This window comes from Inquilinus sp. OTU3971 (assembly GCF_038440215.1).
In genome coordinates this window covers 1-47,569 of record NZ_JASATH010000039.1, presented here as the reverse complement: position 1 = coordinate 47,569, position 47,569 = coordinate 1, and the positions used below count along the sequence as shown (strand labels likewise).

47 protein-coding genes and 2 tRNA genes are annotated in these 47,569 nt (G+C 70.3%); 22 read left to right on the top strand and 27 right to left on the bottom strand.

The window, feature by feature from the left end:
* Positions 1-83 precede the first annotated feature (83 nt).
* The 3 genes from aat to AAHM41_RS12630 all read left to right on the top strand — a co-directional run bounded on the left by aat (position 84) and on the right by AAHM41_RS12630 (position 2,298).
* Complete coding sequence (gene aat / locus AAHM41_RS12640; protein WP_342236894.1) at positions 84-734, top strand: leucyl/phenylalanyl-tRNA--protein transferase; 651 nt, start codon at positions 84-86, stop codon at positions 732-734.
* A complete protein-coding gene (locus AAHM41_RS12635) occupies positions 731-1,645 on the top strand; it encodes a GNAT family N-acetyltransferase (protein ID WP_342236893.1) in 915 nt (304 codons plus the stop codon). Before aat ends, AAHM41_RS12635 begins: the two co-directional genes overlap by 4 nt.
* A 251-nt stretch (positions 1,646-1,896) precedes the next feature.
* The gene (locus tag AAHM41_RS12630) at positions 1,897-2,298 is read left to right on the top strand and encodes an MAPEG family protein (RefSeq protein ID WP_342236892.1); all 402 of its coding nucleotides are present in this window, start codon (positions 1,897-1,899) and stop codon (positions 2,296-2,298) included.
* Here AAHM41_RS12630 and AAHM41_RS12625 read toward each other — a convergent pair.
* The 4 genes from AAHM41_RS12625 to AAHM41_RS12610 all read right to left on the bottom strand — a co-directional run bounded on the left by AAHM41_RS12625 (position 2,264) and on the right by AAHM41_RS12610 (position 4,758).
* Positions 2,264-2,761: a DUF2155 domain-containing protein gene (locus AAHM41_RS12625; RefSeq protein WP_342236891.1), complete on the bottom strand. Its 498-nt coding sequence runs from the start codon at positions 2,759-2,761 to the stop codon at positions 2,264-2,266. The two genes, AAHM41_RS12630 and AAHM41_RS12625, sit on opposite strands and share 35 nt — an antisense overlap.
* Before the next feature lie 8 nt (positions 2,762-2,769).
* Entirely contained in the window at positions 2,770-3,315 is a 546-nt protein-coding gene (gene mlaD, locus AAHM41_RS12620) for an outer membrane lipid asymmetry maintenance protein MlaD (protein ID WP_342236890.1), read from the bottom strand.
* A gap of 23 nt (positions 3,316-3,338) precedes the next feature.
* A complete protein-coding gene (locus AAHM41_RS12615; protein WP_342236889.1) occupies positions 3,339-3,725 on the bottom strand; it encodes an NADH:ubiquinone oxidoreductase subunit NDUFA12 in 387 nt (128 codons plus the stop codon).
* A gap of 109 nt (positions 3,726-3,834) precedes the next feature.
* The gene (locus tag AAHM41_RS12610; RefSeq protein ID WP_342236888.1) at positions 3,835-4,758 is read right to left on the bottom strand and encodes a DMT family transporter; all 924 of its coding nucleotides are present in this window, start codon (positions 4,756-4,758) and stop codon (positions 3,835-3,837) included.
* A gap of 106 nt (positions 4,759-4,864) precedes the next feature.
* On the opposite strand from AAHM41_RS12610, the gene AAHM41_RS12605 reads away from it, so the two are divergent.
* Together AAHM41_RS12605 and AAHM41_RS12600 are read left to right on the top strand one after the other, a co-directional pair.
* The gene (locus tag AAHM41_RS12605) at positions 4,865-5,725 is read left to right on the top strand and encodes a LysR family transcriptional regulator (RefSeq protein WP_342236887.1); all 861 of its coding nucleotides are present in this window, start codon (positions 4,865-4,867) and stop codon (positions 5,723-5,725) included.
* A gap of 296 nt (positions 5,726-6,021) precedes the next feature.
* Entirely contained in the window at positions 6,022-6,252 is a 231-nt protein-coding gene (locus AAHM41_RS12600) for a DUF1127 domain-containing protein (protein WP_342236886.1), read from the top strand.
* 105 nt (positions 6,253-6,357) lie between these two features.
* Here AAHM41_RS12600 and AAHM41_RS12595 read toward each other — a convergent pair whose 3' ends face one another.
* On the bottom strand, positions 6,358-6,831 hold the full coding sequence (locus AAHM41_RS12595) for a winged helix-turn-helix transcriptional regulator (protein ID WP_446719446.1): 474 nt from the start codon (positions 6,829-6,831) through the stop codon (positions 6,358-6,360).
* Positions 6,832-6,975: 144 nt separating this feature from the next.
* Here AAHM41_RS12595 and AAHM41_RS12590 point away from each other — a divergent pair, with 144 nt between their 5' ends.
* Entirely contained in the window at positions 6,976-7,596 is a 621-nt protein-coding gene (locus AAHM41_RS12590; protein WP_342236885.1) for an FMN-dependent NADH-azoreductase, read from the top strand.
* Here the strand turns inward: AAHM41_RS12590 and AAHM41_RS12585 are convergent.
* Positions 7,577-8,863 carry a protein-L-isoaspartate O-methyltransferase family protein gene (locus tag AAHM41_RS12585; RefSeq protein WP_342236884.1) on the bottom strand — a complete coding sequence of 429 codons (1,287 nt, stop codon included), beginning with the start codon at positions 8,861-8,863 and terminating at the stop codon, positions 7,577-7,579. The two genes, AAHM41_RS12590 and AAHM41_RS12585, sit on opposite strands and share 20 nt — an antisense overlap.
* Positions 8,864-8,957: 94 nt before the next feature.
* On the opposite strand from AAHM41_RS12585, the gene AAHM41_RS12580 reads away from it, so the two are divergent.
* The 3 genes from AAHM41_RS12580 (at position 8,958) to AAHM41_RS12570 (ending at position 10,926) form a co-directional block, all read left to right on the top strand.
* On the top strand, positions 8,958-9,542 hold the full coding sequence (locus tag AAHM41_RS12580; RefSeq protein WP_342236883.1) for an RNA polymerase sigma factor: 585 nt from the start codon (positions 8,958-8,960) through the stop codon (positions 9,540-9,542).
* Positions 9,539-9,772: a hypothetical protein gene (locus AAHM41_RS12575; protein WP_342236882.1), complete on the top strand. Its 234-nt coding sequence runs from the start codon at positions 9,539-9,541 to the stop codon at positions 9,770-9,772. Before AAHM41_RS12580 ends, AAHM41_RS12575 begins: the two co-directional genes overlap by 4 nt.
* Positions 9,773-9,879: 107 nt before the next feature.
* Positions 9,880-10,926 carry an aldo/keto reductase gene (locus AAHM41_RS12570; protein WP_342236881.1) on the top strand — a complete coding sequence of 349 codons (1,047 nt, stop codon included), beginning with the start codon at positions 9,880-9,882 and terminating at the stop codon, positions 10,924-10,926.
* A 60-nt stretch (positions 10,927-10,986) separates the two neighbouring features.
* Here the strand turns inward: AAHM41_RS12570 and ssuD are convergent, their stop codons facing one another.
* From ssuD to AAHM41_RS12555, 3 genes are all read right to left on the bottom strand, one after another.
* On the bottom strand, positions 10,987-12,150 hold the full coding sequence (gene ssuD, locus AAHM41_RS12565) for an FMNH2-dependent alkanesulfonate monooxygenase (protein ID WP_342236880.1): 1,164 nt from the start codon (positions 12,148-12,150) through the stop codon (positions 10,987-10,989).
* Positions 12,151-12,169: 19 nt separating this feature from the next.
* Positions 12,170-13,123, bottom strand: coding sequence for an aliphatic sulfonate ABC transporter substrate-binding protein (locus AAHM41_RS12560; RefSeq protein WP_342236879.1), 954 nt, complete (start codon positions 13,121-13,123; stop codon positions 12,170-12,172).
* Between the two features lie 232 nt (positions 13,124-13,355).
* Positions 13,356-14,216 carry a LysR substrate-binding domain-containing protein gene (locus AAHM41_RS12555; RefSeq protein WP_342236878.1) on the bottom strand — a complete coding sequence of 287 codons (861 nt, stop codon included), beginning with the start codon at positions 14,214-14,216 and terminating at the stop codon, positions 13,356-13,358.
* Positions 14,217-14,317: 101 nt separating this feature from the next.
* Between AAHM41_RS12555 and AAHM41_RS12550 the strand changes: the two genes are divergently transcribed.
* Positions 14,318-15,262: a DMT family transporter gene (locus tag AAHM41_RS12550; RefSeq protein ID WP_342236877.1), complete on the top strand. Its 945-nt coding sequence runs from the start codon at positions 14,318-14,320 to the stop codon at positions 15,260-15,262.
* Here AAHM41_RS12550 and AAHM41_RS12545 read toward each other — a convergent pair.
* The 3 genes from AAHM41_RS12545 to AAHM41_RS12535 all read right to left on the bottom strand — a co-directional run bounded on the left by AAHM41_RS12545 (position 15,231) and on the right by AAHM41_RS12535 (position 18,365).
* Complete coding sequence (locus AAHM41_RS12545) at positions 15,231-16,259, bottom strand: calcium-binding protein (RefSeq protein WP_342236876.1); 1,029 nt, start codon at positions 16,257-16,259, stop codon at positions 15,231-15,233. The genes AAHM41_RS12550 and AAHM41_RS12545 overlap by 32 nt on opposite strands.
* Before the next feature lie 31 nt (positions 16,260-16,290).
* A complete protein-coding gene (locus tag AAHM41_RS12540; RefSeq protein ID WP_342236896.1) occupies positions 16,291-16,740 on the bottom strand; it encodes a M10 family metallopeptidase C-terminal domain-containing protein in 450 nt (149 codons plus the stop codon).
* Positions 16,741-17,063: 323 nt separating this feature from the next.
* Positions 17,064-18,365 carry an aspartate aminotransferase family protein gene (locus tag AAHM41_RS12535; protein WP_342236875.1) on the bottom strand — a complete coding sequence of 434 codons (1,302 nt, stop codon included), beginning with the start codon at positions 18,363-18,365 and terminating at the stop codon, positions 17,064-17,066.
* A 141-nt stretch (positions 18,366-18,506) separates the two neighbouring features.
* On the opposite strand from AAHM41_RS12535, the gene AAHM41_RS12530 reads away from it, so the two are divergent.
* Positions 18,507-19,427 carry a LysR substrate-binding domain-containing protein gene (locus tag AAHM41_RS12530; RefSeq protein WP_342236874.1) on the top strand — a complete coding sequence of 307 codons (921 nt, stop codon included), beginning with the start codon at positions 18,507-18,509 and terminating at the stop codon, positions 19,425-19,427.
* A gap of 69 nt (positions 19,428-19,496) precedes the next feature.
* Here the strand turns inward: AAHM41_RS12530 and melA are convergent, their stop codons facing one another.
* From melA to AAHM41_RS12510, 4 genes are all read right to left on the bottom strand, one after another.
* Positions 19,497-20,840, bottom strand: coding sequence for an alpha-glucosidase/alpha-galactosidase (gene melA, locus AAHM41_RS12525; protein WP_342236873.1), 1,344 nt, complete (start codon positions 20,838-20,840; stop codon positions 19,497-19,499).
* 37 nt (positions 20,841-20,877) lie between these two features.
* Positions 20,878-22,170 (bottom strand): ABC transporter substrate-binding protein, encoded by a 1,293-nt coding sequence (locus tag AAHM41_RS12520; RefSeq protein WP_342236872.1) that lies wholly within the window; start codon positions 22,168-22,170, stop codon positions 20,878-20,880.
* A 68-nt stretch (positions 22,171-22,238) separates the two neighbouring features.
* Positions 22,239-23,138 carry a carbohydrate ABC transporter permease gene (locus AAHM41_RS12515; RefSeq protein WP_342236871.1) on the bottom strand — a complete coding sequence of 300 codons (900 nt, stop codon included), beginning with the start codon at positions 23,136-23,138 and terminating at the stop codon, positions 22,239-22,241.
* A gap of 7 nt (positions 23,139-23,145) precedes the next feature.
* The gene (locus AAHM41_RS12510) at positions 23,146-24,084 is read right to left on the bottom strand and encodes a carbohydrate ABC transporter permease (RefSeq protein WP_342236870.1); all 939 of its coding nucleotides are present in this window, start codon (positions 24,082-24,084) and stop codon (positions 23,146-23,148) included.
* Between the two features lie 199 nt (positions 24,085-24,283).
* On the opposite strand from AAHM41_RS12510, the gene AAHM41_RS12505 reads away from it, so the two are divergent.
* On the top strand, positions 24,284-25,330 hold the full coding sequence (locus tag AAHM41_RS12505) for a LacI family DNA-binding transcriptional regulator (RefSeq protein ID WP_342236869.1): 1,047 nt from the start codon (positions 24,284-24,286) through the stop codon (positions 25,328-25,330).
* Here the strand turns inward: AAHM41_RS12505 and AAHM41_RS12500 are convergent.
* From AAHM41_RS12500 to AAHM41_RS12490, 3 genes are read right to left on the bottom strand one after another with little or no spacing between them, the layout of a single operon-like run.
* Positions 25,320-26,273, bottom strand: a complete 954-nt coding sequence (locus AAHM41_RS12500) for a calcium-binding protein (RefSeq protein ID WP_342236868.1) — start codon at positions 26,271-26,273, stop codon at positions 25,320-25,322. The two genes, AAHM41_RS12505 and AAHM41_RS12500, sit on opposite strands and share 11 nt — an antisense overlap.
* Positions 26,274-26,327: 54 nt before the next feature.
* On the bottom strand, positions 26,328-27,248 hold the full coding sequence (locus AAHM41_RS12495) for a calcium-binding protein (RefSeq protein ID WP_342236867.1): 921 nt from the start codon (positions 27,246-27,248) through the stop codon (positions 26,328-26,330).
* Between the two features lie 51 nt (positions 27,249-27,299).
* Positions 27,300-28,265 (bottom strand): calcium-binding protein, encoded by a 966-nt coding sequence (locus AAHM41_RS12490; RefSeq protein WP_342236866.1) that lies wholly within the window; start codon positions 28,263-28,265, stop codon positions 27,300-27,302.
* 288 nt (positions 28,266-28,553) lie between these two features.
* On the opposite strand from AAHM41_RS12490, the gene AAHM41_RS12485 reads away from it, so the two are divergent.
* Positions 28,554-28,892, top strand: coding sequence for a hypothetical protein (locus AAHM41_RS12485; RefSeq protein WP_342236865.1), 339 nt, complete (start codon positions 28,554-28,556; stop codon positions 28,890-28,892).
* 40 nt (positions 28,893-28,932) lie between these two features.
* On the opposite strand, the gene AAHM41_RS12480 is transcribed toward AAHM41_RS12485, so the two are convergent.
* The gene (locus AAHM41_RS12480; RefSeq protein WP_342236864.1) at positions 28,933-30,003 is read right to left on the bottom strand and encodes a hypothetical protein; all 1,071 of its coding nucleotides are present in this window, start codon (positions 30,001-30,003) and stop codon (positions 28,933-28,935) included.
* A gap of 164 nt (positions 30,004-30,167) precedes the next feature.
* Here AAHM41_RS12480 and AAHM41_RS12475 point away from each other — a divergent pair, with 164 nt between their 5' ends.
* Positions 30,168-30,749 carry a hypothetical protein gene (locus AAHM41_RS12475; protein WP_342236863.1) on the top strand — a complete coding sequence of 194 codons (582 nt, stop codon included), beginning with the start codon at positions 30,168-30,170 and terminating at the stop codon, positions 30,747-30,749.
* Between the two features lie 52 nt (positions 30,750-30,801).
* Here AAHM41_RS12475 and AAHM41_RS12470 read toward each other — a convergent pair whose 3' ends face one another.
* Complete coding sequence (locus AAHM41_RS12470; protein WP_342236862.1) at positions 30,802-32,124, bottom strand: dicarboxylate/amino acid:cation symporter; 1,323 nt, start codon at positions 32,122-32,124, stop codon at positions 30,802-30,804.
* Positions 32,125-32,428: 304 nt separating this feature from the next.
* Between AAHM41_RS12470 and AAHM41_RS12465 the strand changes: the two genes are divergently transcribed.
* Positions 32,429-34,309: an ATP-binding protein gene (locus tag AAHM41_RS12465; protein ID WP_342236861.1), complete on the top strand. Its 1,881-nt coding sequence runs from the start codon at positions 32,429-32,431 to the stop codon at positions 34,307-34,309.
* Positions 34,310-34,331: 22 nt separating this feature from the next.
* The gene (locus tag AAHM41_RS12460; RefSeq protein ID WP_342236860.1) at positions 34,332-35,684 is read left to right on the top strand and encodes a sigma-54-dependent transcriptional regulator; all 1,353 of its coding nucleotides are present in this window, start codon (positions 34,332-34,334) and stop codon (positions 35,682-35,684) included.
* 84 nt (positions 35,685-35,768) lie between these two features.
* On the opposite strand, the gene AAHM41_RS12455 is transcribed toward AAHM41_RS12460, so the two are convergent.
* The 3 genes from AAHM41_RS12455 to dxs form a co-directional block, all read right to left on the bottom strand.
* Positions 35,769-35,966, bottom strand: a complete 198-nt coding sequence (locus tag AAHM41_RS12455) for a hypothetical protein (RefSeq protein WP_342236859.1) — start codon at positions 35,964-35,966, stop codon at positions 35,769-35,771.
* Positions 35,967-36,188: 222 nt separating this feature from the next.
* Positions 36,189-36,749 (bottom strand): hypothetical protein, encoded by a 561-nt coding sequence (locus AAHM41_RS12450; protein ID WP_342236858.1) that lies wholly within the window; start codon positions 36,747-36,749, stop codon positions 36,189-36,191.
* A 147-nt stretch (positions 36,750-36,896) separates the two neighbouring features.
* Positions 36,897-38,813 carry a 1-deoxy-D-xylulose-5-phosphate synthase gene (gene dxs / locus AAHM41_RS12445; RefSeq protein ID WP_342236857.1) on the bottom strand — a complete coding sequence of 639 codons (1,917 nt, stop codon included), beginning with the start codon at positions 38,811-38,813 and terminating at the stop codon, positions 36,897-36,899.
* A gap of 327 nt (positions 38,814-39,140) precedes the next feature.
* On the opposite strand from dxs, the gene AAHM41_RS12440 reads away from it, so the two are divergent.
* Positions 39,141-39,232: transfer RNA gene (locus AAHM41_RS12440), tRNA-Ser, on the top strand.
* 33 nt (positions 39,233-39,265) lie between these two features.
* Here the strand turns inward: AAHM41_RS12440 and AAHM41_RS12435 are convergent.
* Positions 39,266-39,526, bottom strand: a complete 261-nt coding sequence (locus AAHM41_RS12435) for a DUF1127 domain-containing protein (RefSeq protein WP_342236856.1) — start codon at positions 39,524-39,526, stop codon at positions 39,266-39,268.
* A 128-nt stretch (positions 39,527-39,654) separates the two neighbouring features.
* Between AAHM41_RS12435 and AAHM41_RS12430 the strand changes: the two genes are divergently transcribed.
* Both AAHM41_RS12430 and AAHM41_RS12425 read left to right on the top strand, forming a co-directional pair.
* A tRNA-Thr gene (locus AAHM41_RS12430) sits at positions 39,655-39,730 on the top strand.
* Positions 39,731-39,877: 147 nt separating this feature from the next.
* Entirely contained in the window at positions 39,878-41,050 is a 1,173-nt protein-coding gene (locus AAHM41_RS12425) for a class I SAM-dependent methyltransferase (RefSeq protein ID WP_342236855.1), read from the top strand.
* A 5-nt stretch (positions 41,051-41,055) separates the two neighbouring features.
* Here the strand turns inward: AAHM41_RS12425 and AAHM41_RS12420 are convergent, their stop codons facing one another.
* The gene (locus tag AAHM41_RS12420) at positions 41,056-41,520 is read right to left on the bottom strand and encodes a YaiI/YqxD family protein (RefSeq protein ID WP_342236895.1); all 465 of its coding nucleotides are present in this window, start codon (positions 41,518-41,520) and stop codon (positions 41,056-41,058) included.
* A 107-nt stretch (positions 41,521-41,627) separates the two neighbouring features.
* Between AAHM41_RS12420 and AAHM41_RS12415 the strand changes: the two genes are divergently transcribed.
* The 3 genes from AAHM41_RS12415 (at position 41,628) to AAHM41_RS12405 (ending at position 46,173) form a co-directional block, all read left to right on the top strand.
* Positions 41,628-42,686, top strand: coding sequence for a DNA topoisomerase IB (locus AAHM41_RS12415; protein ID WP_342236854.1), 1,059 nt, complete (start codon positions 41,628-41,630; stop codon positions 42,684-42,686).
* 392 nt (positions 42,687-43,078) lie between these two features.
* Complete coding sequence (locus AAHM41_RS12410; RefSeq protein WP_342236853.1) at positions 43,079-44,821, top strand: ABC transporter permease; 1,743 nt, start codon at positions 43,079-43,081, stop codon at positions 44,819-44,821.
* Between the two features lie 11 nt (positions 44,822-44,832).
* Positions 44,833-46,173: an ABC transporter ATP-binding protein gene (locus tag AAHM41_RS12405; RefSeq protein ID WP_342236852.1), complete on the top strand. Its 1,341-nt coding sequence runs from the start codon at positions 44,833-44,835 to the stop codon at positions 46,171-46,173.
* Between the two features lie 32 nt (positions 46,174-46,205).
* Here AAHM41_RS12405 and AAHM41_RS12400 read toward each other — a convergent pair whose 3' ends face one another.
* Complete coding sequence (locus AAHM41_RS12400) at positions 46,206-47,417, bottom strand: aminotransferase class V-fold PLP-dependent enzyme (protein WP_342236851.1); 1,212 nt, start codon at positions 47,415-47,417, stop codon at positions 46,206-46,208.
* Positions 47,418-47,569 lie beyond the last annotated feature (152 nt).

The window sequence follows — 47,569 nt, the reverse complement described above, 5'->3', positions numbered from 1 at the left end:
CGGGTGGACGTAGGCCCGCCCCTCCGCTATCGACGGGACATGAGCGCTGCCCATATCCATGGGACCATGATCCGGTTCCGGCCATGACTCGAGTCACGCCCCAGCTGCTGCTGCGCGCCTATGCCGCCGGGCTGTTCCCGATGGCGGAATCGGCGGACAGCCCGGAGCTGCACTGGTTCGACCCGCCCCGGCGCGGCATCCTGCCGCTCGGCGGCGTGCATGTGCCGCGCCGCCTGGCCCGCACGGTCAAGGCCGGCCGTTTCAAGGTCACCGCCGACCACGCCTTCCATGCGGTGATCGCCGGCTGTGCCGCGCCCTCGCCCGACCGGCCGAACACCTGGATCAACGACGAGATCGTCGCCCTCTACACCACGCTGCACCGGGCTGGCTTCGCCCACAGCGTCGAATGCTGGGATGGCGACACGCTGGTCGGTGGCCTCTACGGCGTGGCGCTGGGCGGCGCCTATTTCGGCGAGAGCATGTTCAGCCGAGCCACCGACGCCAGCAAGGTGGCGCTGGTCCATCTCGTCGCCCGGCTGCGCGCCGCCGGCTTCGCCCTGCTCGACACCCAGTTCGTCACCGACCATCTGGCCCGCTTCGGCACGGTCGAGATCGAGCGCGCCGAGTATCGCCGCCGCCTGGATGCCGCCCTGGCCCTGCGGCCGGACTGGGACGGCGCCGACCCGGAGCCGGAGCTGGCCCTGCTGCTGCAGCGACGGCCGGAGGAGCCATGACCGCCCTGCCCCTGCGCCGCCGGCCGGTGCCGGACGGCCCGATCGACGATGCGATGATCGGCTTCATCGAGGCGCATCCGGCGCCGACCACGCCGTTCGAGCCGCGCTGGGGCCTGTCCCGCCTGGTGCTGGGGCCCGGCAGCATCATCGACGCGGTCGACGCCGAGGGCCGCCGGGTCGCCGTCGCCGCGGTGGTCGACGCCACCACCAACGGCCGCGACGCCGCCATCCTGGTGCCGCTCTGCCTGCTCCCCGGCTGCGACGGCGACGCGCTGGCCGCCTTCCTGCTGGATGAGGCCGAGGCGATCACCGCCGCCGGCCCCCGGCGCCGGCTGGAGGTCGGCACCGAGGACGTGTTCGCCGGCCGCGCGGCCGAGCTGCAGGCCCGTGGCTATCGCGAGGCCTACCGGATGCATGTGATGCACCGACCGCTCGATACGCCCCCGCCGCCGGTGCCGCCTTTGCCCGAGGGCCTGGTCTGGTCGCCGCCGACCGAGGCGACGATGCGCAGCCAGCACGAGGCCGTCAGCCGCGCCATGGCGCCCGTCCCCGGCGCCAGCATCCCGGATTTCGAGAGCTTCGCCGCCCGTGCCCGGGCGATGCCCGACCAACACGGGCTGATCCTGCGCGGCGACGCCGTCGCCGGGTTCCTGCGCGTGCATCTGCCCAAGACCGCCGGCGGCGAGGGCGACGTCGCCCTGATCGGGCGCCATCCGGACCATCGTGGCGGCGGGCTGGGCGACATCCTGGTGGCCGAAAGCCTGCGCCGGCTGCACGCGGCCGGGGCCGGCACCGCGGCGCTGGAGGTCGCGGCCGTGAACGACGCCGCCCTGGCGCTGTACCGCCGCCACGGCTTCGCCGTGACCGAGACCATCCCGGTCTACGCCAAGGATATCTCGGCGGTGGGATAGCGGTTCCAGGTCGAAGCAACTGCCTTTTGCGTTGCCTCTCCCGCTTGCGGGAGAGGTCGGAGACGCGAAGCGGCTCCGGGTGAGGGGATTTTGTCGAGGCCGGGGCCAGCCCTCACCCGGTCTCGCTGCGCGAGCCCGACCTCTCCCGCCAGGCGGGAGAGGCAAACACGACGAATGGTCGATGGCGGATCGTTCTTCACCACCTGGTGGAGGGCAGCGACAATGCGGCAGACGCTGCCGGAGTCGCCGCGATGAGTTTTGCCCTGTGGATGGTCCTCGCGGCCATCCTGCTGCCCTATCTGACCGTGATGCCGGCCAAGGTGACGTCGCGGATCGACAACCACGCCCCGCGCCGGGACATGGAGCGGATGAGCGGCTGGCAGCAGCGGCTGGACTGGGCCCATCGCAACCATTTCGAGACGTTTCCGGCCTTCGCCGCGGCGGTGATCATCGCCCAGATGCGGGGTGCGCCGCAGGGCTGGGCAGACCTTCTGGCCGGCCTCTTCATCCTGTTCCGGCTGGCCTATACCGGCGCCTATGCCGCCGACCGGCCGAGCCTGCGCTCGAACATCTGGTCGCTCGGCTTCCTCTGCGTGCTCGGCCTGTTTGCGCTGGCCGCTATTGGCGGCCCGGCGGCAGGGCCGGCGGGATGATCTTCATCTCCGGCAGCGGCAGCGGCGAGGCATCCGGCACGTTCTCGTCGACCTCCTGCTGGGCCGCGGCCGCCGCCGGCGAGGTGTCGGTGCAGCTGACCACCCAGACGTCGTAGACCGGGTGGTCGAGCGCCGAGACGCCGGGCGAGGACGAGAACATCCAGCCGCTGAACACCGTGGCCGCCGGCTTGCTGGGCGGGGTGTCGGTGATTTCGAGGAAGGCCGCACTCTCCGGCGGGTCCTCGGGCGGCGCCTTGCGGCAGGCGCGGACGGTGATGCCGAGCGTGCCGAACTGCACCGTCTCGCCGACCTTGGCCTCGAGCGGCTGGGTCCGCGCCGTGATCTTGTCGAGGCCGCGCAGCTCGGCGATCGGCTGGTCGATCGTGGCCGCGGCCTGGGCGGCGCCCGGGAGGGACGCGGCGGCCAGCACCGCGAGCGCGGGAAGCACGAGAAGGCTGCGCATGGTCCGGATCAATTCCCCAACATGCCGCCGGGCTTGCCCTGCGGCGCCTGGCCCTGGCCCGGGGCGCCGGCGGCACCGCCGCTGCTGGCGCGGTCACCGAGCTGGCCGATGCTGAAGATCACCTGGCCGAGCAACTGCTCCAGGCTCGGATTCGACTGGGTGTATTCGATGGTGTCGCCATCCTTCAGCCAGCCATTCGGGTCGTCCGGCCGGGCGCCGGGGCTGAGCGAGAGGCTGCGGCCGCCGAGCAGCCCGTCGCTGCTGATCGCCGCGGCGGTGTCCTGCGACAGCTTGACCGACGGGTCGATCGACAGCAGGACATCCGCCAGATAGCTGTCGGGGTTCAGGGTGATGCTGGTGACGGTACCGACCTTGACGCCGCCGATCCGGACATCGGTGCCGGCGCCGACGCCGTCGGCCTGGTTGAACTGCGCCTTGAGCGTGTAGCCGGAGGTCGAGCTGAGATTGGCGCTGGTATAGGCGAATCCCAGGAAGACCAGGGCGACGGCCAGCACGACCGCACCCATCACCGTCTCGATGACGTTCCTGTGCATCGCTGTTCCTCAGACCTGCCCGGTCACGCCGGCGTCCAGGGCTCGTAGTCGCCGGTCGCCTTGGCGCGATGGCTGCCGCGCAGCGGATGGCCGGGCGGCAGATAGGCGTGGCCTGTGCCGGTCGGGTTGGCCTCGGGCGGCTGCTGCCAGGGGCGGCGGAACGGGCTGGTGTCGCCCGGCGGCTCCTGGAAGGTGTGGTGCAGCCAGCCATGCCATTCCGGCGGCACGCGGGTCGCCTCGGACTTGCCGCCGTCGAACACCACCCAGCGCTTCTCGCGGCCGCCCTGGGCGACCTTGCGGCTGCGGTAGTAGCGGTTGCCGAGGGCGTCCTGGCCGACCAGCTGGCCACGCCGCCAGGTGACGAAACGGAGATAGGCGCGGAGCCCGAATTCGGTCAGATCGAAGGCCATGGATCTCAAGGACATGCCGGGTGACGGCCCCCGGCCGTCGAACGGCGCGGACTATGGCATCGCCGGCCGCGTCCGTCCAGTGCGCGCGCCGACGCGCCGCGGGGCAATTTCAAGGCAGGCGGGCCGGACCCGGCGCTGCGGCGGTGGCCGCCGGGGCGACCCGCCGGCCGTCCGTCGCCGCCAGCCCGATGCCGGCGGCAACCGCGGCGAGGCCCGCCAGCAGCGGCCAGCCCAGCGGCTCGCCCAGTGCGAGGACACCGAGCAGCGCTGCGACCACCGGGTTGACGGCGACCGAGATCGCCACCCGGGTCGGGGTGGTGCGGCCGAGGGCGAAGACCCAGAGGAAGAAGGTCAGGGCGCCGCCGACCACGCCGAGATAGAGCACGGCGGCCCAGCCCGCCGGTTCCAGGGCCGGCAGCGCCGCCGGGCGGGTCGCGAACGTCAGCGCGGCCAGGCCGCAGGCGCCTGCCGCCATGCCGAGGGCGCTGAAGGACAAAGGCGAAGACCGCCGGACGAAAGGCCGTGACCACACATTATAAAGTGCGGCGCACCCCGTCGCCCCGATCATCAGCAGGTCGCCACGCCAGGCCTCCGGCGGCGCATCGGCCAGGCCGGTGCCGAGCGCCAGGGCCACCCCCGCCATCGTCACGACCACGCCGGCGGCCTTGCGCGGTGTCAGTCGCTCCGCCCCCAGCGCCGCGCCGACGGCCAGGGTCAGCAGCGGCTGGGTCGACAGGGCCAGCGCCCCGCGCGCCGCGGTTGTGTGCGCCAGTGACGCGTTGAACAGGAACGGGAAGGCGGCGAAGAACAAGAGGCCGAGCAACACCACCGCAGGCCAGTCGCGCCGCGGCGGCCAGGGCGAGCGTAGCGCCAGCACCACCGGCAGCAGCAGGACGCAGCCGATGCCGAAGCGAAACACGCCCAGCGTCGCCGGGTCCAGCGCGCCCATCAGAGAACGCGTCGCCACCACGGAGGTGCCGCCGAGCGTGCTCGACGCCAGCGCCGCCGCCACACCGAGTCCTTCGCGCGCCATCGCCCGCCCCCTCCTCCACCGTGCGGCGCAGGATAGGAACGGCGGTCGACTTCACGGAAACGCATAATCATGATCTGCCGAATCACGAATCGTGATGGAGCAACGGATGCTCGACCCGGACCTGCTGCGCGCCTTCGTCGCCGTCGCCGATCATGGCTCCTTCACCCGCGGCGCGGCGGCGCTGAACCGGACCCAGTCGGCCGTGAGCATGCAGATCCAGCGGCTGGAGGGCGCGATCGGCGCCGCGGTGCTGGACCGCAGCCGCCGCGGCTTGCGCCTGACCCCGGCCGGCGAGGTGCTGCTGGGCTATGCCCGCCGCATCCTGTCGGTCTCGGCCGAGGCGATGGGCCGGCTGCGCGACCTGCAGGTCGAGGGCATTGTGCGGCTCGGCGTGATGGAGGATTACGGCACCCGGCTGGTGCCGCCGCTGCTGGCCGGCTTCGGCGCCGCCCATCCGCGCATCCAGGTCGAGATGGTGACCGGGCTGACCACGCCGATGCTGCCGCGGCTGGGCGAGCGATTCGACCTGGTGCTGGCGATGCATGGGGCGGGCGACGGCGGCGGCACCTTCCTGCGGCGCGAGCAGGCGGTCTGGGCCGCCGGCCGGGATGTCGCCGTCGAGGAACGCACGCCCCTGCCCCTCGCCCTCTATCCGCAGGGCTGCCTGTTCCGGGCCTGGGCGATGGCGTCGCTCGACGCCGCCGGCCTGCCCTGGCGCCTCGCCTTCGTCAGCCACAGCCTGGCGGCTGTGACCGCGATCGCCGCCCAGGGCCTGGCCGTCACCGTGGTCAAGGCCGGGCTGCTGCCGCCGGAGCTGCGACGCCTGAGCGAGCGCGACGGCCTGCCGCCGCTGCCCGAGGCCGATATCCGCCTGCACCGCGCCCCCGGCCTTGCCCCCGCCGGCGAGCTGCTGGCGCGGCATCTGACCGATGGCCTGACCCTGCCGGATCGCGCCGCCGGGGTGTGATGGTAATCACACTTAGCATGCCTCAACGCCCATCCGGGATGCAGCACCCGCCCAATCGGTTTGCACTGCAACAGGGGCGTTTATGGCGGAATTGCGACGAATCCCGAGGTTCGAGGCGGAAGCTGGGCAGACGGGGCGCCCAAATGTCAGGCAATGCAGGCGATGCATTGCTGCGGTGCGAAGAGCAGGGGTGGAAGCATAGCTACCGTAAGCGCATATATCGGCTCGTGCGATGCAACGCACACCGCGCCGCGAACCTCTCGCTGGTCGCGGCACGTGAAGAAGGAAATGCTGAAGTGAACCTGATCAACAAGCTTGTCGCCGCCTGGGATCGTCGTCGTGCCTATGCTGCCCTGATGCAGCTCGATGACCGCCTGCTGGCCGATATCGGCATGAACCGCGGCACCATCTCGGAGCGCCTGGCGCGCGCCGCCCGCGACACCAACGTCGCCCCGGCCCCTGTCGCCGTGCTGCGCCCGGCCGTTGCCGCCGCGAACGAAGATTCGGTCATCCGTCGCGCCGCGTGATCGGCACGACCGGAGGCACCCGGTCCGTCTCCTCCCCCGGATCCGGGTCGCGAAAACCCCGCCGAGCGTAAGCCGGCGGGGTTTTCTTTTGCCCATCCGCCGGACTTACCGGCCGTTCCGCCCCGCGGTGCCGAAATCGGACATCGCCGCCGGCCGCGGCCGGACCAGAGGGGGAACCTTGCGCGGCGGATGCGGCACCTCGGCGCCCGGCTTTGCCGCATCGAACACCTGCCGCGACTGCTCGATCGCCGCGTTGTGCTCGGTCGCCCAGGCGAACAGCGCCTTCAGCGGCTCGATCAGGGTCTGGCCGCGATCGGTCAGCGCGTAATCCACCCGCGGCGGGATCGTCGGGAACACGGTGCGGGTCACCAGCCCGTCCCGCTCCAGCCCGCGCAGGGTCAGCGTCAGCATCCGCTGCGAGATGCCGCCGATGGTCCGGCGCAGCTCGTTGAAGCGCATCGGCCCGTCCGACAGCAGCCCGACCACCATCACCGTCCATTTGTCGCCGACCCGGGCCAGCACGTCGCTGATCGCCCGGCACTGGTCGTGGGCAGGGTCATGGCTGTTGCTCGGTTCCAAAAATGTGCCTCCTTGCGCGGCTCATAGGCAGTCATCAATTTAGCCCCAGTCACTAAATGTGACTACCCTGGGCCAGATCAACCCGGGGTTTCATCGGCCGGCCGGCCCATCCCCCTGCCCCTCGACCATGAGGACCCGTTCCCGATGAGCCGAATCCTGTTCGTCACCTCCAGCCCGCGCGGCGCCGCCTCGCTGTCGACCAAGGTCGCGACCGCACTGGTCGACCGGCTGCAGGCGCAGTCGCCCGGCGCCTCGGTCGTCCACCGCAACCTGGCGGCGCAGCCGCTGCCGCATATCGGCGAGGATTTCCTGGCGGCCCAGGCGCTGGCGGCCGAGGCCCGCAGCCCGGCGCAGCAGGCGGCGCTGGCCTTGGCCGACACGCTGACGCAGGAGCTGTTCGCCGCCGACACCATCGTCGTCGCCTCGGCGATGATCAATTTCGGCCTGGCCTCGACGCTGAAGAGCTGGTTCGACTACCTGCTGCGCGCCGGCGTCACCTTCCGCTACGACGAGACCGGCGTGCACGGCCTGGTCAGCGGCAAGAAGGTGTATCTGGTCGAGGCCCGCGGCGGCGTCTATTCCGAGGGCCCGGCCAAGGCCTACGACTTCCAGGAGCCCTATCTGCGCCATGTGTTCGGCTTCATCGGCCTGACCGATGTCGAGTCGATCGCGGTCGAAGGCGTCGCCTATGGCCCAGACGTTGCGGAGAAGGCCGTGGCCGGTGCGCTGGACAAGGTCTCGACGATCACGGCCCGGGCGGCCTGATCCGGGCTCCGGGATCGGCCGGAGGCGGGCGGTCCGGGACGGCCGCCCGTCGCCCGACCCGCGGCGGAGACGTAGCGCCGGCCAGCCGCCACACCAGCGCGCTGGCGCCGCGATTCTCCACCCAGAGGCCCCGTCCGGGCCGGGGTGCTTGCTCGGCGCGCACCACCTCCAGCTCGAAGGCGGCCGGGCCGGGCATGCCGAGCGCCGTCCAGCGCCGGTAGGCGGCGTCGAGGCGCCGCACCGCCTCGGGCGAGCCATAGCTGAGCAGCATCCCGGGCCGGCAGAGCGCGACCGACCGCGCTGCCGCGTCGACCAGGCCGAAGGGTGACACCGCCGGATCCTCGCCCGCCCCGTCATCGAACACCGTGAAGCCGGGTTCGGTCTGGCCGAGGAACAGGCGGAAGGCGTAGGCCGCGCCGCCGAAGCGGGCCGGATCGCGGAGGCCAAGCGACAGTGGCCGATGCAGCACCGCTGGTCCGCCGATCCTTGGCCAGAACGGCAACTCCTCGAGCCGCCGGCGCTCCGCTCCCCCTTCCTGCCCCGGGCCGGTGAAGCGGACGAAGCGACCGGGGACCGCCTCCAGCATCCGGAAACGGTCGCCCTCCCGGCGCAGCACCGCGACATGGCAGTCACGGCCGGCGCCGCCCGCCAGCGCGATCGGCAGCAGCAGCCGGCCGCCTTCGGCCACCTGATCGAACAACGCCGCCGGCAGGTCCCAGACCGCGGCGGTGACCATGGCCCGGTCATAGGGCGCTCCGGCGGCATGGCCGGCGGCACCGTCGCCCTCGACAACCGCGACATTGGCGATGCCCAGCGCTGCCAGGTCGTCCCGGCTGCGCCGTGCCAGAGCGCCCAGGATCTCCACCCCGACCACGCGGCCGTCGCCGATCAGCCGGCCCATCACGGCGGCGAGCCAGCCCGAGCCGGAGCCGATCTCAATCACCCTGTGCCCCGGCTCCAGCCCGAGCCGGTGCAGCAGCCACAGCACGTAGCTGGGCTGGGAGTTGGTCGAATCGAGCGCGGCGTCGTCCGGTCCGACATGGGTCAGCACCCGGTCGCTGTAGACGGCGGCGAGATGGCGCGCGGCGTCGAAATCCTCGACCGGCCCGGCCCGATCGGCCTGGAACCGATGCACGAAGCGATGGCGCGGCGCCTCCCGCACCGCCCGCCGGAACCGCTCCGGCAGGCCTTCCTCGCCGCCACGGCGGAAGGCCGTGTCGAGCATGGCCAGAAAGCGGGTGATGTGCGTCTCGATCTCCGGCTCCATGATCCCTCCGATTGCCTGCCAGGGAATGCACACGCCCCGTCCTGCCTCGGACAGGAGATATTTTTCATCGCGCCTGTCCGCATCCGGCGGCGCCATGCGCATAGTGCAACGGATGCAGGACACCTCGCCCCTCAAGCCGTGGATCGCGCGCCAGGCCGCCGGCCGGACCGAGCAGGAGGTCCGGCGCGCCATCGCGGCACTGTCCGAGCCGGACCTGCTGCGGCTGCAGGCGATCGCGCGGCTGCGCTGCCGCGGCCTGCCGGGGCTGGACTGGCAGGAGCTGCTGCACGACGCGGTGCTGCGCGCCCTCGACGGCTCCCGCCCCTGGCCGCCCGGCGTGACGCTGATCGCCTTCCTGGCCGGAATCATGCGCAGCCTGCGCAGCGACCATTGGCGCCGCCATCGGGCCATGGCGGCGGCGCTGTCGGCGCAGGCGGCGGAGATCGCCGATCAGGCGCCGGACCCGGAGCGGATCGCCGCCGCCAGCCAGGCGCTGGCGGCGATCGACCGGCTGTTCGCCGACGATCCGGCGGCGCTGGCCGTCATCCTGGGGCTGAGCCAGGGCCTGTCGGCCGAGGAGATCCGGCAGCGCGTGGGCCTGTCCGAGACCGAATATGATTCCACGCGCAAGAGGATGAGGCGGGCGCTGCTGCGCCACGGCCTCAAGGGGTCGCCATGACGCATCGACCCGACCGGGCGCTCGAACGCCTGCTGGACGCGCTGGAGGCCGAGCTCGTCGCCGCCCCGGAGGATGAGATCCGGCAGGCTGCCGCCGAGGCCCGCCGCAAGGTCTCCTATAGCGCCTGGGATGTCCGCGGCGTGATCCGGCGTGCCGAGGCCGCCTTGTCCCCGGCCGCCCCCGCCGCCCCCGTTCCGCAGCCCTGGCTGCCGCCGCCGCGCTGGCACTAGAGCGAAGTTCACAGGCCTGACCCGCGGCGACAAACCGTCTGGCGGATGCGGTCCAAGCTGCTAGCCTGCGGCCGCAACCCGACACACCGTCACCAACGGAGAGATGCATGGAATACCGTCAGCTCGGCGGATCCGGCCTCAAGGTTCCCGCGCTCAGCTTCGGCACCGCCACCTTCGGCGGCGCCAACGAGTTCTTCCAGCGCTGGGGCAGCACCGACGTCGCCCAGGCCAGCCGCATGGTCGATCTGTGCCTGGAGGCCGGGGTCAATTTCTTCGACACCGCCGACGTCTACAGCCAGGGCGTCTCGGAGGAGATCCTCGGCCAGGCGCTGAAGGGCCGGCGCGACCAGGTGCTGATCTCGACCAAGGCCACCTTCGGCATGGGGCCGGGCCCGAACGATGTGGGCTCGTCGCGCCACCACCTGATCCGGGCGTGCGAGGCCAGCCTGAAGCGGCTGGGCACCGACCATATCGACCTCTACTTCATGCACGGCTTCGACGCGCTGACGCCGGTCGACGAGACGCTGCGGGCGCTCGACGACCTGACCCGCAGCGGCAAGATCGGCTATATCGGCGCCTCCAACTTCTCCGGCTGGCAGCTGATGAAGGCGCTGGCGACCTCGGAGCGGTACGGGCTGGCGCGCTACGTCGCCTATCAGGGCTACTACTCGCTGATCGGCCGCGACTACGAGTGGGAGCTGATGCCGCTCGGCCTCGACCAGAAGGTCGGGCTGATGGTGTGGAGCCCGCTCGGCTGGGGCCGCCTGACCGGCAAGATCCGGCGCGGCCAGCCGGCCGGGGCGGGCCGCGTCGCCTCCGGCGGCGATGTCGGCGGGCCGCCGGTCGACGACGAGTACCTGTACGACGTGGTCGACGCGCTCGACCGGGTGGCGCAGGAGACCGGCAAGTCCATCCCGCAGGTGGCGCTGAACTGGCTGCTGCAGCGGCCGACGGTCGCCAACATCGTGGTCGGCGCCCGCAACGAGGAGCAGTTGAAGCAGAATCTCGGCGCGGTCGGCTGGAATTTGACGCCGGAGCAGGTGGCGCTGCTGGACGATGCCAGCCACCGCAGCCCGGCCTATCCCTACTGGCACCAGACCGGCTTCGACGAGCGCAACCCGAAGCCGACCGCCTGGGTGAAGCGGAAGGGGTAGAATCCTCGTGTCGTAGGTTGGGTTCGCGAATCGCGACCCCAACCTACGGCCGCCTCCGCCTCACGACACCGCGGTCAGCTTCGGTCGTCCGGCGCCGGTGCCGAACTCGCCCGGATGCAGCTCATGCGCCCCGGCCTGCGCGCCGCCGGCGCCGATGCCGAGCGCCGGGAACAAGAGCTCGGCGACGTTGTACGCCTCCTCCAGATGCGGGTAGCCGGAGGCGATGATGGTCTCGATGCCGAGATCCTGGTATTCGCGCAGCCGCGCCGCCACCGTCTCCGGGTCGCCAACCAGGGCGGTGCCGGCGCCGCGCCGGACCAGGCCGATGCCGGCCCAGAGGTTCGGCCCGACCAGCAGCCGGTCGCGCCGGCCGCCATGCAGCGCCGTCATCCGCTTCTGCCCGACTGAATCCGAACCCTCGGCCAGCTTCTTCTGGGCCTCGGCGATGGCGTCGTCGGAAACGTCGCGGATCAGCCGCTCGGCCACGCGCCATGCCTCCTCCTCGGTCTCGCGCACGATCAGGTGGAGGCGCATGCCGAAGCGCAAGGTGCGGCCGCGGGCCGCCGCGCGGGCCTTGGCCGCGTCGATCTTCCCGGCCACCTGGTCCAGCGGCTCGCCCCAGGTCAGGTAGGTCTCGACCTGGTCGGCGGCGAGGTCCAGCGCCGCGTCGGAGGAGCCGCCGAACCACAGCGGCGGATGCGGCCGCTGCACCGGCGGGAAGGACAGCTTGCCACCCTTCACCTTCAGGAAGTCGCCGTCGAAATCCACTGTCTCGCCGGCCAGCAGGCGGCGCCAGATGGTCAGGAACTCCGCCGCCTGGGCATAGCGGGTGTCGTGGTCGAGGAAGACGCCATCGCCGGCCAGCTCGGCCGGGTCGCCGCCGACCACGACGTTGAGCAGCAGCCGGCCCTGGCTGATCCGGTCCAGCGCCGCGGCCTGGCGGGCGAAGAAGGCAGGCGTGGCCACGCCGGGGCGCAGCGCCACCAGGAAGCGCAGCCGCTCGGTCGCTGTCGCCAGCGCCGTGGCGGTGATCCAGGCGTCCTCGCAGCCGCGGCCGGTAGGCAGCAGCACGCCCTTGTAGCCGAGCCGGTCGACCGCGGTGGCGATCTCGCGCAGATAGCGGAATTCGGCCGGGCGGTGCCGGTCCTGGGTGCCGAGATAGGGGCCGTCGCCGCTGGTCGGGATGAACCAGAACAGGTCGAGCGGCTTGCGGGTGTCGGACATGGGTGAATTCCTGCTGTGGTCAGGCGCCGGTCCAGACGATGTCGCGGATGGCGATCGGCGCCGGGATCAGCCCCAGCGCGGCGAAGCGGTCGGCGATCTTCTGCTGCTGGGCCACGATCTCCCCGGTCAGCGGGCCGATCTGGAAGCCGGCGCGGTCGACCGAGCGCTGCTCCGCCGCCAGGCTGATCCCGGTCTCGTCGGCAAACAGCTTCGCCACCTCGGCATGATGGGTCTCGGCCCAGGCGCCGACCTCGCCCAACGCCCCGACCAGGCTGCGCAGCGCCGCGGGATGGTCCGTGGCGAAGCCCTTGGAGGCGAGAAAGTAGGAGTTCTGCGGCTCGACATCGGCGGAGGTGGCCAGCACCTTCGCCTCCTCCTCCAGCTCGGCGATGGCGAAATACGGGTCCCAGATCGCCCAGGCGTCCAGGCTGCCGCCGGCGAAGGCGGCGCGGGCATCGGCCGGGGCGAGGTAGACCGGGGTGATGTCCTGCCAGCCCAGCCCCGCCTTCTGCAGCGCCGCGACCAGGAAGTTGTGGGCGCTGGAGCCCTTGCCGACGCCGACCCGCAGCCCCTTCACATCGGCCACGGATTTGGCGGTGGAGCCTTTCGGCACCACCAGGGCCTGGCCCTTGCCGGCCGCCGGCTGGGCCGCGGCGTAGACCAGCTCGGCCTGTGCCGCCTGGGCGAAGATCGGCGGCGTGTCGCCGGTGGCGCCGAAATCGATGCTGCCGGCGTTCAGCGCCTCCAGCAGCGGCGGGCCGAAGGCGAATTCGATCCATTCGACCGCGATCCCCTGCGGGGCGAAATGCTGCTCCAGCGACCTGCGGGTCTTGGCGACCAGCAGGATGCCGTTCTTCTGGTAGCCGATTCGGATGGTTTTCGGCGCCTCCTGCGCCCCGGCCGGGCGGCCGGTGAGCGGCACGGCGGCGGCCAGGGCCAGGGTGGTCGACAGCAGGGTGCGGCGGGAGAGCATGTCCGATCCTCCAGAACAGGACGGATAATCTCTCAGCCGTTTATGGAGTACGTCAACAAGATTCTACGGAGAATATGTTTAATATATATATTCTACATGTTTTACAAGATAACTGTCATGGCGAGGCGCGCAGCGCCGTGGCCATCCAGGGGCCTGCGTCGCTGGATGGCCACACCCCTTCGGGGCTCGCCATGACGAGGTGGGAGGCGCTGTATTCGCAGCGGGAGCGTGGTCAGGCCGCCTCGGGCCGCTCCTCGGCGCAGCTTTCGGCCAGTTGCTCGGCCACGATCCGCACGGCCGGGGACGCGCCGGGCTGGAGCATGACGGCGAGCTCGCTGGGCGGGACCGGCGGGAACCCTTCCTCCGGCCGCAGGATGCGGAGGTCGTCGCGCACGGAGCGCGCCACCAGGATGCCGATGCCGAAGCCGCAGGCGATCGCCGCCTGCACCGCCGGCAGGTTCGAGCCGGTGAAGGCGATGCGCCAGCGCCGGCCGGCGCTTTCCAGCGCATGGATCGCCCGGGCCCGGTAGATGCAGCCCTGGCCATAGGCGACCAGCGGCACGGGGTCGCCCTCCGGCACGCCGTGGCGGCGGCTGGCGACCCAGACCAGCCGCTCCGGCCAGGCGGCAACGGCGGTGCCGATGCCGGAGTCGCGCCTGATCACGGCGATGTCCAGCTCGCCCTGGCCGAAGGCACGGCGCAGCTCCGACCCGGCGTCGCAGCGCACGTCGAGCCGCAGCGCCGGGCGCAGCCGGGCCAGGCCGGACAGCGCCTCGGTCAGCCGCTCGGCGGCAAAATCCTCGCCCAGCCCGACCCGCACCACCGCCATCCCGTCCGGCCGGCGCAGCGCATCCTCGGCCTCGTCGCTCAGCGCCAGCAGGCGACGGGCGTAGCCGAGCAGGCGCTCCCCCTCCTCGGTCGGCGCCACGCCGCGCCCCTGGCGGTGCAGCAGCGGCCGGCCGACCGCCTGCTCCAGCTTGCGGATCTGCTGGCTGACGGTGGATTGGGTGCGATGCACCCGCTCGCCGGCGCGGGTGAAGCCGCCGGCATCGACCACGGAGACGAAGCTGCGCAGCAGGTCGAGGTCGAGCATGGGACACCTATCGGCATTTCCACTGCACCCCATTTAATCATTGAATTTCCAAATAGTCACGCCGGCCTCTAAGGTGCAGCCGATCCGAAGGAGATCAACCCATGGACGCCGTCTCGATCCCGGCCTCCGGCCGCAGCGCCCTGGTGCGCTGGGGCTTTCCCGCCCTGTTCGTGGTGCTGTGGGCCTCGGCCTTCACCGCCGCCAAGGTGGCGGTGACCTACGCCCCGCCCTTCCTGCTGCTGTCGACACGGTTCCTGTTGGCCGGGCTGGTGCTGGCCGGCCTGGCCCGGCTGTCGGGCCGGCGCTGGACGCTCGGCCCCGGCGCGGTGGTGCGCTTCGCCCTGCTCGGCGTCGTCACCATGGCGGTCTATCTGGCCCTGTCCTATTTCGGGATGCAGAGCGTCACCTCCGGCTTCGCGGCGCTGATCATCAGCATGAATCCGGTGCTGACCGCGGTGCTGGCGGCACCGCTGCTGGGCGAGCGGCTGACCCGGACGAAGCTGGCCGGGCTGGCGCTCGGCGTCGCCGGCGTCGGCATCGTGCTGCAGAGCCGCCTCGCCGGCGGCATCGAGGGGCCGGTCGGCATCGCCTTCACCTTCGGCGCGCTGGTGGCGCTGTCCGCCGGCACCATCCTGTACAAGCGGATCGCGCCGCCATCGAACGGACCGTCCGGCGATCTCTGGTACGGCACCGCGGTCCAGACCCTGGCGGCCGGCATCGTGCTGCTGCCGCTGGGCCTGGCGCTGGAGCCGGTCTCGACGATCCGCTGGACGCCCGAGCTGCTGGCCGGCTTCCTCTGGCTCGCCCTCGCGGTGTCGCTGTGCAGCTACCTGCTGTGGTTCGACATGCTGGACCGGCTCGGTGCCTCGACCGCCAGCGCGCTGCACTTCCTGGTGCCGCCGATCGGCCTGCTGCTGGGCTGGGCGGTGCTGGGCGAACATGTGCCGCCGCTCGACATGCTCGGCGTGGTGCCGATCGCGCTCGGCATCCGCCTGGTCACCCGCCCTGCTCCGGCTACAGCGCGAGGTCGTCGATCTGCAGGGTGATCGAGCCGGACAGGATGATGCGGAGATCCGCCGCACCATCGCCGTCGACATCGCCCAGGACGGTGGTCATCCCGTCGCCGACCTCGTAGCGCAGCTCACCGGGCTGGTGGCTGAACGGGGTGTCCCAGATGAAGCCAAAACCCTGGTGGCCCGCCACAGTGGCGTCGGCATCGATCACCACGAGGTCGATGACGTCGCCCTCGGCCTGATGGAAGTCGATGATCCAGTCCGCGCCCGGCCCGGCCTGGCTGTCGCCGACCGACCAGAACTCGAAGGTATCGGCACCGGCGCCGCCGCTCAGGGTATCGGCCCCGGCATCCCCGATCAGCCGGTCGTTGCCGTCGTTCCCGTACAGGAGGTCTCCGGCCGGCCCCCCGCCGATGAAATCATCGCCGCCCCAGCCGCGCAGCTCGCTGCCCGAATAGGAGCCGACCAGCACGTCGCCATAGGCAGTGCCCCAGACGTTCTCGACGCCGGTGATGACATCCCCCTGAGCCTCGCCGAACTCGGCGATGCCGCGCCCGAGATCGACATGCACGCCCTCGAGGCCGTTGTAGTCGACGGTGTCGATGCCGTCGCCGCCATCGATCGAGTCCGCCCCCGCCCCGCCCTGGAGGAAATCGTCGGCCGTTCCGCCGACCAGCCGGTCGTCGCCATCGCGGCCATTGAGCGTGTCGTTGCCGCCGAAGCCGCGCAGCTCGTTGGCGGCGTCCGATCCGGCCAGCACGTCGCCATAGCCGCCGGTGCCCCAGACATTCTCGATGTCGTACAGCCAGTCGCCCTCGGCCTCCCCGCCCCAGCTCTGGCCGGCGGCGAGGTCGACGGTGACGCCGGCATTGCCATTGTAGTCGGCCGTGTCGATCCCGGCGCCGCCGAACAGCGCATCGCCGCCGGCCCCGCCCTGGAGGAAATCGTTGCCGTCGAAGCCGAAGAGGATGTCGTCCCAGGCGCCGCCGACCAGAAGATTGTCGGCGGCATCGCCATAGATCGTCGTCATGGATCGCTCCTGCGATGCGGAAGGCTGCCGGTTACAGCACGAAGTCCGAGGCCTGCAGGCCGACCACCCCGTCCAGGCGGATGTGGAAGTCGGAGACGCCGTCGCCGTTGATGTCGCCGGCGATGGTGGCGACGTCTCCGGCCAGGGCATAGCGCAGCTCGCCGGCATGGTGGGTGTAGAGGCCGGTGCCGATGAACCGGAACGCCTGGTTGCCCGCGGCCGCGGTGCTGGCGTCGATCGCCGACAGGTCGATCCGGTCGCCCTGGGCATGGCTGAAATCGGTGATCAGGTCCGCCCCGGCGCCGGTCGGGCTCTGCGCCGTGCCGGCATAGACGAAGCGGTCGGCGCCGACGCCGCCGGTGAGCATGTCCCTGCCGCCGGCCCCGGTGAGGACGTCGTTGCCGTTCCAGCCCTGCAGCACATTGACGCCGGCATTCCCGGCCAGGCTGTCATTGCCCTGGCTGCCGGAGAGATTCTCGATTCCGGTCAGGGCGTCGCCCTGGGCGCCGCCGCCGCTGGCGGTGCCGGTGGTGAGGCTTCATTGGCGTCGCTACCGGTCCACTGGACCATGAGGATCTCCCGACAAAGGGCGGGCGCGTCGGCCGCGCGCCGCCCGGTCCGTGATGAGGAGAACCAGCCCTGTCCGGTTCGGTCGCGGCGGGCCCCTCCGCAGGGGTGCCGTCGCCGCCGGCGGGTCGTGCCGCCGGGCCCGGTCGAATGGGCGAGACAGTGTCGGGAATCGGGAACGCCCTCAACCCCCGAGGATTAGGGGTCCAGTCCTCGGGGCGAGGGGCATGTCGGCGCTCAGGCGCCGGCCAGGACCTGCGTGATCGCCGCGTCCAGCAGCTCGACGCCCAGGTCGATCTCGGCATCGGTCGCCGTCAGCGGCGGCGCGATGCGCATGGTGCCGCCGGAGAGGCCGGCGCGGACGATGTTGGCGGACAGGCCGAACTCCAGCGCCGTGTCGGTGACCGCGTCGGAGATCCAGGCCGCGTCCCGCCCGCCGGCATCGGCGAATTCCAGACCCAGCAGCAGGCCGCGGCCGCGGACGTCACCGATGCAGGGATGGCGCCGCTGCAGCCCGCGCAGGCCTTCCGCCAGCCGCGCGCCCGCTTCGGCCGCCCGCGCCGCCAGCCGCTCGCGGGCCACGATCTCCAGCACCTTCAGCCCGATCGCCGCGGGCAGCGGGTCGTTGACATGGGTGGTGTAGAACAGGAAGTGGCGCGCCTCGGCCTCGGCGGCGATCGCCTCGCTGGTCATCACCGCGGCCAGCGGCAGCCCGGCGCCCAGCGTCTTCGACAGCGTCAGGATATCCGGCATCACGCCGTCGCGCTCGAAGGCGAACATCAGGCCGGTCCGGCCAATGCCGGTCTGCGCCTCGTCCAGGATCAGCAGCATGCCGCGGGCCCGGCAATGCACCTGCAGCGCTGCCAGGTAGCCCGGCGGCAGGTCCAGCACGCCGCCGCTGCTGAGGATCGGCTCGGCGATGAAGGCGGCCAGGTTGCCGGTGCTCTGCCGGTCCAGCAGATCGAAGGCATCGTCCAGCTCCTGCCGCCAGTCAACACCGGGGAAGCGCGGGCGATACGGGTTCGGCGCCGGGATCGCGAACTGGCCGGGCATCAGCGGGCCGGTGCCGTGCCGCCCAGCCTTGTAGGTGGCCGCCGCGGCGGCGCCGGTCATGCCATGCCAGGACTGGGTGAAGCCGACGATCTCCCATTTGCCGGTGACCAGCTTGGCCAGCCGGATCGCCGCCTCGTTCGACTCGCCGCCGGTCGACAGCAGCATCACCTTCGGCAGGCCCGGCACCAGTTCGGCCAGGGCCTCGGCCAGATCGACCACCGGCGCCGACAGCATCGAGGAGAACAGGTGGTCGAGCCGCCCGACCCCGTCGCGCACCGCGGCCACGATCTCCGGATGGGAATGGCCGAGGATGGCGCTCATCTGGCCGGAGGTGAAGTCGAGCACCCGGCGGCCGGCAGCGTCATAGAGGAAGGCGCCCTCGGCCCGCACCGGCACGAAGGGCACGAAGTCGCCGCCATAGCGCAGCAGGTGGCGGCGGGCGCGGGTCCAGAAGGCGGTGTCGGGTGCGGCGGCGAACTGGTCCATGGCTGGGCTCCGGGCCACGCTGCGGCGGAGGACGCGGCCGGCGTGGCGCGCCGCGTGCCGATATCCTCCGCTCGGTCCGGCTTGGCGGCAAACGCAGAGAATTCGCTGGACTCGTGAGGAGAATTCACCACTCATCGACCGATGAGCCGGTCGCCCCTGCCGCTGCGCGCGCTCGCCGCCTTCGAGGCCGCCGCCCGCCTGGAAAGCTTCCGGGCGGCGGCGGAGGAGCTGGCGCTGACCCCGTCGGCGGTCAGCCACCAGATCCGGATCCTGGAGGCGCGGCTGGGCCTGCGGCTGTTCGACCGGGTCGGCCGCGGCGTGGTGCTGTCGCCCGAGGGATCCGAGCTGTTCGGCCGGATCGGCGGCAGCTTCGACGCCCTGGCCGAGGCGGTCGAGGCCGCCGCCCGCCGCGGCCGGCGCGCCCGCCGGCCGGAGGTGGTGCTGCTGCGCACCCCGCCGTCGCTGGCCGGCAGCTGGCTGCTGCCCCGCCTTCCAGCTTTCCTGGCCGGTCATCCGGAGATCGACCTGCGGGTCCATGCCGATCTGCGCCTCGCCACCGAGAGCGGTGCCCGCTCGGAGGCCGACGGGGTGGATCTGGCGATCTGGTACGGCGACCATGCGCCGGCAACGGCGGTGCCGCTGCTGGCCGAGACGATCCAGCCGCTCTGCGCCCCGGCCCTGGCAGCCGGCGGCAACCTGCACGGGCCGCGCGACCTGCTGGCCCTGCCGCTGATCGTCACCCGCGACAACCGCGTGTCCTGGGAGGGCTGGTTCCGCCGCCAGGGCGTGGCGCTGGATGACGGCTTCGCCCGCACCCTGCAGCTCGACCCGTCGCATGTCGCCATCGAGGCGGCGGTGAAGGGCCTCGGCGTGGTGCTGGAGAGCGATGCGCTGGCCGAGGACGCGCTGCGCGGTGGCCGGCTGGTCGCCCCGCTCCCGGGGCTGGGCCTGTCCTGGACCGCCTATTGGCTGGGCGTCGCCCGCGGCTCGGCCAGCCGGGAGGGCGTGGAGATCGTGCGTGCGTGGCTGGTGGAGAGCGCGGCGCGCACCGCTGGGGATTAGAGCAGCCGCCAGCCATTCGCATTGCCCCTCCCGCGTGGCGAGAGAGGCAACACGCAAGCTTTGCCTGCTTTAAGCGACCCGCAGCAGCGGCGCCGGCTTGGTGGACGGGCGCAGCGCCTCGGGGATCCACTCGCCATGCGCCGCCAGCAGGTCGTCGACCAGCTTCCAGATCTGGTCGAGGTCCAGCTCCGCCGCCGTGTGCGGGTCCAGCATGGCGGCGTGGTAGATGCGGTCGCGGTTGCCGGTCAGCAGCGCCTCGACCGTCAGCGACTGGACGTTGATGTTGGTCTGCATCAGCGCCGCCAGATGCGGCGGCAGCCGACCGATGCCGATCGGCTGCACGCCGTTGCGGTCGACCAGGCATGGCACCTCGACCGTGCAGTCTTCCGGCAGGTTGTCGATCAGCCCGTGGTTCTGCACGTTCCCATAGATCACCGCCGGCTGGCCGGTCTCCTTGGCGCGGATGATGGTCGAGCCGTATTCGACGCTGCGCTTGATCTCCAGCGGCACCGACGGGTCCTGCAGCTGGGCCTTGAGCGCACCCCATTTGTCGATCTGGCGCTCGCAGCGGGTGATGTACTCATCGAGAGGGATGTTGAACCGGTCGACGATCTCCTCGCGCCCGCGCTTGATGTACCAGGGCACGTATTCGCTGAAATGCTCGCTGGACTCGGTGACGAAATAGCCGAGCCGCAGGAACATGTCGTAGCGGACGCGGTTCCACTCCGGCACCCGCCCCTCCTCCACCACCTTGCGGATCAGCGGCGTCAGGTCTTCGCCGTTGCGCTCGAACTTCAGGTAGAAGGCCATGTGGTTGATGCCGCCGCAGAGATAGCTGATCTCCTCGACCGGCACGCCGATATCCTCGGCGATCTCCGCCGCGGTGCCCTGCACGCTGTGGCACAGGCCGACGGTCTTGATCTTCGTCGCCCGGTTCAGCGCCCAGCAGTTCATCGCCATCGGGTTGGCGTATTGCAGATGGGTCACGTCCGGGCACAGCCGCTCCATGTCCCGGGCCTGCTCCAGCAGCACCGGCACGGTGCGCAGCGCCCGCATGATGCCGCCGATGCCGAGCGTGTCGGCGATGGTCTGGCGCAGCCCGTAGGTCTTCGGCACCTCGAAATCGGTCACCGTGCAGGGCTTGTAGCCGCCGACCTGGATCATGGTGATGGCGTAGTCGGCGCCGTCCAGCGCCCGGGCGCGGTCGGTCGTCGCCTCGATCGTCGCCGGCGCCTTCAGCGTCTCGGCGATGCGCCGGGCCACGACCTCGGAGGTCGCCAGCCGCTCCGGGTCGATGTCGTAGAGGGTGATGCGGGCATCCGCCAGCTCCGGATAGGACAGGATGTCGCCGATCAGGTTCTTGGCGAAGACCGTGCTGCCGGCGCCGATGAAGGTGATCTTGGGAGAGGTCATGGTCGGGTCCCGGTTGGCGGATGGTTGAGAAAGCTCGCTACTCGAACAGCGCGTTGACCTGGTCGTTCGCTTCCTTCAGCAGCGGCGCGACCGGCACGTCCTCGAGGAAGATCCGGTCGAAGGCCACGTTCATGATCGACACGACCTGCGGCGAGTAGTCGGTGATCGGGTAGAGGAAGGTCTGGTCCGGCGTCGCCTCGCTGGTGAAGGCGGTGACGTCCTGGCCGCGGGTGGCGAAGGCGTCCTGCGCCATCTTGGCCGCGTCCGGGATCGCCGGGAACACGACGCCGGCCTTGCCGATGATGCCCTGGCACTCCATCGACCCCAGGAACTTGACCCATTCCCAGGCCTCGTCCGGATGCTGGGTGCCGGTCCAGATCGAATCCCCGAGGCCGTTGAACATGCTCTTGCGGCCCTGCGGCCCCTTCGGCAGCGGCACGAAGCCGTGGGGGAAGGACACGTTGCTGGCGTACCAGGTCGCGTTCCACGAGCCGTCGGGGACGATCGCGCCCTTGCCGGCGCCGAGCAGCGCGGTGCCGCCAAGGGCACCGACATCCTTCTGCGGCAGGGCGTAGCCCTTCTTCAGCCACAGGTCGCGCAGCCAGGTCAGGGTCTCCGCCAGGGTCGGGTCGTCGTAGTGATACTTCGTGCCCCAGGGCTCGTCGATGAACTTGAAGCCGGCGGAGACGGCCAGCCAGCTCCACTGCGTCTGGCCGTAGGCGTCAGGCCCGACCTTGGGGGCGATCAGCCCGTACTGCACCACGCGCTTCGGGTCGAAGCCGGCCTCGTCGCCGCGCTTGCCGCTGGCGTCGAGCGACAGCCGCGCCAGGATCTTCTCGAAGCTGCCGCCGTCCTTCGGGTTCCAGGTGGCGGCGCGCAGCTCGTCGACCGTCACCCCGGCCTTGTCCAGCATGTCCTTGTTGTAGACGAGGGCCACCGTGTCCCAGTCCTTCGGCATGCCGTAGAGCTTGCCATCGCGGGTCCACAGGTCGACCAGCCCCAGGCTGTAGATGCCGGTGTCGACCTTGTCGCGCTCGACCAGCGGCGTCAGATCCATGATCTGCTCGTTGGCGACGAATTCGGGGTAGGAGCGCAGATGGTCGGCGAACACATCCGGCGCCTCGCCCGAGACGAAGCCGGTCGACAGCGTGGTCCAGTAGTCGGTCCAGGCGTACTGCGTCACCTTGACCGTGATGTCGAGATGCTTGGCGTGGAAGGCGTCGGCGCATTGCTGGTAGTGCGGCGCCTGCAGCGCGTCCCACAGCCAGTAGTTCAGCGTGGTCTCGGCCCGGGCGGCGCCGCCGGCCGCGACCAGGGACAGGGTGGACAACTGCAAGATCCTCGACAGACTCACGCGCATCTCAGGCCTCCTCCGGTTTCCTTGGTTGACGCCGCGGGTCATTTCAGCCCGCTGAACTGCAGGGATTCGACGACGCGCCGGCCGAACAGCACGAGCAGCACGATCACCGGCACGATCGACAGCACGGTGGCGGCCGTCATTCCGGTCCAGTCCGGGTTGCCGCTCTGCTGCTGCGACTTGAAGGCGGACAGCGCCACCGAGACGACCCGGACCTCGGCGTCGCGCCCGACCAGGAACGGCCAGAAGAAGTCGTTCCAGGCGTTGATCGACAGCAGGATCGCCAGGGTGGCGATGGCGCTCTTGTGCACCGGCAGCACCACCGACCAGAAGGTGCGGAACGGCGTGGCGCCGTCGATCCGCGCCGCCTCCTCCAACTCGCGCGGGGTGGTCAGGAAGAACTGGCGCAGGAAGAACACGGCGAAGGGCGACATCAGCAGGGTCGGCGCCACCATGCCCTGGAAGGTGTTCAGCCAGCCCAACTCGCGGATCAGCACGAAGTTGGGGATGAACAGCACGATCGCCGGGATCATGGTGGCGGCGATGAACAGGTAGAAGATCACCGTCGACCCGATGAAGCGGATCCGGGCGAAGGCATAGGCGGCCAGCGCCGAGAAAAAGATCTGCCCGCCCACCGTCAGCAGCGTGAAGATCAGGCTGTTGCGCAGCGCCAGGGCGAAGTTGATCGGCGTCGACGGCGTGGCGGGGTTGACCGGCGCCAGGCCCAGCACGCGGCGGAAATTGTCCAGGGTCACCTCGACCGGCACCAGGAGCGTCGCCTGGTCGAACAGGGTCGAGGTCGGCACCAGCGCCGTCTTCAGCGTGATCCAGAGCGGGAACAGCGAGCAGACGATGAAGCCGGCCAGCATCGCCCAGGCCAGGATGCGGCCGGTGGAGAAGCGCGGGAAGGAGGCGTGCGACAGGACGGCGGTCGCGGTCATGGCGGCCTCACTCGAGATCCGAGCTGCCGGCGCGCAGCGCCCGCATCTGCAGTATGGTGATCAGGATCAGCACCGCGAACAGCGCCACCGACATCGCCGAGGCGTAGCCCATCTTCGAGAAGCGGAAGGCGCTTTCGTAGACGTACCAGATGATCGCGCTGGTCGAATTCGCCGGCCCGCCCTGGGTGGTGACGGCGATGGTGTCGAACACCTGGAACGACCCGATCACGCTGGTCACCAGCACGAACACCAGCACCGGGCGCAAGAGCGGCAGGGTGATGCGGCGGAACACCACCCACTCCCCCGCCCCTTCCAGCCGCGCCGCCTCGTACAGCGACCGCGGGATCGCCTGCAGCCCGGCATAGAACAGGAGGGCGGTCAGGCCGACATGGCGCCAGATGTTGATCCCGGCGATCGACATGATGGCGAGGTCGGACGTCGCCAGGAAGGATTGGCGCGGCACACCGATCAGCCCGAGGAAGGCGTTGGTCATGCCCAGCAGCGGGTCGAGCAGCCAAAGCCAGATCAGCGCGGCGATGACGTTGGACAGGAGATAGGGCGCGATCACCACCGCCCGCAGCGCCACCGATTTGCTGAGCCGGTCCATCATCACCGCCAGGGCAAGGCCGAGCACGGTCTGCAGCGGGATGTTGTACAGCACATAGGCGATGGTGATGCGGGCCGACTGCCAGAAGCGCGGGTCTTGGGCCAGCTTCACATAGTTGTCGAAGCCGATGAATTTCGGCGCCCGCATCAGGTTCCAGTCGGTCAGGCTGATCTCGACCGCCCGCAGCGTCGGGTACAGGTAGAAGATGCCGAAGCCGATCAGCGCCGGCAGGATGAACAGCCAGCCGGTCACGTTGCGCTGCAGCGCCGCCCGCAGCTTCGGGCGGCGTTGCAGCCACCCCCCGGCGGCCGCCGGCCTGCTCAACTCCGCTGCCACCATCCTCGACCATCCTCCCCGGATCGAGCCCCGGCATCTCTTGGAAGCGGGGCTTCTGTCTGCGGGGTGACACGTGTCACTATCGTTACTAACACGTGTTAGCTATAGTCAAACCAGATCCGGCCGGCTTGTCAAGCGCCGACCGGCATGGCACAGGGGGCGAGGCGCTCCGGACGGCCGGACGCCCCGTGAAGCGGAAGACATGGAACGACGCAGGGTCACCAGCCATGATGTCGCCCGCCGGGCCGGGGTGTCGCGCGCCACCGTCTCGATGGTGCTGAATCGCTCCGACGCGGTGGTGATCAGCGCCGAGACGCGGCAGCGCGTGCTGGACGCGGCGGCGGCGCTGGGCTATCGGCCGAACTCGGCGGCGCGGATGCTGGTGCGCGGCGACACCGAGACCATCGGTCTGGTCGTGACCGACCCGCAGGTGCTGGCGGTCGACGGCTTCGTGCCGCAGCTGCTGTACGGCATCAGCCAGGCGACGAGCGAGAGCGGCTATCGCATCCTGCTGGAAGGGGTCGAGCCCGGCGCCGGCCCGCATGCCTATGCCGATCTGGTCGAGGGCCGCCGGATCGACGGGCTGATCGTGCTGAACCCGCCGACCGACGCGCCGCAGATCCATGCGCTGATCGACCAGGGCTTCCCGCTGGTGCTGCTCGGCTCGGTCCGCCACCCGCGCGAGCACGCCTGCAACTTCTCCACCCGCCGCGCCATCCGCCGCTCGATGGACCATCTGGTCGGGCTGGGGCACCGGGCGATCGCCCATATCGGCTTTTCGCCGCCGGGCTTCGTCGCCACCGATGCGCGGCTGAACTCCTACCGCGAATCGCTGCGCGCCCACGGCATCGAGCCGGATGACCGGCTGGTCGCCTATGGCGCCTTCAGCGCCGAGAGCGGCCACTGGGCGATGCGCGAGCTGCTGGACCGCGCCGGACCGAGGCCGACCGCGGTGCTGGCCGGCAACGACACCATCGCGCTAGGCGCCCTGGCGGCGCTGACCGATGCCGGTCTGTCGGTGCCGGACGACATCGCCATCGTCGGCTTCGACGACCTGCCCTTCGCCGCGCTGCTGCGCCCGGCCCTGACCACGGTGCGCAACCCGGGCGTCGAGCAGGGCCGCCAGGCGGCGCAGTTGCTGATCCGCCTGCTCAAGGGCGAGACGGTCGAGCAGCGCCGCATCGCCCTGCCGACCGAGCTGGTGGTCCGCGACTCCTGCGGCGCCCGGCGGCGGGAGGTCAGAGGATGAAGTCCGCCGCCGCCAGCTGCGTCAGGTCCCGGATCGTCACGGCGAGATCGGCGACGCCGTCGCCATCGGCATCCGCAGAGACCAGGAGGTCCTCGCCGACGGCCTCATAACGCAACTCGCCGGCCACGCCGCTGAAGGCCGCGGTGCCGATGAAGGCGAAGGCCTGGTCGCCTGGCGCGGTGAGGTCTGCGTCGATGCGCGACAGGTCGATCCGGTCGCGGGACGTGAGGTCGAGGATGGTGTCCTCCTGCCCCGGCAGGCTCTCGGTCAGCCGGTCGATCCGGATGATGTCGGCGCCCGGGCCGCTGGACAGCCCGTCGGCGCCGAGCCCGCCGACCAGGACGTCGTCGCCGATGCTGCCCTCCAGCCGGTCGGTGCCGCCGCTGCCGGACAGCAGGTCGTCGCCGCTCGAGCCCCGCAGGAGATTGCCGCCGTCCGTCCCGACCAGGATGTCGTGCCCGCCGGTGCCGTTGGCATCCTCGAAGTTCCGCACGGGCGTTTCGAGGAACATGCCCGGCTGGTCCTTGAGCCCGATCAGCGCGGTCCCGTTGCCGAGATGGACGAAGACGCCCCGGCCGAAGAAGGAGAGGCCGTCCTTGCCGTCGCCGCCATCCAGCACACTGCCCGCGCCCTGGGCGTAGATGCCGAGGGACACGTGGTCGTCCCCGGCACCTCCGCTGAAGGTCAGATGCCCGATCCCGGCGGCATCCCACAGGCTCACCTCCTCCGAGCCGGGCCCGCCGCGGATCGCGTCTCCGCCGTCATCGAGCTGGATCCTGACATGCCCCGTGTTCCCCGGATCCACCTCGATCAGATCCGCTCCCGCATACGCCTCGACATGGATCCAACCATCGCTGGCCGGCACGACGAGATGGTCGTCGCCGTCGGTCCCGTAGATCTCGAGATAGTCCCAAACGCTGGCAGCTCCCTGGAGCTCCGTCATGTCATCTCCTCCTTGCATGGTGCCGAGGGGTTCCCGCGGCCGGCCGGGGACCGGTCACAGGATGAAGTCGTCCTTCGCCATCCCGGTCACCCCCGTCACCGTGACGGCGAAGTCGGCGACTTGGTCGCCGTCGGCATCTGCCAGGAGCCGGAGGTCGTTCCCCACGACCTCGGTGCGCAGTTCACCGGCCGACCCGCTGAAATCAGCGGTACCGATGAAGGCGAAGGCCTGCTCACCCGCCGTCGTGAGATCGGCGTCGATGCGCGAGAGGTCGATCGTGTCGCTGATGCTGAAATCGAGGATGGTGTCCTCCTCGCCCGGCAGGCTCTCCACCAGCCGGTCGACCCGGATGATGTCGGCGCCCCTGTCGCTCTGCAGGCCGTCGGCGCCGCGCCCGCCGACCAGGATGTCGTCGCCCCAGCCGCCTTCCAGGTGATCCGTGCCGCCGCGGCCGGAGAGGAGATCGTTGCCGAGAAAGCCCCGGAAGGCATTCCCCCGGTCAGATCCGACCAGGATGTCGTGTTCCCCGGTGCCATCGACCCAATCGAAATTGAGAAGCGACAGCTCGTGAAACACGCCCGGCTCGCCGTCGCGCCCGATCAGCGCCGTTCCCTTCCCCAGATCCGCAAAGATGCCTCGGCCATGGAGCCAGAATGAATCCCGGCCGGCGCCACCATCCAGGACGATGTTGTCGCCGATCTCGGCGCTATCGTTCAAAAAGACGATATCGTTGCCGGCGCCCCCGTAGAATTGCGTATTCTCGATCGGCGAGTCTTCGTACCAGCTCAGGTAGTCCACTCCAGGTCCGCCGTAGACCGTGTCTCCTCCGTCGCGGAGCGAGATGCTGCAGCGACCAGTGTGCGCGGGGTCCACCTCGATCAGATCCGATCCCGTATTGGCATAGATAGAATCAAAATCATCATTGGCCGGCACGATGATGTGATCGTCACCGACGGTTCCTTGATAGTTGGCCATGCCACGCCTCCAGGAATGAAATCATCAGTAGGACGAGCCGGGGTACGACGGTCAGAGGATGAAGTCCGACGCCGCCAGCTGCGCGAGGTCCCGGACCTTGACGGCGAGATCGGCGACGCTGTCGCTGTCGGCATCCGCCGAGACCAGAAGGTCTTCTCCTTGCACCTCGTAGCGCAGTTCACCGGCCGACCCGCTGAAATCAGCGGTGCCGACGAAGGCGAAGGCCTGGTCACCCGCCGTCGTGAGATCGGCGTCGATGCGCGAGAGGTCGATCGCGTCGCGGAACGTGAAGTCGATGATGGTGTCTTCCTGGCCCGGCAGGCTTTCGACCAGCCGGTCGATCCGGATGATGTCGGCCCCCTCGTTGCTTTCGAGGCCGTCGGCGCCATGCCCGCCGACCAGGATGTCGTCACCCGGGCCCCCTTCCAAGCGATCCGTGCCGCCATGACCGGACAGGAGATCATCGCCCCAACTGCCGGAGAGTAAATTTCCCCCCTCTTTCCCAACAAGTATGTCGTGCCCAAGACCACCTGTTGCGTCTTCAAAGTTGAGTATCGGCATCTCGTAAAATACGCCCAGCTCGTTTTCGAGTCCGACAAGTGCGGTCCCGTTTTCGAGATGCACGAAAACGCCACGACCATCGCCGTAGAAGCTGTCCTTCCCTGCGCCGCCATCCAGAAAATTACCTTCTCCCAGGCCAGGGCCGGGGCCCAAAAAGGAAACCAGGTCATCCCCGGCTCCCCCGTGAAATTCGACGTTCTCGATCTTGGTCTCGCTCGTGATGGACATCCGCTCCGCGCCGGGCCCGCCATGGATCGTGTCTCCTCCATCATCGAGCCAGATGACGACGTGTCCCGTATTCCCGGCATCGACCTCGATCAGATCCGACCCGGTATAGGCCTCGACATAGTTCCAGTAGTCGTTGGCGGGCACGACGAGGTGGTCGTCGCCGTCGGTCCCGTGGATTTCGAGATAATCCCAATTGTCAGCGACAGTCGTCCCATGGCTCTCGGTCATGTCGTGCCTCCATGATTGGCGCCTGCATGGGCACCATCACATGTGAGGATCGAGCGGTAAACATTTGTATTTTAAGGAATTTATTGAATAACATTTGCCAATCAAGATAATACGATCAGGCCGGTCGAACGACACGGCGTCGCGTCGCCGGCCGTGCCGGCGCTCCGCGATTCCGGCGCGGCAAGCGTCGGTCCAGGGCACCCAAAATCCTGCACATTTAAGAGTAATCCGCTATATCATCGATGCTCATCTCCGGTTTGCGGAGATGCGATAGTCGAAGGATTGATCATGCACTATTCGAGATGGGCATTGTTCGCCCTGGCCGCGTTTGGCGGCCTGGCCGCGGCCACCCCGGCGATGGCGGCCGACGATCTGGAATTCACCCTCACCAACGCCACCTCGGTCAGCGCCACGGAATTCTACGTGTCGCCGGTCGATGTCGACGATTGGGAGGACAATCTGCTGGATGGCAAGTACCTGCCCGCCGGCAACGAGGTGACGGTGACCATCGGCGACGGCCGGCGCACCTGCACCTACGATCTGAAGACGGTGTTCGAGGACGGAAGGACGGCAGAGAACAACGGCGTCGACCTCTGCCAGACCGGCAAGTACACGGTGCACGAGTGACCGGATGCCGGGGCGGTGCCACGCCGCCCCGGCCCGGACGTCACGGGATCGAGGGCACGCAGCCCGGCCGGTCGAACAGCGCGGCCAGGCCGCAGGCCGAGGTCAGCATGCGGTCGCCGTCATGGCCGACGCCCTGGACCAGCAGCAGCCGCTGCCGGAACCCGTCCGGATGGCGGCCGCGCAGATATCGGATATAGGCCTCGCCGCGGGCGAGGCGGTAGGGCCCTTGCGCCTCGGCCATGCAGCTCTTGTCCAGCGCCGGGTGGTTCGGGTCGGTGTCGGCGGTGCCGAGCAGATAGGTCACGTCGCGGCCGAGATAGGCCTGCTCCACCGCCGCCGGAGTCGCCGCCCCGGCATACGACGGCAGATCGGCCATGCCGTATTTCCAGCGGTCGAATTTCGGGCAGGACGCGGCGCCAGCGAAGGGGGCGAAGCCGCCCTCCCCGTCCGGCCGGTCGGGGCTGAAATAAGCGTAGGAGGATGGGTTGGCGACGACGTAGCGGACGGCGACGCCGGCCGCGATCGGCGCCGCCTCGCCCTGGCCGAGGATGGCGTAGCGCTGCACCACCTGGCCGCCGCCGGAATGGCCGGCCACCACGATCGTCGTCAGGTCGGGGAACAGCGCGCGGTCGGCCAGCTTCGCCAGGATCGCGTCGAGCCCGGCGAAGGCGCTGATGGGGGCCGGGCCCCTGGCGTCGCCGCCGCCCTCCCAGCCGGTGGTGCCCCAGCGCAGCGTGCCGGCCGGCAGATGATGGGTCTCCGCATCGGTCTCTGAGAGGAACTGCGGCACCACCAGGATCGTGGGCTGGTCCGCCTCCCCCGCTGCCGCGAGGGCCTTCTCAGCCGAGGCGCGGTAGACGTCGGCGTTGCGCAGCCGGCCGTGGATCACGATCACCGCCCGGGTGACGCCCGGAAGCGGCCGCGACCAGTCGCGCGAGAGATAGAGCGCCAGCTCGCCGCTGCCGGCCGGCGTGGTCACCGGCAGGCGCCGGTCGGCGACTTCCTTGACCGGCTTCGCGGCTGGGCTCTCATCGGCCGCCCGAAGCGGCACCACCGCGGCCAGCATGGCCGTCGCGGCCAGGACCAGGGCCGTGGCATTTCGCGGAATCACGCTGGATATCCCTCGCTGTGACGGGTCCTACACGACGGACCGGCCTGCCGCCGGCGGCCATACCCCTCGCACATGTCTTCATCCGCCATCGTCATGCGCCGCCAAGGAGATGTGCGGGCAATACTCGCCTTACCTGTCCATCCCAAACGAAGGAGGCCGAGCCCATGGCCGGTGCGCAGCATACTTCCATCGAAGACATCATCGAGACCGTCGACATCGAATCCGACCAGCCGCTCGACCAGGCGAAGCTGCGGGCGGATCTCGCCCGGTATGCGCGGATCCTGAGCACCGACACAGAGCTGTCGCTGACCCCGGAACTCGACGAGGACACCCGTCGGGACCGGGTGCGGGCCATCATGCTCAAGGCGAGCTATTTCTGCATGCTCGACACCGCCGCCACGGATGCGGAATCGGCCGACAACCAGCTCCGGATCGTGCTCGGCGGCCTCGACGGCCATGAATATAGCGGCCTGTCGCGCAAGCAGGAGCGCGAGATCCGTGGCTTCATCGAGGCGGCCCACGCCGACGGCAAGGTCACCTTCGAGGAGACCATCGACTTCCTGGCCGTGGTGAACCGCGCGGCCGAGGACGTCGCGCCCGACCTTCCCGCGTCCAGCCTCGCAACGGCGAAGTTCTATCTGGAAGAGCACGGGATCGAGCCGACCGAGGCGCGGGTCCGGGCCCTGGCCGAGGCCGCGGAGAACACTGTTGCCGACACGATCGACGAGGTCGAGGAAGCCGCCTGAGGCCGCGGCCGGCGGGGCGGGCGGCAATGATCTCGCCGTCCGCCCCATTGCCTCACTCCGCCGGCGCGGGCGCCGTGGCCTCTTCCGGCGCCGGCAGGGGGTCGCCAGCCAAGGCGGCCCGCAGCCGGTTCTCGTCGAGCGCGCCTTCCCAGCGGGCGACCACGACGGCGGCGACGGCGTTGCCGATGAAGTTGGTCAGCGCCCGGCATTCCGACATGAAGCGATCGACGCCGAGGATCAGCGCCATGCCGGCGACCGGCACCGTCGGCACCACCGACAGCGTCGCCGCCAGGGTGATGAAGCCCGAGCCGGTGACGCCGGCCGCGCCCTTGGAGCTGAGCATCGCCACCAGCAGCAGCAGGATCTCGTCGCCGAGCGAGAGATGCGTGTCCGTCGCCTGGGCGATGAACAGCGCCGCCATGGTCATGTAGATGTTGGTGCCGTCGAGGTTGAAGGAGTAGCCGGTCGGGATCACCAGCCCGACCACCGGCTTGGCGCAGCCCGCCCGCTCCATCTTCTCCATCACCGCCGGCAGTGCGGCCTCCGACGAGCTGGTGCCGAGCACCAGCAGCAGCTCGGCCTTGATGTAGCGGATCAGGGCGATGATCGAGAAGCCGTTGTACCGGGCAACGGCGCCCAGCACGACCAGCACGAAGACCAGCGCCGTGGCGTAGAAGGTGCCGACCAGGAAGGCCAGGTTGGCGATCGAGCCGATGCCGAACTTGCCGATGGTGAAGGCCATGGCGCCGAAGGCGCCGATCGGCGCCACCTTCATCAGGATGGCGACGACCTTGAACACCGCGCCCGACACCGACTTCAGCATGTTCAGCACCGGCGCGCCCTTCTCGCCGGTCATGGCGAGGCCGACGCCGAACAGCACTGAGACGAACAGCACCTGCAGGATGTCGCCGCCGGTGAAGGGGCTGAGCATCGTGGTCGGGATGATGTTGGTCAGGAACCCGACGATCGATTGCTCGTGCGCCTGGGTCGCATATTTCTCCACCACCTTCGCATCGAGCGTCGCCGGGTCGATGTGCAGGCCGGCGCCCGGCTGCACCAGGTTGGCGATCACCAGGCCCACGACCAGCGCCAGGGTGGAGAAGACCAGGAAATAGATCATCGCCTTGGCGCCGACCCGCCCGACCTTCTCCAGGTCGTGCATGCCGGCGATGCCGGTGACCACGGTCAGGAAGATCACCGGCGCGATGATCATCTTCACCAGCTTGATGAAGGCGTCGCCGAGCGGCTTCAGCGATGCGCCTAGGTCCGGGTAGAAATGGCCGAGCAGGATGCCGATCGCGACGGCGATCAGCACCTGGACGTAGAGATGGCGGTAGAAGGGGATGGGACGCGGGGCGGCGTCGGCAGTGGCCATGGCACACACTCCTCGGGGCGCGGACCGCGATGACCGCGGCGACGCCGGCATGGGGTTTCCTGCCGCCCCGGGGATGCCCCTTCTTGCGGACGGCTGCCCGGAAGGGTGCAATCGCCGTGCCAGCCAAGGCTGGATTCGCGCCATTCCCCTATCTTCTTGATTGGTAAGAGCCATTCCCGGACGTCCGGCGCTCACCTCGGGCCGATGCGTGCGGAATCCCGCACAGGCCCTGATTGGACCAGGCGGAGATCCGCACATCCCTTCGCCGCAGTCATTCCGGCCTCGCGGTGCTAGACTCGCCGGCATGACCGCCGTCGACCGTCCCCTGACCGCCGCAGCCCCGGCCCGGCCTGCCGCACCGCCGGCCGCGCCGCACCGATGGCGCAGCTGGGCGGTTTTCGCCGCGATCGGCATCGCCCTGTTCGCCGCCGTGGTCTGGCTGGCCGGGCCGGTCGGGCGCGACCGGGCGCTGGACGAGATCGCGCGTTCGGCCGAGGCGGCGCTCGGGCTGCACGTCGCGATGCTGCGCAGCGAGCTGGAGAAGCAGCGCTCCCTGCCCTTCGTCCTGGCGCAGGACCCGGATGTCCGCGCCGCGCTGACCGCCGCCAACGATCGCCAGCGGCTGGACGGGATCAACGCCAAGTTCGAGGCGCTGAGCCGGGGCACGCGGGCGGCGGTGATCTATCTCTTGGACCGCGGCGGCACCGCGATCGCGGCCAGCAACTGGCGCGAGCCGATCAGCTTCGTCGGCCAGCACTACGCGTTCCGCGGCTATTACCAGCGGGCGGTCGAGACCGGCGAGGCCGAGTTCTTCGCCATGGGCACGATGAGCCGCAAGCCGGGCTCGTACCTGTCGCGCCGGATCGACGGCCCGAACGGCCTGCTCGGCGTGATCGTGGTCAAGGTCGAGTTCGACGAGATGGAGGAGGCCTGGGGCCGCTTCGCCGAGACCGCCTTCGTCACCGACGAGCGCAATGTGGTGCTGCTGACCGACGTGCCGGAATGGCGCTTCCGCAGCTTCGGCCCGCTGCCGGAGGAAGAGCGCGCGGCGGTGCGCGAGAGCCTGCAATACGGCGGCGCCCCGCTCGACCCGCTGCCGATCGCGCCCGACACGGCCTCGCCCCGGCCCGAGGCGGTGACCGCGACCCTGCCGGGCGCGCGGATGACCGGGCGCTTCCTCGCCCTCGCCGCCCCGGTGCCGACCACCGGCTGGACCCTGCACCTGCTGGCGCCGACCTCGCCCGCCGTCGGCCGCGCCATGATGGACACGCGGCTGATCGCCGGGCTGGTGACGCTGCTGGCCCTGGCGGCCGCAGCCGCCCTGCTCTATCGCCGCAACCGCGCCCTGACCAACACGGCGCGGCAGGCGGCGGCGCAGGCGGAGTTGGAGCGCCGCGTCGCCGAGCGCACCCGGGCCCTGAACGACGCCAACCAGCGCCTGACCGAGGAGATGGAGGAGCGGCGCCGCGGCGAGCAGCGCCGGCAGCAGTTGCAGGAGGAGCTGACCCAGGCCAACCGCCTGGCCATTCTGGGCCAGGTCGCAGCCAGCGTGGCGCATGAGATCAACCAGCCGGTGGCGGCAATCCGCGCCTATGCCGACAACGCCTCGGTGTTCCTGGAACGGGAAAAGCCGGCGGCGGTGCGCGAGAACCTGTCGACCATCGCCGGGCTGACCGACCGGGTCGGCACCATCACCCAGCATCTGCGCGCCTTCTCGCGCAAGGCGACCGGCCGGGTCGAGGCGACCTCCTGCGCCGATGCGGTCGAAGGTGCCTTGATCCTGACCCGCCCGCGCATCCGCCGCCAGTCGGTCCGGCTTGTGCAGGACCTGCCGCCGGGCGATGTCCGGGTGGTGGCGGAGCGGGTGCGGTTGGAGCAGATCCTGGTCAATCTGCTGCAGAACGCACTCGACGCCGTCGACGGCCGGCCTGCTGCCGAGATCCGCATCGCGGTGGACGCCAGGACCGAGGAGGTTAGGATCGCGGTGTCCGACACCGGCAAGGGCCTCGACCCCGATACGATGAAGGCGCTGTTCATCCCCTTCGCCACCTCGAAGCCGGCCGGGCTCGGCCTCGGCCTGGTGATCTGCCAGGACATCGCGCGGGAGTTCGGCGGCAGCATCACCGCCACCAACCGGGATGGCGGCGGCGCCGTCTTCACCGTGACGCTGAGACGGGCGCAATGAGGGCGCCCGGGAGACGGGCTGCATGAAAGCGGGGCAAGTGGTCTTCGTCGACGACGAGGCCGAGATCCGGCACGCCAATGTGCAAAGCCTGGAGCTGGCCGGCTTCGAGGTCACGGCGCTGGCCTCCGCCCGCGCCGCACTGGCGGCGGTCGACCGCGACTTCCCGGGCGCCGTGGTCACCGACATCCGCATGCCGGAGACCGACGGCCTGGCGCTGTTCGGCCAGCTCCGCGAGCTCGACCCCGACCTGCCGGTGATCCTGATCACCGGCCATGGCGACATCGCCATGGCGGTCGGCGCCATGCGGGACGGCGCCTATGACTTCCTGGCCAAGCCCTACCCGGCCGAGCGGCTGGTCGACAGCGTCCGCCGGGCGGTGGAGAAGCGGCGGCTGGTGATCGAGAACCGGCGGCTGAAGGCGCAGCTCGAAGAGGCCGACGACCTTGCCTTCCTCGGCGACACGCCGGAGATGGAGCGGTTGCGCGACGCCGTGCGCAACGTCGCCGACGCCGATGTCGACGTGCTGGTGCTGGGCGAGACCGGGTCGGGCAAGGAGGTGGTGGCCGAGGCGCTGCACCGCTGGAGCCGGCGGCGGTCGAAGCCGCTGGTGGCCCTGAACTGCGGCGCGCTGCCGGAGAGCGTGATCGAGAGCGAACTGTTCGGCCATGAGGCCGGCGCCTTCACCGGGGCGCAGAAGCGCCGCATCGGCCGGATCGAGCATGCCGATGGCGGCACCTTGTTCCTGGACGAGGTCGAGAGCATGCCGGCGGCGCTGCAGGTGAAGCTGCTGCGGGTGCTGGAGGAGCGAGCGGTGGCGCCGCTCGGCACCAATGAGCGCCGACCGCTGGACCTGCGCGTGGTCGCTGCGACCAAGACTGACCTCGCCGCGGCGTCGCAGGAGGGGAAGTTCCGGGCCGACCTGTACTACCGGCTCAACGTGGTGACGCTGCGCATCCCGCCGCTGCGCGAGCGCCGGGCCGACATCCCGCTCTTGTTCGCCCATTTCCTGGCCCGCGCCGCCGAGCGCTTCCGCCGCGACCCGCCGCCGCTCGGCGACCCCGTGCGGCGGCACCTGCTGGACCATGACTGGCCGGGCAATGTGCGGGAGCTGGCGCATTTCGCCGACCGGGTCGCGCTCGGCCTCGGCGGGTTTGACGCCCCGGCCCCGGCGGAGGCGCAGGCCAGCCTGCCGGAACGGGTCGAGCGCTACGAGGCCGCCCTGCTGCGCGAGGCGCTGGCGGCGCATCGCGGCGACGTGCGGGCCACCATCGAAGCCCTCGGCCTGCCGCGCAAGACCTTCTACGACAAGCTCACCCGCCACGGCATCGACCCGAACGACTATCGGGTGGAGCCGATCGGAAGGAAGACGGGGTGAGCGCATTGGATCCGTGCGGACCGAGCTGGAAAGCGTCATCGCAAGGCCCCCGGCCTGAGCCGGGAGGCGCGGCGAACCAGTCCGTCAGCCGGGTCGGTGTCGCCTGGCCTCGGCAATGACCTGATCCAGCTCCGCCAGGAGTTCGTCCAACGTCACCGTCCCGTCGCGGTCACCCTCCTGTTCGGCTTCCCCGAGCATCGCCATGAAGGCACGGCGGCGATCCTCAGCGGATTTGTCGGCAAGGCCTTCGAGCTTCGACGTCGGCGGCGGGTCGGTCGTCATGGTCAACCTATTCCAGACCGACGACAGGGTGAGGCCAAACGGGATCGAAGGCAAATCAACGTTGCCTCTCCCGTTTGCGGGAGAGGTCGGAGACGCGAAGCGGCTCCGGGTGAGGGGAGTTTGTCGAGGCGGGGACCAACCCTCACCCGGTCTCGCTGCGCGAGCCCGGCCTCTCCCGCCAGGCGGGAGAGGCAACGCAAGGGTGCGAACCCTGCCCTTCGTCTACGGCAGCTTGACGAAATCCGCGTCGATCGTGGTCTCGACCTTGCCGTTCATCGTCCGGGTGTAGTGCAGCGACAGCTTGCCCGGGGCGGTCAAGGTACGGCGATAGGTCTGCAACTCGGTCTGGCCGCCGGACTTCGCTGTCAGCTCGGTGGTCAGCACCGATCCCTCCAGCCGCGCCTTGGCCTGGGCGCCGCTGTCCAGCTTGGCGGTCCAGACATTCGGCGTCTTGCCGGGCGCGAAGATTGCGGTGTTCTCGCGCATCTTGAGCTGGTCGTCATTGGCGGCGCCGTCGCGCGGCCCCTCGGCGCTGCGCCAGCGCAGGAACAGGCCGCCATCGGCCGAGGCGTCGATCACCAGCGCCGCGGCACGGCGGGTGTCGCCCTCGCCCTGGCTGGCACCGACCCAGGAGCCGCGGAACGCCTCGATCCCGGTGACCGCTGCCGCCGGCGCCGCAGCGGCCGGAGCAGCCGCAGGCGGCTTGGTCTCCCCGGATGCCGGAACGCAGGCGCCCAGCGCCGTGATCGCAGCCACCCCCAGGATGGCGTGCCGCAGCCTCATCGTGTCCCCCTTCCCGTCCCCACAGGATCGATTCGACGGCCATCTTCGCCGATGCGGCGCCCCCGCCGCACGGGAAATCGGCCCCGCACAAAGGAAAACGGCCGCCCCGACGGATCGGGACGGCCGTTTCGGTCCGAATGGAAGCCGTCAGGCCCGGATCACGCTCGTGGCCGGGGCATCGAGGCCCAGCGCCGCGGCGGCGGTGGCGACGATGTCCTGCGCCGACAGCGCCGCCTCGGCATATTGCAGCTCCGGCTTCTCGTGGTCCTGGAACCGGTCCGGCAGCGTCATCGGCCGCATCTTCAGCCCGTGGTCCAAGAGGCCGGCGCGGGCCAGGTGATGCAGCACGATGCTGCCGAAGCCGCCCTCGGCCCCCTCCTCCACCGTGATCAGCACGGCGTGGTGGCGGGCCAGCTGGCCGACCAATTCGGTGTCAAGCGGCTTGGCGAAGCGGGCGTCGGCGACGGTGGTCGACAGGCCCATCCCGCCCAGAGCCTCGGCCGCCGCCAGGCATTCCTGCAGCCGGGTGCCGTAGCTGAGCAGCGCGATGGTCGTGCCCTCGCGCAGCACGCGGCCCCTGCCGAGCGGCAGCGGCTTGCCGCGGGCCGGCAGCTCGACGCCGACGCCGTCGCCGCGCGGATAGCGGAAGGCCGAGGGCCGGTCGTCCAGCGCGGCGGCGGTCGCCACCATGTGCACCAGCTCGGCCTCGTCGGCCGCGGCCATCAGCACCATGCCGGGCAGGCAGCCGAGATAGGGGATGTCGAAGGCGCCGGCATGGGTGGCGCCGTCGGCGCCGACCAGCCCGGCGCGATCGATGGCGAAGCGCACCGGCAGGTGCTGGATCGCCACGTCGTGCACCACCTGGTCGTAGGCGCGCTGCAGGAAGGTCGAGTAGATCGCGCAGAACGGCTTGAAGCCCTCGGTCGCCATGCCGGCGGCGAAGGTCACCGCATGCTGCTCGGCGATGCCGACATCGAAGCTGCGCTTCGGGAAGCGCTGGGCGAACTTGTCCAGGCCGGTGCCGGACGGCATGGCGGCGGTGACGGCGACGATGCGCTCATCCGCCTCCGCCTCCTGGATCAGCGCCTGGGCGAAGACGCCGGTGTAGCTCGGCGCGTTGCTCTTCGGCTTGGACTGGGCGCCGGTGATGACGTCGAAGCGAGTGACGCCGTGATACTTGTCCGGCGCCGCCTCGGCCGGGCCGTAGCCCTTGCCCTTCTGGGTGACGACATGGATCAGCACCGGGCCGTCATCGGCGTCGCGGACATTCTCGAGCACCGGCAGCAGGTGGTCGAGATTGTGCCCATCGATCGGGCCGACATAGTAGAAGCCCAGCTCCTCGAACATGGTGCCGCCGGTGACGAAGCCGCGGGCATATTCCTCGGCCCGCTTGGCGGCACGCGCCACCGGCTTCGGGAACACCGCGGTGACGTCGCGCATCAGGTGCCGCAGCGAGCGGTAGGAGCGCGAGGAGATCAGCCGCGACAGATAGGCGCTCATGGCGCCGACCGGCGGGGCGATCGACATGTCGTTGTCGTTGAGGATGACGACCAGGCGGCTCTTCAGCGCGCCGGCGTTGTTCATCGCCTCATAGGCCATGCCGGCGCTCATCGCGCCGTCGCCGATCACCGCGACGACTCGGAAGTCCTCGCCCTTCAGGTCGCGCGCGACGGCCATGCCGAGGCCAGCCGAGATCGAGGTCGAGCTGTGTGCCGCGCCGAACGGGTCGTACTCGCTCTCCGACCGCTTGGTGAAGCCGGACAGGCCGCCGCCCTGGCGCAGGGTGCGGATGCGATCGCGCCGCCCGGTCAGGATCTTGTGCGGATAGGCCTGGTGGCCGACATCCCAGATCAGCTTGTCGCGCGGCGTGTCGAACACGCGGTGGATGGCGACGGTGAGTTCGACCACTCCAAGTCCGGCGCCGAGATGGCCGCCGGTGGTCGAGACGGCGTCGATGGTCTCGGCCCTGAGCTCGTCGGCGACCTGCTTCACGTCGGAAGCCGGCAGGAGTCGGAGGTCTGTGGGGGTATGGATGGTGTCGAGCAGCGGCGTGACTGGCTTCATTCAGCTTCGCTTTCGGCAGGCTTGGTCCGGCGGTTCGGGCGGCTTCGGCGTCGGTCTCTCTCGCACCGTGACGGCAGACATTCGGCCGAAGCACCCATCATTTTCCTGCCCCGTAGTCTTTCCAGCACTATAGAGGAGCGCAGGCGCGATCAAGAAAATCCGGTGACGGGGCCATGGCCGGATGCCGATTTGCCACACCCTGAGGCGGTCGCGCCACGGGCCGATCACGGCCGGGCAGCGGAGCGGGCCGGGATGCGGCGCGAGCCGTCATTGACAAGGCCTCGAAGCCCCCTTAAGAACCCGGACCGAGCGGCGCTGCCGTTCGACGGAGGGGTGGCCGAGTGGCTGAAGGCAACGGTTTGCTAAACCGTCCACGGGAGAAATTCCGTGCCCGGGTTCGAATCCCGGTCCCTCCGCCACCCTACGCCTGACGGCTTCGGGTGGCCGGCCATTCAGCGCCAGAACGGCTTCGACAGCTCGGCCAGCACGTCGCCGCGGGTCCAGCCGAGATCCTTCAGATCCGGCTCCGACAGACCGGCCAGGGCCCGGCGCTGGCGGATCCGTTCAAGCGCATCCTCCAACGCCAGCATCAGGCGCCACGCCCATGACCCGGCCGGCCCGGGCCACATCGTCCCGGGCGCGTTGTTGTCATTGGCGCTCCGCCCAGCCAATGCGCTCAGGACGCCGGGCGCGGTCGAACCGATACCCCACATCGCCGGCCCCGCAGCCAGACCCGCTCCGGGAATGATAGAGCCGAGGGACCCAGCCCGACCAGCGTGTCGCGCGGCGGCCGCCTCCCCGCTGGACAGCGGCGGCGGGACTCGTTAGGGAATGGGCCGGCGCCGGATTAGCTCAGTCGGTAGAGCAGCGGTTTTGTAAACCGAAGGTCGCGGGTTCGACCCCTGCATCCGGCACCATCCTCCAAACCTCCAAACCCCTGGGCCCGGCTGCCGCCGGGGCGTGACAGATCAGGATCGGCCGCCTATCCTGCCCTCCTGTTTCTGAGCGTTTCCGGGAATCTCCGGATATCTCCGGGCGCGTCGAGGGTTTCCGGGGGGAATTTGATGCAGAATTCGACCATCCGCCGCGCCTGTTTCGTCTGCGGCTCGACCGAGGGCGAGACGGTGTTCGAGACGGCGATGGATGTCTGCGGCCTCGGCCGGGTCACCTACGCCCTGCGCTGCTGCTCCGATTGCGGCCTGACGCTGCAGGACCCCGCGGTCTCGCCCGAGACCATGCTGCGCCAGTACCAGACCTTTTCCAACTACACCGCCTTCGGCGGCGGCGAGCCGCCGCTGATCGACACCGCCCGGCGGATGATCGCCATGATCCAGGCCGATGGCGTGCGGCCCGGCCGGATGTACGATGTCGGCGCCTCCAGCGGCTCGATGCTCTGGCATTTCCGCAAGCTGGGCTGGACCGTGGCCGGCTGCGACCTGTCGCCCAAGGCGGTCGAGCAGGCGCGCGAGCGCAACGGCATCGAGGTCGATCTCGGCGGCGACGAGGAGGCCCTGCCGCATCGCGCCGGTCAGGACCTGATCACCTTCTCGCATGTGCTGGAGCACATCTACGACCCGGCGGCGACGCTGCGGCGGGTGCACGCGGCCCTGGCCGAGGGCGGGCTGCTGCTGCTCGAGGTGCCGTGCCTGGCCGCGCCGGAGGTCAACCCGCCCGGCCTGTTCATGATGGAGCACGTCAACTATTTCGACGAGACCTCGCTCGACAACCTGCTGGCCCGCACCGGCTTCGGCATCCTGCAGGCGCCGGTCACGGTCGAGCACTACCCCTACCCCGTGATCACCGTCCTGGCCCGCAAGCAGGCGCCGCAGCCCGACCGGCCACTGGTCGGCGGCTTCGCCAAGAACCGCGCCTTCTGCCGGGCCTATGGCGATGTCGAGAAACGGCGCTGGGGCGTGGTCGAGGAGCGGCTGCAGGCCGGCATCCGGCCGGGCGAGGAGGTCTATGTCTGGGGCGCCGGGCTGCACACCTCGACCATGCTGGAGCGCACCTCGCTGGAGAGCCATGCCCGGATCCTGGCGATCACCGACCGCGACGCGCAGAAGCACGGCCACAGTGTCGGCCGCCACGCCGTGATCGCGCCCGAGGACGTGCTGCGCAGTGGCCGCAAGGTGGTGATCTCCAGCTTCCCGTCCGAGCGCCAGATCGGCGAGGGGCTGCTGCAGGCGGGCGTGCCGCGGGATAGGATCGTGTCGCCGCACGGGCAGTTCGCCCCGTAAGCCCCTCAGGCCGGCCGGGACGGCGGGTTGCGGCGCAGCCGCACCACGGCGGCGTCGAGCGCCGACAGGAAGGTGGACTTGTCCTTGGCCACCATCGGCTTGTTGCCGCCGCTGACGGTGCCCATGGCGCGCAGATCGGCCATCAGCGCCCGGCTTGCCAGCGCCATGCCGATCGATTCCTTGGTGAAGGGCCGCCCGGTGTTGCCGATCACCGTGGCGCCGGCCTTCAGGCAGCGGTCGGCCAGCGGGATGTCGGCGGTGACCACGATGTCGGACGGCCCGGCGCGCTCGGCGATCCAGTCGTCGGCGGCGTCGAAGCCGTCGCTGACGATCACCAGTTGGATCCGGGGGTCGCGCGGCACCAGCACCCCGCCATTGGTGACGACGAAGACGGTCAACCCGTAGCGCTCGGCGACGCGGTAGATCTCGGCCTTCACCGGGCAGGCATCGGCGTCGACAAGAATACGGATGGGATCGGTCACAGGCGTCGGCACGGTTGCAGTCGGGACCGGAACCATAGCGGCGGCGGCGCCGTTGGTCCAAGCGCCGTTCCCCGACCAGGACCCGCGTTTCCAGAATGGCCGACACCGCAACCCCTTCCCCACCCGACGAGGCGCGGGCGAGCGGGCTGCGCTATGTCTCCGACACCGAACCCGGCATAAGCCGGCGCCGGTCCGGCACCGGCTTCGCCTACCGCATGCCGGACGGCAGCCCGGTGCGCGACCGGGAGACGCTGGCCCGGATCCGGAAACTGGCGATCCCGCCGGCCTATACCGATGTCTGGATCTGCCTGAACCCGCGCGGCCATCTGCAGGCCAGCGGGCGCGACCAGCGCGGCCGCAAGCAGTACCGCTACCATCCGCGCTGGAAGGAGGCGCGGGCGGAGACGAAGTACAACCGCATGCTCGCCTTCGGCCGCGCCCTGCCCCGCATCCGCAAGCGGGTCGACGCCGATCTCGCCGAGCGCGGCCTGACCCGGACCAAGGTGCTGGCCGCGATCCTGCGCCTGCTGGAGGCGACGCTGATCCGCATCGGCAACGACGAATACGCCAGGGCGAACAAGAGCTTCGGCCTGACCACCCTGCGCAAGCGCCATGTCGATGTCGAGGGCGGCGCCGTGCGGTTCGAGTTCAAGGCCAAGAGCGGCCGGCTGCACCGCACCGCCTTCCGCGACCGCCGCATCGCCCGCATCGTCCGGTCCTGCCAGGACCTGCCGGGCCACCGGCTGTTCCAATATGTCGACGACGAGGGCGAGCGGCATTCGGTCGGGTCGGAGGAGGTGAACGAGTATCTGCGCGAGATCTCCGGCCAGGACTTCACCGCCAAGGATTTCCGCACCTGGGCCGGCACGCTGCTGGCCGCGCAGATCCTGGCCGCGGAGGCGGATCCTGAGGCGCCGCCGACCAAGGTTGCGGTGGTGCGCTGCATCGAGCAGGTGGCGGTGCAGCTGGGCAACACGCCGGCGGTGTGCCGCGCCTGCTACGTCCATCCCGGCCTGGTCGGCGCCTTCCTCGACGGCAACCTGGCGGCGACCCTGCGCTGGCCGCCCGGCGACGATCCGGACGGCCGCCGCGGCGAGGCCGCGCTGCTGCGCTTCCTGAAGCGGCTGGAGGTCGCGCCGGCCGCCCGGGCATGACCTTTTCCTTACAAATCGTACAGGACCGGAATACGGCTTGACCGCTTCGCCTCGCGGCGCGATATCGGCCCTGTCGGGACAAGTGCCCGACGCAACCAAGGACCCGCCGCTCCGATGAGCACGCCCAGTCGACCTAGCGCGACTTTGCCGGCGCCGACGCTGCGAGCCTGACCTTCGGGGTCCGGTTCACCTCGTCGCGCGGCCAGGCCGCGCCGGTGCGAGGTGAACCCATGAAGCACCAGTCTTTCCACCATCGTCCGTCCTATCGGCGCCTTTCCCTGGAGGGGAACGACCGAAGGCTGGGCTGACGCCGGCACTTCGCCGGCCGTTCCGCACCGCGTGTCCCCCTGGACGCGCGGCGATTGCGACTGCCTGCCTTCCGGACGGACATCATGACTTTCCACTATCCCGCCCTCGCGGCGGAGCGTCCGCGCTATCTGCCCAATCTCTGGGACCTGGTGGCGTTCGCCCTCGTCTTCGGCGCCATCGTGCTGGTCGCCCATGGCGGCCGCGCCACCCTGGCGCCGCTGGCTGGCCTCGAGCAGACGCCGGTCTCGCTCGATCCCCTGGCGCTGCCCGACTATGCGCTGCGCACCACGCTGCGCATGCTGGCGGCGATCGTCGCCTCGCTGGTCTTCACCTTCGTCTACGCCACCGCCGCGGCCAAGAGCCGGCGGGCGGAGATGGTGCTGATCCCGCTGCTCGACATCCTGCAATCGGTGCCGGTGCTGGGCTTCCTGTCCTTCACCGTGGTCGGCTTCATGGCCCTGTTCCCGGGCCAGGTGCTGGGCGTCGAATGCGCCGCGGTGTTCGCCATCTTCACCTCCCAGGCCTGGAACATGACCTTCAGCTTCTACCAGTCGCTGAAGACCGTGCCGCGCGACCTGGACGAGGCCAGCCGCAGCTTCCGCCTGTCGTCCTGGCAGCGCTTCTGGCGGCTGGAAGTGCCCTTCGCCATGCCCGGCCTGGTGTGGAACACCATGATGTCGATGTCGGGCGGCTGGTTCTTCGTGGTGGCGTCGGAGGCGATCTCGGTCGGCGACACCACCATCACCCTGCCCGGCGTCGGCTCCTATGTCGCCCAGGCGATCGACCAGCGCGACCTGGCCGCCGTCGGCTGGGCGGTGCTGGTGATGGGCGCGGTGATCCTGGCCTATGACCAGCTGCTGTTCCGGCCGCTGGTGGCCTGGGCCGAGAAGTTCCGCTTCGAGCAGTCTGCCGGCGCCACCCGCCCGCATTCCTGGCTGCTGACCCTGGTGCAGCGCACCCGGCTGTTCCAGCTGGCCCTGTCGCCGATCGGTTTCATGACCCGCACCGTGTCGCGCCGGCGCTTCGCCTTCATCCCGGCCGGGACCATCGATGACGGCATGGTGGCCCGCATCTGGTCCAGCCGCTGGGCCGATTGGGGCTTCATCGCCCTGCTGCTGGCCGCCATCGCCTATGCCCTGTGGCAGATCGTCGGCTTCGTCGCCACCGAGTTGAGCTGGGGCGATGCCGGAGAGGTGCTGGTGCTCGGCAGCTTCACCCTGATCCGGGTGGTGGTGCTGATTGCGCTGGCGACGCTGGTCTGGGTGCCGATCGGCGTCTGGGTCGGGCTGCGCCCCCGCGTCGCCGAGCGGGTGCAGCCGCTGGCCCAGTTCCTGGCCGCCTTCCCGGCCAACATCGCCTTCCCCTTCGCGGTGGTGGCGATCGTGCGGCTGGGACTCGACCCCGACATCTGGCTGGCCCCGCTGATGGTGCTGGGCACCCAGTGGTACATCCTGTTCAACGTCATCGCCGGCGCCAGCGCCTTCCCGACCGACCTCAAGGAGGCGGCGGCCAGCTTCCGCATCGGCGGCTGGAACTGGTGGCGCAAGGTGATCCTGCCCGGGATCTTCCCCTACTACGTCACCGGGGCGATCACCGCCAGCGGCGGGTCCTGGAACGCCAGCATCGTCGCCGAGGTGGCGAGCTGGGGCGACACCACCCTGACCGCGCACGGCCTCGGCGCCTACATCGCCCAGGCCACCAGTGCCGGAGACTATCCGCGCATCGTCCTCGGCATCGCCGTGATGTCGGTCTTCGTCACCCTGTTCAACCGGCTGCTGTGGCGGCCGCTCTTCACCTTCGCCGCCCGCCGGCTGCGCCTCGACTGAGGGCCACGACCATGTACCAGACCATTGCCCACACCCCCGCCGCCAAGGTCGCGAGTAACAACCCTGTCCTGATCGACATCGCCGGCGTCCGGCAGGCCTATCACAAAGGCGACAACGACCTGCTGGTGCTCGACGATGTGTCGATGAGCATCCGCGAGGGCGAGATCGTCGGGCTGCTGGGCCGCTCCGGCTCCGGCAAGTCCTCGCTGCTGCGGATCATCGCCGGGCTGGTGCCGCCCAGCGCCGGCCGGGTCAGCTGGTGCGGCCGCCCGGTCGCCGGCCCGTCCGAGGGCCTGTCGATGGTGTTCCAGAGCTTCGCCCTGTTCCCCTGGCTGACCGTGCTGCAGAACGTCGAGATCGGGCTGGAGGCCCAGGGCATCCCGGCGGCGGAGCGGCGGCGCCGGGCGCTGGAGGCGATCGACCTGATCGGCCTGGACGGCTTCGAGAGCGCCTATCCGAAGGAGCTGTCGGGCGGCATGCGCCAGCGCGTCGGCTTCGCCCGCGCCCTGGTGGTGCATCCCCGGCTGATGCTGATGGATGAGCCGTTCTCGGCGCTCGACGTGCTGACGGCGGAGACGCTGCGCACCGACCTGATCGACCTTTGGATGGAGGGCCGGCTGCCGATCAAGTCGATCCTGATGGTGACGCACAACATCGAGGAGGCGATCCTGATGTGCGACCGGGTCCTGATCTTCTCCTCCAACCCCGGCCGGGTGGCGGCGGAGATCCGGATCGACCTGCCGCATCCGCGCAACCGCCTGGACCCGGAGTTCCGGCGGATGGTCGACGACATCTATGCCCGGATGACCAATCGCGGGCCGGCGGAGAAGGCCGGGCCCAAGGCGGGGTTCCCCGGCACCGGCATCGGCATGGAGTTGCCGCATGTCTCGACCAACCTGATGTCGGGCCTGATGGAGGCGCTGGCCGCGCCGCCCTATAACGGCCGGGCCGACCTGCCGGACCTGGCGGCGACGCTGCAGATGGAGGCGGACGAGCTGTTCCCGATCGCCGAGACGCTGCAGCTGCTGCGCTTCGCCGACCTGGCCGACGGCGACATCCACCTGACCGAGCACGGGCGGCTGTTCGCCGAATCCGACGTCGACCACCGCAAGCGGCTGTTCGCGGCGCATCTCCTGGCGCATGTGCCGATCGCCGCCTTGATCCGGCGGGTGCTGGACGAGCGGCCGAGCCACCGCGCGCCCCGGCTGCGCTTCAGCGAGGAGCTGGAGGATTTCATGTCCGAGGACCGGGCCGAGGAAACGCTGCGGGCGGCGGTCTCCTGGGGCCGCTACGCCGAGCTCTTCGCCTATGACGGCGAGAGCGGCCAGTTCAGCCTGGAGGACCCGGTTTAGAGATACGGCTCCTACCCCAACCTACGCAGCGATCACCGCGGGAAGCGCAGCAGCGATTCCAGCCCCTTCCGCCCGCGGGCCAGGAGGCGCTCACGGGCGTCGCCCTGCGGCGGGTCGCCGGCGGCGCCGCGCAGCACCGCCAGCAGCCGTTCCAGCACCAGCTGTGCCTCGCCGTCATGCTGGTTGCAGGGGTCGAGATAGAAGTAGCCGTGCTCGACCTCGTGGTCGCGGACGATCACCGGCGGGTCGCCGGCGGCCAGCCGGTCGGCCACGTCCCAGGCGGCCAGGCCGGCCTTGGCCGGGTCGACCGTCACCTTGAGGCGGTCGAGCGGGTTGTCGGTCGGGTCCGGCTCGATCACCGCGGTGATGCCGGGCAGCCCGGCCAGGCCCTCGTGCCACAGCTTCAGGTGCCCGTCCTCGCGCGCCCGCGCCGCGGCGTGGTCGCGCGTCTCCCAGGCGTCGAGCGCGGCGATGGTGCCGACCACGCCCTCCTTGCCGACCTTCATGCCGCGGCCGATGCCCCGATTCTGCAGGAAGGCGGCGCGCACCAGGTCCTCGCGGCCGGCGACGATGCCGGCAGTCGGCCCACCCAGGAACTTGTGCGAACTGTAGATGACGAGATCCGCGCCCTTGGCCAGGAAGCCGGTCAGGTCGTATTCCGAGGCGGCGTCGACGATCACCGGCACGCCCTTGGCCCGGCAGATCGCGGCGAACTCCTCGAGCGGGATCTGGCCGTACTGCACGACATGGTGCGAGACCACGTAGAGCGCCGCGGCGGTGTGCTCGGTAATGGCCCCGTCCAGCTGGTAGCCCGCGGCCGAGGTGGCGGTGCCGACCGGCACCACCCTGGCGCCGGCCAGCCGCACCGCCTGGTCGACCGGGGCGCCGTAGCTGACCATGTGGCCGACCTGCAGCAGCACCTCGGTCTTCGGCAGGCCCGTGGTGTCGGGCAGCCGCTCGATCGCCAGCAGGTCGTCGCCGGTCATGGTGCCGGCCACGGCCAGGCTGATCCCGGCCGAGGCCGAGGCGGTGACGAAGCCGGCCTCGGCGGCGCAGGACTTGGCGATCCGGGCGCTGGCCTTGCGCTGCAGGTCGGTGATCTCGACGAATTGCGGCAGCACCTCGGCCACGGCCTGCACCGCCTCAGGCACCACGATCGAGGCGCCCAGCGAGGTCATGGTGCCGGAGACGTTGATCACCGGGCGCAGGCCCAGGCGGCGGCGGATATCCTCGTTCGACTTCATGGGCGTGCCTCCTGGCATGGGCTGGTGAACGGGCGACAGCACGTGCTGAGGGGCCGGTGCCACCCCCTCACCCGGAACCGCTGCGCGGTTCCGACCTCTCCCCGAGGGTGAGGCGCAACGTATCCCCTCTCCTCGGGGGGAGGGAAGGACCC

Coding starts and splice junctions, on each gene's coding strand:
- AAHM41_RS12605 (WP_342236887.1), top strand. CDS start 4,865: ATGCTCGACCCGGACCTGCTGCGCGCCTTCGTCGCCGTCGCCGATCAT.
- aat (WP_342236894.1), top strand. CDS start 84: ATGACTCGAGTCACGCCCCAGCTGCTGCTGCGCGCCTATGCCGCCGGG.
- AAHM41_RS12465 (WP_342236861.1), top strand. CDS start 32,429: ATGACCGCCGTCGACCGTCCCCTGACCGCCGCAGCCCCGGCCCGGCCT.
- AAHM41_RS12570 (WP_342236881.1), top strand. CDS start 9,880: ATGGAATACCGTCAGCTCGGCGGATCCGGCCTCAAGGTTCCCGCGCTC.
- AAHM41_RS12590 (WP_342236885.1), top strand. CDS start 6,976: ATGAGCCGAATCCTGTTCGTCACCTCCAGCCCGCGCGGCGCCGCCTCG.
- AAHM41_RS12470 (WP_342236862.1), bottom strand. CDS start 32,124: ATGGCCACTGCCGACGCCGCCCCGCGTCCCATCCCCTTCTACCGCCAT.
- mlaD (WP_342236890.1), bottom strand. CDS start 3,315: ATGCACAGGAACGTCATCGAGACGGTGATGGGTGCGGTCGTGCTGGCC.
- AAHM41_RS12535 (WP_342236875.1), bottom strand. CDS start 18,365: ATGGACCAGTTCGCCGCCGCACCCGACACCGCCTTCTGGACCCGCGCC.
- AAHM41_RS12500 (WP_342236868.1), bottom strand. CDS start 26,273: ATGACGGAGCTCCAGGGAGCTGCCAGCGTTTGGGACTATCTCGAGATC.
- AAHM41_RS12560 (WP_342236879.1), bottom strand. CDS start 13,123: ATGCTCTCCCGCCGCACCCTGCTGTCGACCACCCTGGCCCTGGCCGCC.
- AAHM41_RS12400 (WP_342236851.1), bottom strand. CDS start 47,417: ATGAAGTCGAACGAGGATATCCGCCGCCGCCTGGGCCTGCGCCCGGTG.
- AAHM41_RS12510 (WP_342236870.1), bottom strand. CDS start 24,084: ATGGTGGCAGCGGAGTTGAGCAGGCCGGCGGCCGCCGGGGGGTGGCTG.
- AAHM41_RS12415 (WP_342236854.1), top strand. CDS start 41,628: ATGGCCGACACCGCAACCCCTTCCCCACCCGACGAGGCGCGGGCGAGC.
- AAHM41_RS12485 (WP_342236865.1), top strand. CDS start 28,554: ATGCACTATTCGAGATGGGCATTGTTCGCCCTGGCCGCGTTTGGCGGC.
- ssuD (WP_342236880.1), bottom strand. CDS start 12,150: ATGTCCGACACCCGCAAGCCGCTCGACCTGTTCTGGTTCATCCCGACC.
- AAHM41_RS12490 (WP_342236866.1), bottom strand. CDS start 28,265: ATGACCGAGAGCCATGGGACGACTGTCGCTGACAATTGGGATTATCTC.
- AAHM41_RS12625 (WP_342236891.1), bottom strand. CDS start 2,761: ATGCGCAGCCTTCTCGTGCTTCCCGCGCTCGCGGTGCTGGCCGCCGCG.
- AAHM41_RS12495 (WP_342236867.1), bottom strand. CDS start 27,248: ATGGCCAACTATCAAGGAACCGTCGGTGACGATCACATCATCGTGCCG.
- AAHM41_RS12455 (WP_342236859.1), bottom strand. CDS start 35,966: ATGACGACCGACCCGCCGCCGACGTCGAAGCTCGAAGGCCTTGCCGAC.
- dxs (WP_342236857.1), bottom strand. CDS start 38,813: ATGAAGCCAGTCACGCCGCTGCTCGACACCATCCATACCCCCACAGAC.
- AAHM41_RS12410 (WP_342236853.1), top strand. CDS start 43,079: ATGACTTTCCACTATCCCGCCCTCGCGGCGGAGCGTCCGCGCTATCTG.
- AAHM41_RS12450 (WP_342236858.1), bottom strand. CDS start 36,749: ATGAGGCTGCGGCACGCCATCCTGGGGGTGGCTGCGATCACGGCGCTG.
- AAHM41_RS12515 (WP_342236871.1), bottom strand. CDS start 23,138: ATGACCGCGACCGCCGTCCTGTCGCACGCCTCCTTCCCGCGCTTCTCC.
- AAHM41_RS12630 (WP_342236892.1), top strand. CDS start 1,897: ATGAGTTTTGCCCTGTGGATGGTCCTCGCGGCCATCCTGCTGCCCTAT.
- AAHM41_RS12505 (WP_342236869.1), top strand. CDS start 24,284: ATGGAACGACGCAGGGTCACCAGCCATGATGTCGCCCGCCGGGCCGGG.
- AAHM41_RS12550 (WP_342236877.1), top strand. CDS start 14,318: ATGGACGCCGTCTCGATCCCGGCCTCCGGCCGCAGCGCCCTGGTGCGC.
- AAHM41_RS12475 (WP_342236863.1), top strand. CDS start 30,168: ATGGCCGGTGCGCAGCATACTTCCATCGAAGACATCATCGAGACCGTC.
- AAHM41_RS12580 (WP_342236883.1), top strand. CDS start 8,958: ATGCGCATAGTGCAACGGATGCAGGACACCTCGCCCCTCAAGCCGTGG.
- AAHM41_RS12575 (WP_342236882.1), top strand. CDS start 9,539: ATGACGCATCGACCCGACCGGGCGCTCGAACGCCTGCTGGACGCGCTG.
- AAHM41_RS12545 (WP_342236876.1), bottom strand. CDS start 16,259: ATGACGACGATCTATGGCGATGCCGCCGACAATCTTCTGGTCGGCGGC.
- AAHM41_RS12530 (WP_342236874.1), top strand. CDS start 18,507: ATGAGCCGGTCGCCCCTGCCGCTGCGCGCGCTCGCCGCCTTCGAGGCC.
- AAHM41_RS12425 (WP_342236855.1), top strand. CDS start 39,878: ATGCAGAATTCGACCATCCGCCGCGCCTGTTTCGTCTGCGGCTCGACC.
- AAHM41_RS12555 (WP_342236878.1), bottom strand. CDS start 14,216: ATGCTCGACCTCGACCTGCTGCGCAGCTTCGTCTCCGTGGTCGATGCC.
- AAHM41_RS12610 (WP_342236888.1), bottom strand. CDS start 4,758: ATGGCGCGCGAAGGACTCGGTGTGGCGGCGGCGCTGGCGTCGAGCACG.
- AAHM41_RS12635 (WP_342236893.1), top strand. CDS start 731: ATGACCGCCCTGCCCCTGCGCCGCCGGCCGGTGCCGGACGGCCCGATC.
- AAHM41_RS12435 (WP_342236856.1), bottom strand. CDS start 39,526: ATGTGGGGTATCGGTTCGACCGCGCCCGGCGTCCTGAGCGCATTGGCT.
- AAHM41_RS12460 (WP_342236860.1), top strand. CDS start 34,332: ATGAAAGCGGGGCAAGTGGTCTTCGTCGACGACGAGGCCGAGATCCGG.
- melA (WP_342236873.1), bottom strand. CDS start 20,840: ATGACCTCTCCCAAGATCACCTTCATCGGCGCCGGCAGCACGGTCTTC.
- AAHM41_RS12405 (WP_342236852.1), top strand. CDS start 44,833: ATGTACCAGACCATTGCCCACACCCCCGCCGCCAAGGTCGCGAGTAAC.
- AAHM41_RS12615 (WP_342236889.1), bottom strand. CDS start 3,725: ATGGCCTTCGATCTGACCGAATTCGGGCTCCGCGCCTATCTCCGTTTC.
- AAHM41_RS12585 (WP_342236884.1), bottom strand. CDS start 8,863: ATGGAGCCGGAGATCGAGACGCACATCACCCGCTTTCTGGCCATGCTC.